This window comes from Pseudonocardia sediminis, assembly GCF_004217185.1.
GTDB classification, from domain to species: Bacteria; Actinomycetota; Actinomycetes; order Mycobacteriales; family Pseudonocardiaceae; genus Pseudonocardia; species Pseudonocardia sediminis.
This window is the reverse complement of the sequence record NZ_SHKL01000001.1, coordinates 1,968,608-2,025,575: the sequence shown is the minus strand read 5'-3', so window position 1 is coordinate 2,025,575 and position 56,968 is coordinate 1,968,608. Positions and strand designations below refer to the sequence as shown.

The window sequence follows — 56,968 nt, the reverse complement described above, 5'->3', positions numbered from 1 at the left end:
CGGGATCGCGGCGAGGCGGTGCGCCAGGCGCCAGGTCGTGGTGCCGGCCGAGAGGCCGACGGCCGCGCCCGGCTCCACCAGCCCGGCCGCGGCCGCGGCGATCGCGTCCTTCTCCTCGAGCTCGCGAGTGATCTTCGCGGTGAAGCCCGGCTCCTCGGTGGAGTGCTCGCCGACGGCCGTCGCGCCGCCGTGCACCTTGTCCACCAGACGGCGCCGCGCCAGCACGTCGAGGTCGCGCCGCACCGTCATGTCGGACACGCCCAGGTGCTCGGCCAGCTCCGAGACCCGCACCGCACCCCGCGCCCGCACCTGCTCGACGATCACGTCCCGGCGCTGCTCGGCCAGCAGGCTCATCCGGGCCGCCGCACCGCGGACCGCGACACCCACTCGACACCGAGACAGCTCACCCGCACAGAATGCAACAAATCCGCACCGACAGCAATAACCGCTGGCCCCGGACCCGAACATGGCCCCAGCTTGATGATCAGCGGTGATGCCGGGTCACCGTCCGGTATCGAATCTGCTCGTTGATGTTCACTTCTGTCCGAGCGGGAGCTATGTTGTTCGATGGTTCGGTCCGCTGTGGGCCAGGCCACACCCGCAACGGTGTCACTCAACGTCGAGGAGTCGCAATGTCTCTCAGCGACACGGCCCGGGGGCGGGCTCCGAGGAAGGGTCCGGTGTCATGACCCTGGCCCAGGACGCCCTCCGCCTGAACCCGAACCTGGTCGACTACCTGCTGGTCGCCTTCTACTTCGTGCTCGTGCTCGGGATCGGCTTCGCCGCACGACGCTCGATCTCCTCGAGCCTGGACTTCCTGCTCTCCGGCCGGTCCATGCCGGCGTGGATCACCGGGCTGGCCTTCATCTCGGCCAACCTCGGCGCCATCGAGCTCATCGGCATGGTCGCCAACGGGGCTCAGTACGGCATCCCGACCGTGCACTACTACTGGCTCGGCGCCATCCCCGCGATGGTGTTCCTCGGCCTGGTCATGATGCCGTTCTACTACGGCTCCAAGGCCCGCAGCGTGCCCGAGTTCCTGTTCATGCGGTTCAACCGGACCACCCAGCGTGTGCAGTCGGTGATCTTCGCGGTCGCCTCGATCCTGATCGCGGGCGTCAACCTGTTCTCGCTGGGCATCGTGCTGGAGGCGCTGCTCGGCTGGCCGCTGACGGTCGCGATCCCGGTCGCCGCCGTCATCGTCCTCGGCTACATCACCCTGGGCGGGCTGTCCGCGGCGATCTACACCGAGGTCCTGCAGTTCTTCGTGATCCTGGCGCTGCTGATCCCGCTGACGCTGGCCGGCCTGAACCGGGTCGGCGGCTACGACGGCCTGCGCGAGGCGGTGCTCAACGGTCCGGGCGGCCAGAACGACCTCTCGGCCTGGCCGGGCACCTCGCTCACCGAGATCGCGAACCCGGTGCTCTCGGTGCTGGGCATCGTGTTCGGTCTGGGCTTCGTGCTCTCGTTCGGCTACTGGACGACGAACTTCGCCGAGGTGCAGCGCGCGCTGTCGGCCAAGTCGATGTCCGCGGCGCGGCGCACCCCGATCATCGGTGCGTTCCCGAAGGCGCTGGTCGTGCTCGTCATCGTCATCCCGGGCATGATCTCGGCGATCATCATCCCGCAGATCACCGAGATCAAGGCCTCGGGCGTGGACAGCGTCGACGGCGTCACCTACAACAACGCGCTGACGCTGCTGATGAAGGAGCTGCTCCCGAACGGCATCCTGGGCGTGGCGATCGCCGGCCTGCTGGCCGCGTTCATGGCCGGCATGGCGGCGAACATCAGCTCGTTCAACACGGTGTTCACCTACGACATCTGGCAGGACTGGGTGAAGCCGGGCCTGACCGACCGCTACTACCTGCAGGTCGGCCGGATCGTGACGATCGTCGGCTGCGTGCTGGCGATCGGGACGGCGTTCATCGCCTCCGGCTCGTCGAACCTGATGGACTACATCCAGTCGCTGTTCAGCTTCTTCAACGCACCGCTGTTCGCGATCTTCATCCTGGGGCTGTTCTGGAAGCGGATGACCGGTCCCTCGGCCTGGATCGGGCTGCTGTCCGGCACGACCGCGGCCGTGATCATCGACGTCCTGGTGCGCACCGAGGTGCTCTCGCTGTCCAACCAGGCCGGCAGCTTCCTCGGCGCGATCGCGGCGTTCGTGGTCGGTACCGCGGTGGCCGGTGTCGTGTCGCTGGTGTCCACGCCCCGGCCGGACGCCGAGCTGGTCGGGCTCGTGTGGAGCCTGACGCCGAAGGAGACCCGCACGCACTCCAGCGAGGGTGAGGACGGCGGCTGGTACCGCTCGCCCGCGGTGCTCGGTGGCCTCGTGCTGGCGATGACCGTCGTGCTCTACGTGGTGTTCGGCTGATGAGCGGGAAGGAGAACGGGATGACCGAAGGTCCACTGGACGCCCCCAAGGCGGGAGCGGACGCCCCGCCGTCGACCTCGGCGTCGGCGCTGTTCGACCTGCGCAACGTGATCGCGCTGCTGTTCGGCGTCTACGGGATCGTGCTGACGATCAACGGGATCGTCTCCGGCAACGACCCGGCGAACCTGGCCAAGACCGGCGGTTCGAACCTGAACCTGGAGACGGGCATCGGGATGCTGGTCATCGGCGCGCTGTTCGTGGTGTGGGTGGTCACGCGGCCGCTGAAGGTGCCGACCGCGGAGGAGACGGCCGCGCAGGACGACCGTCCGGCCGGGCACTGACGGTCCCGGACACCGACGGCCCGGGCGCTGACGGCCCGGACACTGACGACTCTGTCAGGCGGCTGGTCCCGGTGCGGGGTGTTCCCTGCACCGGGATCAGCGGCGGTCGGCCGGGCTCGGGTAGTGCGGGTTGAACGCCGTCAGTGTGAACGCGTCGATCCGGCGGGCGATGCGGGCGAGGCCGCTCCACAGGACACGGGTGGTCTCGGGCACGTGGTGCTCCTTCTGTCTTCCGAGGTCGTATCTCGACCTCTGTAGTACGTAACGGGCCGGTGCCCGGCATCGTTACCGGGCTCCGGCCCATCGCGATCGGCGTCACGTCGCGGCGACCGGTCCCGCCCCGGCCGTGACAGGCTGCGGAGCGTGTACGTGATCGCCCGGGACGGCGAGCACGAGATCGAGATCTCGCGCTCGCGCTTCCGGTGCGTCCTGGCCCGGGTGCCCGACCTCGACGCCGCGGCCGCGGTGGTGGCCCGCGTCCGGGCCGAGGGACACACCGCCACGCACCACTGCACGGCGATGCGGGTCGGCGCCGACGGGCAGGCCCGGCGTTCCAGCGACGACGGCGAGCCCTCCGGCACGGCCGGCGTCCCGATGCTGGAGGTGCTGCTGCACCGCGACCTCACCGACGTCGTGGCCGTGGTCTCGCGCTGGTTCGGTGGGACGAAGCTCGGCGCGGGCGGTCTCGTCCGGGCCTACGGGCGGTCCGTCTCCGAGGCCCTGGACACGGTCGGGACCCTGCGCCGGGTCCGTCACCGGGAGCTCCTCCTCGCCGCCCCGCACGACCGCGCGGGGCGGCTGGAGAACGCGCTGCGCACGGCCGGGTACCGGGTCCGCGACGTCCGTCACGGACCGGACGTGACGATCACCGTCCTCGTCCCGGACGGCGCCGACGCCGCGTTCGGCGCCTGGCTCGCCGAGCAGACCGGCGGTGCCGTCGAGGCACTCGACGTCGGACACCGGGACCTCTACCTGCGGTAGACAGGCCCCGTGGACATCGCGACCGTGGAGATCAGAGAGGCGACGGCGGAGGACTGGCCGCACATCTGGGCGTTCCTGCGGGAGGTCTTCGCGCAGGGCCGCACCTATGCGGTGGACCGGGAGATCGGTGAGGACGCCGCACGCGCGTTGTGGATGCCGCCGCTCCCGTGGCGGACCGTCGTCGCCGTGGACGGCGGCCGCGTCGTGGGCAGCGCGAAGTACGGCCCGAACCGGGACGGGCCCGGCGCGCACGTGGCCAACGCGAGCTTCGCCGTCGACGCCGCCGCGGCGGGGCGCGGCACCGGACGGGCGCTGGGCACCCACGTGCTCGACCGCGCCCGGGAGCAGGGTTTCGACGCGATGGTGTTCAACGCCGTGGTCCAGGCGAACACCCGGGCGGTCGGGCTGTGGCGCTCGCTCGGCTTCGACGTGGTCGGGACGGTGCCGGAGGCGTTCCGGCTGCCGGACGGCACGGTCACCGGCATCCACGTGATGCATCGCCGGCTCTGAGTCCCCCGGGCCGAGACCACCACCGCCGCCGCCGGTCTACCGCACACCGGTAGTCGTGCCTACAATCCCGGTTCATGTCGGCTCTCTCGGCGTCGAACGAGAACTATCTGAAGGCCATCTTCGATCTGACCCACCGCGGGGCACCGGTGACCACCGGCTCGCTGGCGACCGAGCTCGGGGTGTCCTCCCCCTCGGCCACCGCCATGCTCAAGCGTCTGGAGCAGACCGACCTCGTCGAACGCCCGGACGCGCGGCGGGTGCGTCTGACCGCACACGGTGAGCGGGCCGCCCTGCAGGTCGTCCGCCGCCACCGGCTGCTGGAGACGTTCCTGGCCCGGGTCGTGGACGTGCCCTGGGACGAGGTGCACGCCGAGGCGGAGGTGCTCGAGCACGCGCTGAGCGACCGACTCGAGCAGCGGATCGACGCGCTGCTCGGCCACCCCGACCGGGACCCGCACGGCGACCCGATCCCACCGCGGGACGGGACGCACCAGGAGGCGTGGGGCGACCCGCTGTCCGCGGCGAAACCGGGCCAGCGGTTCCGGGTGGAGCGGGTCTCCGACCGCGACAGCGACGCGCTGCGCTACCTGGGCGGGCTGGGTGTGCTGCCCGGGGCGGACCTCGCGATCGACGAGGTGTCGCCGTTCGGCGGCCCGATCTGGGTCGTGCTGCCCGGCGGGGACCGGCACGCGCTCGGCGCCCCGCTGACGCGGATGGTGCACGGCCGGATCTCCGGGCCGGCCGTCACGGACGACGCGGGCCCGGCGTGACGACGGCCGGAAAGCGCACCGAGCGGTCGGTCGAGGAGCTGCGCCGCAGCGGCTGGCGCGGACGGCTGGTCGTGCTCGGCCCGGCGTTCGTCGCCGCCGTCGCCTACGTCGACCCGGGCAACTTCGCCACCAACTTCGCCGCCGGCGCCCAGTACGGCTACCTGCTGCTCTGGGTGATCATCGTGGCCAACCTGATGGCCATGCTGATCCAGTCGCTCTCGGCGAAGCTGGGCCTGGCCACGGGCAAGAACCTGCCCGAGACGTGCCGGGAGCGGATGCCGCGCACCGGCAACTTCCTGATGTGGGTCCAGGCCGAGCTGGTCGCGATCGCCACCGACCTGGCCGAGGTGGTCGGCGGCGCGATCGCGCTGAACCTGCTGTTCGGGATCCCGCTGTTCACCGGCGGCCTGATCACCGGCGTGATCGCGTTCGCGCTGCTGGCACTGCAGGGACGCGGGCACCGGCCGTTCGAGCGGGCGATCGTCGCGTTGCTCGCGGTGATCCTGGTCGGCCTGGTCAGCACCCTGTTCCGGGTGGACGTGGACCCGGCCGCCGCCCTGGCCGGGCTGGTGCCGCAGTTCGAGGGCACCGACAGCCTGCTGCTGGCCACCGGCATCCTCGGCGCGACCGTCATGCCGCACGTGATCTACCTGCACTCGGCCCTGACGCAGCACCGGATGACCGCGCAGAGCCCGGCCGACCGCCGGTTCCTGCTGCGCACCGGGCGTCTGGACATCGTGCTCGGGATGGGCGTCGCCGGGCTGGTGAACCTGTCCATGCTGGTGATCGCGGCCGCCCTGTTCGCCGGTACCGCCGTCCCGGACACCGACACGCTCTCGGGCATCTACGCGGGCCTGACCGTGCAGCTCGACCAGGTCGCCGCGATCGCGTTCGCGGTCGCGCTGCTGGCCTCGGGGTTCGCCTCGTCCGGGGTCGGCACCTACGCCGGCCAGGTGATCATGGCCGGGTTCCTGCGGCGGCGGATCCCGCTGCTGGCCCGCCGGCTGCTGACGCTGATCCCGGCGCTGGTGGTGCTGGGCCTGGGCGTGGACCCGACGCAGGCCCTGGTGCTCTCGCAGGTGGTGCTCTCGTTCGGCATCCCGTTCGCGCTGGCGCCGCTGGTCTGGTTCACCGCCCAGCGGGCGATCATGGGCACGCTGGTCAACCATCGGGTGACCACGGTCGTCGCGGCCGTGGTGACCGCTCTGGTGGTCGCGCTCAACGCGGTGCTGATCGTCCAGACGCTGGCCGGGTGAGGCGCGCCGGGGTACGGGTAGCCTGACCTGCGCCGTCGATCATGGGAGGAGCCCGGAGATGGAACGCGGTCGGATGGCCCCCGGGTTCTTCCTGATCGTGCACGACACGGCGTCGGGCAAGGTCCGCGTCGCCCCGGAGCTGCTGCGCCTCGGCCTGGTCGGGACCCAGGTCGCCGACCTGGTCATCGGCGGCCGCCTGACCCTGGCCGACGACCGCATCGTGGTCACCCGCAACGACGCCGTCGGCCTGGACGAGCCGGCCCGCTACGTCCTGGACTGCGTCGCCCACGAGCCCGAGGGCTACACCGTGCGGGCGTGGGCCGGAGTGCTCGGCGAGATCCTGCACGACATGGTGGCGCGACGGCTCACCACCGACGGCATCCTGCGCCGGGACTCCGCCCGCGGCCGCCTCGGCCGCCGCCGGGACCGGCACCCGGCCGTCGACCCCGAGCGTGCCCGGCAGCCGGGCACCGAGCTCGCCGCGATGGTGCTCGACCCGCACACGTTCACGCTGCCCGGCGCGTTCACCGCGGCGGTGCTGGACACCCTCGGTGCCGACGACGTGCTCGAGCCCGACGTCGACCGCGCACGGCTGGCCTCGATCGCGACCCAGGCCACCGGATACCTGCCCGGCTCGCTGGCCTCGCTGCGCTCCGGGCTGGGCGAGACCGTCGCGGCGGCGCCGTAGCCCAGGACCTGACGACCGTCACATCTGGTCCGTCCGGGCGGATCTGTCGCCGGACGACTCCTTCGCACTACAATTTCGTGACGCTGCGTTCGTACGCACCGGTACGTGTAGCCCGTTGGAGTGATCGGAGTCCGATGACGGTCGTGTCCCGCCCCACCGTGGACGCCGACGGCGGGGTGTTCGCCGGATCGCTGTTCATGCTCGAGAGCGCGGTGCTCGACCGGCACCACGGGGACCGGGAGGGCCTCGGGGCGCGCCACACGCTCGCCGTGGCCTACCTGCGGGCCGGGCGGGTCGCCGAGTCGGTGCCGCTGTTCGAGGCCGTCCTGTCCGACACCCGCCGCCTGCTCGGCCCGCGGGACCCGGACACCCTGGTCACCGAGGGCAACCTGGCCGCCGCGTACCTGACGATCGGACGCGACGTCGCCGGTCTGGAGACGATGATCCGCAACGCGGGCCTGCGGATCGAGGTCCTCGGCCCGGACCACCCGGCCTCGCTCACCGCCGCCGACGCGCTGGCCGTCGCGCTACGGCTGGCCGACCGCCCGCGGGAGGCGATCGCCCGGCACGCCGACGTGGCCGCGCGCCGCGCCCGCGTCCTGGGCCCGGGACACCCGGACACACTGACCTCCCGTGCCGGCCTCGCCCTGGCCCGCGCCGACGACGGCGACGTGCGCGGTGCCGCGGACGAGCTCAACGACGTCGTGGCCGACACCGACTCCTGGCTCGGCCGCCCGCACCCGGTCGGCGTCGCGGTGCGCGGCATCCGGGCCGAGTGCCTCGCCTTCCTCGGCCGGTTCTCCGCCGCGCACGAGGAGTTCGGCCGCGCGACCACCGACGCCGCTCTGCTCTGGGGCGCCGACGGCGGCGAGACCGTCCGCATGCAGGCCGAGGCCGACGCGCTCGCCGACCGCTGAGGCGCCGGCGTCCGGCGGGACTACCGGACCGGTGCCACCGTCGGCACCGGGCCGGTCGCGGCGGAGGCGAACGCCCGGTCGGCGCCGGGTGCGCCGCGGTCGACGTACTCCGGCGCCAGCGGGGTGTTGCCCAGGATCAGGTCCGACGCGCGCTCGGCGATCATCATCGTGGGCGCGTGGGTCGCACCGTTCGGGCAGTAGGGCATCACCGACGCGTCCACCACCCGCAGCCCGGACACCCCGTGCACGGCCATCGACGACGGGTCCACCACCGACATCTCGTCGACGCCCATGCGGCACGTCGACGTCGGGTGCAGGCCGGTCTGCCCGCCCCGGGCCACCCAGTCCAGGATCTGCTGGTCGGAGTCGACCTCGGCACGGCCCGGGTAGGTCTCGCCGGCGTCGAACTCGGCGAAGGCGGGCTGGTCGAGCAGCTCGCGGCCGATCCGGACGGCGTCGATCCAGAACTGCCGGTCGGCCTCGGTGGAGAGGAAGTTGTAGAGCAGCGACGGGTGCCGCGTCGGGTCCGTCGAGGAGATCTTGACGTGCCCGCGGGCCTCGAGCCGCATCGCGCCGATGTGCAGCTGGTAGCCGTGGATCTGCACCGGCATGTCCGGGTCGAACCGCATCGCGACCGGCGCGAAGCCGAACATCAGGTCCGGGATCGGCATCTCCGGGCGGGACCGGATGAACCCGCCCGCCTCGAAGATGTTGGTCGCGCCGGGGCCGTTGTGCCCGAGCAGCCACTTCGCCGCGATCGAGGGCCAGTTCTTCTTCTCCCGCAGGATACCCATCGTGATCGGCTGGGTGCACCCGTGCTGGACGTGCGCGGCGAGGTGGTCCTGCAGGTCCTCGCCGACGCCGGGCAGGTGGTGCACCAGCGGGACGTCGAGCGACGCCAGATGTGCGGCGTCACCGACACCGGAGAGCTGCAGCAGCTGCGGGGTGTTGATCGCTCCCCCGGCCAGCACGACCTCGCCCGCGGAGACGAAGCACTCGCCGCCGCGGCGGGCGCCGACCGGGCCCTGCGGCAGGTAGCGCACGCCGACCGCCCGCGAGCCCTGGAACACGACGCCGGTCGCGAGGGCGTTGCACCGGACCTCGAGGTTCTTCCGGCCACGCACCGGGTGCACGTAGGCGCGCGCCGCGGACATCCGGCGCCCGTTGTGGATCGTCCGCTCGTAGGGGGCGAAACCCTCGTTGACCGGGCCGTTCATGTCCCCGGTCATCGGGTGCCCGGCCTGGCGGGCGGCGTCGAAGAACGCGGTGAACAGCGGGTTGGTCACCGGGCCGCGCTCGATGCGCTGCGGGCCCGAGTAGCCGCGCCACGGCTCGCGCGGCTCCAGGTCGGAGGTCTCGATCCGCTTGAAGTAGGGCAACGAGTGGGCGTAGTCCCAGTCGCCCACGCCCTCGTCGGCGGCCCAGCGGTCGAAGTCGAGCGGGTTGCCCCGCTGGTAGACCATCGCATTGATGCTGCTGCAGCCGCCGAGGACCTTGCCCCGCGCGTGCGCCATCCGGCGGCCGTTCATGAACGGCTCGGGCTCGGACTCGTAGCACCAGTCGAACGACTTGTTGCCGACCGGGAAGCCCAGTGCCGCCGGCATGTGCACCCGCGGCTCCCAGAAGTGGTCGGGCCGGCCGGCCTCGAGCAGCAGCACCCGGTTCGCCGGGTCCGCGCTGAGCCGGTTCGCGAGCACACACCCGGCCGAGCCGGAGCCCACGATCACGTAGTCGAAACTGTCGCGCGACATGTCGATCCCCTCCACGTTCGCAACGCCGGCGTGCGTGTCGCGCGGGAGCGATCACCGAGCGACGCGTGCCGACCTGCGGGCGAGGGTAACGACGGGTGATGTGGACCGGCCATCCGGCCCGTGTGGACGATCCCCGTCACCCGTCCGTTCAGCCGCTGTTCACATCGGTGACCGAAATGCCGGATCGGTGATCGCCTAGCGCCCCTTCCAGACCGGCGCCCGCTTCTCGGCGAACGCGCTCGCGCCCTCCCGGGCGTCGGCCGAACCGAGCACCGGCGCGACGATCGCCTCCTGGTTGCTCCAGCGGTTCTCCGCCGTCCAGTCGGCCCCGGCGGCGGCCAGCTGCTTGGTCGCGATCAGCCCGAGCGGGCCGTTCGCCGCGATCGTGGCCGCGAGCTCCAGCGCGGCGTCCTGTGCCCCGCCCTCGGGGGTGACGCGGTTGATCAGCCCGGCGCGCTCGGCGGCCTCGGCGTCGATCGGGTCCCCGGTCAGCAGCATCTGCATCGCGATCGCGCGCGGCACCCGCTGCGGCAGCAGCAGCGCCCCGCCGGCGGCCGCGACCAGCGACCGCTTCACCTCGGGCACTCCGAACCGCGCGGTCGCCCCGGCCACCACCAGGTCGCAGGCGAGCACGAGCTCGAACCCGCCGGCCAGGGCCCAGCCCTCGACGGCGGCGATCATCGGCTTGGCCGGCGGGGTCTGGGTGATCCCGCACAGGCCGCGGCCGGCGATGCCGGGGCGCTCGCCGCGCAGGAACGCCTTGAGGTCCATCCCGGCCGAGAACACCCCGCCCGCGCCGGTCAGCACGCCGGCGCGCAGCTCGTCGGAGGCGTCGAGCTCGTCGACGGCGTGCGCGATGCCGCGGGCCACGTTCTCGTTGAGCGCGTTGCGCGCCGACGGCCGGTTGATCGTGATCAGCTGCACCGCGCCGCGTCGCTCGACGAGCACCTCGGGAGAGTCCTGTGTGTCCACGCGGGCGAGCCTAGGACCCCGGGGCCCGCGCCGGGACCTGTGGCACCGAGTACTCCCAGTCGGCGAGCATCGTCCGCAGGCCGGTGACCAGCGCCAGCGGCTGGTCCATCATCACGTGGTGCGCGGCGCCGGGGATCTCCACCAGGGGCGCGGCCCGGCCCATCAGGTCGACCACCATCTCCCCCATGTCGGCCGGCACCAGGCCGTACTCGGCGCGGAACAGCGCGACCCGGCAGGCGACGCTGTCCAGCTCCCCCGGCGTCAGCCCGAGCCCGGAGAAGATCCCGCGGTCGAACTTCCAGCTCCAGCCGCCGGGCACCTCGCGCACGCTGTGCCCGGCGACGTGGTCGAGGACGTAGGGCAGGTCGCCCTCCTGCTCGGGGACCAAGCGGAAGTGCGACAGCGCCGTCTCCCGGCCGGGGTAGACGCGCATCGGCCCGAACGCGCGCTGCTGGCGGGCGGCGAGCTCCTCCGGCGAGCGTTCCCGCACCGGGGAGTCGACGGCCATGACGCCGGTCAGGTCGTGCCCGTGCCGCAGCGCCGCGGTGAGCGCGACGAACCCGCCCATGCTGTGCCCGATCACCGTCGGACGCTCCCCGGCGCCGGCGTGCCGGGCGACGGCGACGACCTCGTCGGCCCACCGGTCGAGCCGGTAGTCCTGCGCGCGCCCGGAGTCGCCGTGCCCGGACAGGTCGAGCGCGACGACCCGTCGCCTCCCCTGCACCAGCAACGGTCCGACGTGGTCCCACCAGCGCGAGTGCGCACCGCCGCCGTGCACGAGGACCAGGCCCTGACCGGCGGCGCCGTGGCTCCTGCGCGCGCCCCACGCCCGGTAGCCGATCGCGACCCCGGCGACCTCGACCTCGCCCGTGTCGGCGGGTGTCGCGAGGGCCTCGGTGAACCATGCGGGAGCGGACCGGGCGGGGGTGGACCGGGCGGGGGCGTCGGGCACCCCGGGAACCTACCCGAGCCGCCTCACGCGGGCCGGATGTTGGCGTTGCGACGGAGCACGTTCGCCGGGTCGTAGGCCGCCTTCACCGCGGCCAGGCGGGCGTACTTCCGCTCGCCGTAGACCCGGCGGACGTCGGACTCGGTCACCTCGACCATGCCGTTGACGTAGGACGTGGCGTCCTGGACGTCGACGAGCGCGTCGTGCAGGCCGCGCACCCACGGCCGTTCCGACGACGGGTCGTCCGGCTCGGTCAGACCCAGGACGAACACGGTGTACCCGGCGTCGCGGCGGCCGCCGAACGCGGTCGCGTCGTCGGCGACGTCGGCGTAGGCGCCGCCCATCATGTCCACGATCACCTGCGAGTACGGCGACGTCCGGCGTGCGACGTGCTCGGTGAACACGGCGATCGTCGCCTCGTCGAGGTCGCCCAGGTAGGCCGACTTCTCGTAGACCGCGTACCGGCCCCAGGTCACCGAGTCGTCGAACATCGACTGCAGCGCCGTGTAGGGCATCGGCGTCACCATCTCGAACCGCACGGGCACCGCGGCCCGGACCCGGTCCATCAACGCGGCGTGCTCCTCCGGCGTCCCGAACCCGGCGATCCCGACGACGTAGACCGGCTGGAGCTGGTACTCCTGCGGGACGAACGGCGCCGGCGGCGCACTGATCGCGAAGATCCCCACCCCGACGTCGCGGCCGAGCGTCGGCTCCAGGTCACGGACCATCCGCAGCACGTCGGCGGCCTGGCCGGGGTCGTAGAACGTGAGACCGACCGGGACGACCGGGCCCACCTCGTGCAGCCGGAACTCGAACTCGGTGACGACACCGAAGTTGCCCCCGCCGCCGCGGATCGCCCACCACAGGTCGGGGTGCTCGCGCTCGTCCTCGGTCAGGCGCAGGACCCGGCCGTCGACGGTCACCAGCTCGGCCCCGATGAGGTTGTCGATCGCGAACCCGGCCTTGCGGCCCAGCCAGCCCATGCAGGGGCGCGGTCCTGCGCGACCCGCAGGGCGGCGGCGACGTCGGCGGGCGAGGTGGCGCGGACCACCGCCAGCGGCCGGCGGTCCTGCTCGGCGTTCCACAGCGAACGGGCCTCGTCGTACCCGTCGTCGCGGGCCCCGATCACGTCTCCGTCGACGGCCCCGCGCAGGGCGTCGAGGGTGGTCGCGGCGTCGTCCAGGGTGGTGGTCATCGACAGCACTCCTCGTCGTCCGGGGCGCCGGCGCGCCACATCTCGGTGACGCGCCCGGTGACGCGCCGGTTCGCCGCACCGACCTCGCCGCCCGTCCCGCGGGTGCGGATCCCGGCCAGCAGGTGCAGCAGCTCGCCGTCGGTGCCGAGGTCCAGGTCGAGCACGCCGTGCATCCGGGTCAGGGCCACCACCAGCTGCTGCGGGGTGGAGTCCACGGCGTCCGCGGCACGGGTGAGGGCGGCGTACGTCCCGCGTTCACAGCCGGGGAGCATCGCCCGGCCCAGGGCTCGGGCCGCGACGCCGAGCGTGTCGACGTCGGCCGGCGAGACCGCGACCAGGCACAGGTCCGGGCACGGACCCCCGGGTGTCGGGGGCCGCCGCTGGGCCGCCCGCAGCGCGGTGGCCAGGCGTCCCCACGCCCGCAGCGCCGGCCGGACGGTCCGCAACGGCGCGGCGACCTCGGGCTCGTGGAGGAGGTCGAGCAGCAACCCGGAGACCACTCCGCCCGCCCGCACCCAGTCCGCACCCAGGCGGGGTACGGCCCTGATCTCCGTCCGGGTCCTGGTGTCGGTCATCGTCGCCTCCTCGTGGACGAGGAAAACCTAAACGCGCCCGGGTGACGGGACCATGGGGTGAATCCCCTATTCCCCGAACCCCTCATCAAATATGACGAACGTGAATATCGGATACACGATGCAACGGCGTCCGTCCCGGCCCGACGAGACCGACAGCAATTCCTTTGACGTGCGATGACGCGGTCGGTATCGGCCATCTGCCGATGATGTACCCACTTCTGAGGAATGATCGGCGGCGGCCGGGGAATTTCCGTCCGGACGGGCCCTCTCATTAATATTGTCGAATGCACGGGAGAGTCGACGAGAGATCGACGATCGACACACTCCTGTCCGAGGCCGGGCGCGGGCGGGCCGGGGTGCTGGAGATCGTCGGCGACCCCGGGATCGGGAAGACCGCGCTGTGCGACCACGCCGCGGCGACCCCGGGGTTCCGGGTGCTGCGCGCCCTGGGCGTGCAGGGCGAGGCGGACCTCCCGCTGGCCGGTCTGGACGAGCTGCTCCGGCCCCTGGCCGCCGACGCCGGGGACCTGCCGCCCGCACAGCGTGCCGCCGTGCGGACCCTGCTCGACGGCGGTGGCGGCGCCGCGGACCGCTACGTCCTCGGCGTCGCGACGCTGGGCCTGCTCGCCCGGGCCGCGGAGGACCGTCCGTTGCTGGTGGTGCTCGACGACGTCCACTGGCTCGACGACGTCTCCGGCGCCGTGCTGTCGTTCGCCCTGCGCCGCCTCGGCGCGGACGCGGTCGCGGTGCTGCTCGCCGGCCGGACGTCCCCGCGCCGTCCGCTCGACGGGCCGTGGCCCCGGCTGCACGTGGGCGGGCTCGACACCGGGGACGCCCACGGACTGCTCGGGAGCGCGACCGCCCCGGCGGTGCGCGACGTGCTGCACACCGTCACCGGTGGGAACCCGCTGGCCCTGCTCGAGCTGGCCCAGGCCCTGACCGCCGAGCAGCTCGCGGGATGGGCCGAGCTGCCCGACCCGCTGCCGCTCTCCGACCGCGGGACGGCGGCGTTCGGATGGCGGCTCGCCGAGCTGCCCGACCGCACCCGGCGGGCACTGGTGGTGGTCGCCGCCGCGGGACCGGGCAGCGCCGGTCTGGTCGACCCGGCGCTGCGGGCCCGGGGACTGACCGTCGCCGACCTGGAACCCGCCGAGCGGGCGGGGCTGCTGGAGATCCGGTCCGGACGGCCGCGGTTCCCGCATCCCCTCGTGCGGGCCGCCACGTTCGCGGACGCCTCCGGGCCCCAGCGCCGCGCGGCGCACCGCGCCCTGGCCGACGCCGGGGTCGACGGGGACGTCCAGCGCCACGCCCTGCACCTCGCGGCGGGCACCGTCGGCGCCTCCGAGGACGTCGCCGCGGCCCTGGAGCGGGCGGCCGAGGCGGCCGAGCACCGCGGAGGGCGTGCAGCCGGTGCGGCGGCTCGGACCTGGGCCGCGAGGCTGAGCCCGGACGGACCCGCGCTCGACGGCCGGCGTCTGGCCGCCGCCGAGGCCTGCCTGCTCGCCGGTCGGCGCGCGGACGCCGGCGCCCTGGTCGAGGAGCTGTTGGCCGCGGGACGCGAACGCGAGACCCGCTGGCAGGCCCTCGCCCTGCAGGCCTCGATCGCGCTGTGGAGCGGCGAGCACCGCGATCCGGCACCGGCGATGCGCGGCGCGCTCGAAGCCCTGGCCGGCCCGGCCCCCGACCTGGCCGCGCTCGTCTCGGTGCAGCTCGGCACCGTCCTCACCGGGCTGGGCCTGCTGAGCCGTTCGTCGGAGGTGACGGCCCGGGCCCGCCGGCTCGACATCGCGGATCCGGTCATCCGGTACCTGGTCGAGCACCGCCACGCCGCGACCGCCGTCTGGGCCGGCGACCTGCACACGTTCGCGGACGCGGACCGGGCGTTCCCGCACGCGAGCCTCGCCGGTGCCGCGCGCGAGCGGTTCCCGATGCACGACATCCTCCTGCCCCAGACCCTGACGTTCGTCGAGAGGTTCGCCGAGGCCGACGCCCTGATCGAGGCGGACGTGGCGGGAGCGCGAGCCGGCGCTGCGCCCCACCGTCTCCCGCTCCCCCTCATCCACCGGGCCGGCCTCGGCTACTTCACCGGCGACCTGCTGCGGGTCAGGGCCGACCTGGACGAGGTCGACGACATCAACCGCCAGGTCGGCCCGGGTGGGCTGAGCGGCTACACGTGGGCGCTGCAGGCCCGGACGGCGGCGGTCGCCGGTGACCGCACCGCCACGGTCCGGCACGCGACGGAGGCCCTCGCCGTCGGCGAGCAGATCGGCCAGCAACCGGTCCTGCTCTACGCCCGGCACGCACTGGGCCTGCTCGAGCTGACCCACGGCCGTCCCGCCGACGCCGTCGGGCACCTGGAACGCTGCCGGGACATCGCGCTGGCCACCGGGATCGGCAACCCACTCGCCGTGCCGTGGCAGGCCGACCACGTGGAGGCCCTGCACCTGGCCGGGCGAGAGTCCGACGCACTCGCCGCGCTCGACGAGCTCGACGCCACCGCCGCCCGCACGGGGTCCCGGTGGGCGCGCGGTGCCGCGGCCCGGTGCCGCGCCCTGACCGGCGGGGTCGCCCGGGACCGCGACGCCCTCCACGGGGCGGCCGCCCGCGACCAGCACGACCTCCCCCTGGAACGCGGGCGCACCCTGCTCGCGCACGGCACCGCGCTGCGCCGGGAGCGGCGGGTGCGCGAGGCGCGGGAGATCCTCACCGACGCCGCCGCGCAGCTCGACCGCGCCGGCGCCCCGGCGTGGGCGGCCCGCGCCCGGTCGGAGCTGCGGGCGGCCGGCGTCCGGTCGGTCACCGCCCCGTCCACGCACCCCGCCCTGACCGGGCAGGAGCTGCGGGTGTGCCTGGCCGTCGCCGACGGGGCGACGAACCGCGAGGTCGCGGCGTCGTTGTTCGTCTCCCCGAAGACCGTCGAACACCACCTGGGACGGGCGTTCGGCAAGCTCGGGGTGACCAACCGGGCCCAGCTCGCGCGCCTGGTCGCCGAGGGCGGTCTGGGCGCCCCGGCGGACGCGGAGGACAGCGCCTGAACCCGTCCGGGTGCCCGGCCTGGCGCACTGTTGACAGATTTTCTACGATGACGGCGTGTCTCACAAAGAGGTGATCTCGGCCGACGGGCTCGCGCTGGCGGTGTACTCCCACGGCGACCCGGACGCCCCGACGGTCGTCGCGGTGCACGGCTACCCCGACGACCACACGGTCTTCGACGGCGTCGTCGACGCCCTGGGCGGGAGCCACCACGTCGTCACCTACGACGTGCGCGGAGCCGGTGCGTCGGGCACACCGTCCGATCAGGCCGGCTACGACCTGGAGCGTCTGGCCGAGGACCTGCGGGCGGTCGTCGACGCGATGAGCCCGGAGCGCCCGGTGCACCTGCTGGCCCACGACTGGGGCGCGATCCAGACCTGGCACGCCGTGACCGGTGACCTGCTGACCGGCCGCGTCGCGTCGTTCACGTCGATGTCCGGGCCGTGCCTGGACCACGTCGGGCTGTTCTTCGCCCGCCGCAACGGCGCGACCCGGCGCGAGATCGTCCGGCAGGGCCTGGACTCCTGGTACACGGTGCTGTTCCGCGTCCCGGTGCTGCCCGAGCTGCTCTGGCGCGCCGGTCTGGCCGGTGCCCTGGTCTCCGCCACCGACGGCGTCCCGCGCCCGAGGCTCCGCGACGCCGTCAACGGCCTGGAGCTCTACCGCCGCAACCTCCCCGCCCGCCTGGGCCGCCCGCAGCCGCGCCGCACCGACGTGCCGGTGCAGGTGCTCGCGCCGCGCGGGGACCGCTACGTCACCCCCGCGCTGCAGACCCGGATCGCCGCCTACGCCCCGGACCTGCGGGTGCGCCGCCTGCCGGGCGGGCACTGGATGGTGCGCACGCGCCCGGACGTCGTCGCCCGGTGCGTCGCCGAGCACGTCGCGCACGTCGAGGGCGGTCCGGAGGCCCCGTCCCTGGCGCGGGCCCGCAGCGCCGCCCGGCCCGGTGCCGGTCGCTGGGACGGCGCACTCGTCGTCGTCACCGGGGCGGGGAGCGGGATCGGACGGGCCACCGCCGCCGCGTTCGCGCGCCGCGGGGCGCGGGTCGTCGCCGCCGACCTCGACGGCGACGCCGCGAAGCGCACCGCCGAGCTCATCGGCACCTCCCGGGCGTTCCCGGTGACCGTCGACGTCGCCGACGAGAAGGCCGTCTCGGAGCTGGCCGCCGGCGTCGCGGCCGAGCACGGGGTGCCCGACGTCGTGGTGAACAACGCGGGGATCGGGATGGCCGGCTCGTTCGCCGACACCACGCTCGAGGACTGGCAGCGGATCGTCGACGTGAACCTGTGGGGCGTCATCCACGGCTGCCGGGCGTTCTCGGCGCGGATGGCCGCGCACGGCGAGGGCGGGCACATCGTCAACGTCGCCTCCGCCGCGGCGTACCTGCCCTCGCGCACCCTGGCCGCCTACGCGACGACGAAGTCGGCGGTGCTCACGCTGTCGGAGTGCCTGCGCGCCGAGCTGGCCGACGACGGCGTCGGCGTCACGGCGCTGTGCCCCGGTTTCGTGCACACCGACATCACCCGCACGACCCGGTTCGTCGGGCTGGACCCCGACGCGGAGACGCGACGGCAGAACGCGACGACCGCGCTCTACGCCCGGCGCAACTACACCCCCGAGCGGGTCGCCGAGCACGTCGTCGCCGCGGTGGAGCGCAACGCCCCGCTCGCGCCCGTCACCGCGGAGGCGCACGCCGGGCTGCTGGCCTCGCGCCTGTCCCCCGCACTCCTCCGGGCGATCGCCCGGCGCGACATCGGCCCGAAGTAGCAGGAGGCATGCCATGAGACAGCAGTCCGACGACGACCGGATCGCGCTGCACGCCCGCGACGTGCACTTCGACTGGTCCTCGCTGCCGCCGCACTGGATCCCCGGCGAGCCGTTCGCCTCGCACCTGCTCGACGTGCTGCACCTGCTGCTGCCCGAGGGCGAGCGCTGGTTCGTGCGCGTGTTCTCCTCCGCGCTGCCGCTGGTCCGCGACGAGGCCCTCGCCGAGGACGTCCGCGGGTTCATCGGGCAGGAGGCGATGCACGCCTCGTCGCACCAGGGGGCGCAGGACCACCTCGCGCAGACCGGGCTCGACCCGTCGCGGTACGTCGAGCAGGTCGAGTGGATGTTCGGCCAGGTGCTCGGCGAGCGCGGCCTCGACGGGGACGCCGCGCAGGAGTGGCTGATCGAGCGGGTCGCGCTGATCGCCGCGATCGAGCACCTGACGGCCGTGCTGGGCCAGTGGATCCTCGACGCCGACGGCCTGGACGCCGCCGGGGCCGACCCGACCATGACCGACCTGCTGCGCTGGCACGGCGCCGAGGAGGTCGAGCACCGCAGCGTCGCGCACGACCTGTTCACCCACCTCGACGGCCGCTACCTGCGCCGGATCCGGTCGCTGATGATCAGCGGCCCGGTCCTGCTGCGCCTGTGGGCCGCCGGGGTCGCGCACCTGTGCCGCCACGACCCGCAGCTGCGCGGCACGCGCGCCGCGAAGGTCCGGCTGCGCGACTACCTGCGGGCGTCGCGGCGCGGCCTCGCCCCCGGACCGGTCCTGCTGGCCCGGGCCACGCTGTCCTACCTGCACCCGCGCTACCACCCGGTGCACCACGGCGACACCGACGCCGCCGTCGCCTACCTGGCGACGTCACCCGCGGCCCGGGCGGCGGAGAACCGGTGAGCGGGACGGTGCCGGGCGGGGCGGCGACGGGCACGCAGCAGGTGCGCCCCAGCCGGGCGATGCGCCAGGTCGACTTCGTGGCCGGTCTCGCGGCGGTGCTGGCCGTGCGCGGCGGGCGCCGGCGGCGTCCGGTGCGGGCGGTGGACCGCTCGCTCGCCGTCCTCGTCGACCGGGTGCACCGGCCCTGCGACGACGTCGCCGAGCTGGAGCTCGTGTCCGCCTCCGGCGGGCTGCTGCCCGGGTGGCGCCCGGGCGCGCACGTCGACGTCGTACTGCCGTCGGGACGGACGCGGCAGTACTCGCTGTGCGGCGATCCGGCAGATCGAGGGGTCTACCGGATCGCCGTGCGGGCGATCCCCGGCGGCGCCGGGTCGGGCGAGGTGCACACCCTGACGCCGGGTACGGCCCTGACGCTGCGCGGGCCGCGCAACGCGTTCCCGTTCGCCGCCGCGCCGTCGTTCCTGTTCCTGGCCGGGGGCATCGGGATCACGCCGATCGCGCCGATGGTGCGGGCCGCGGCCGCGCACGGTGCGGACTGGCGTCTGGTCCACACCGGCCGCGACCTGGACTCGATGCCGCTGAGCGCCGAGCTGGCCGCCCTGGCCCCGGAGCGGGTGACCCGGCACCCCGACGGGGGCGGGCCGCTGTCCGGGGACGCGCTGCTCGACGGGCTCCCGGACGGCGCGGCGGTGTACTGCTGCGGTCCGCCACCGATGATCGAGGCGGTGCGCCGCGCGATGCCGGCCGGGCGCCGTCTGCACTCCGAGCGCTTCTCCCCGCCCCCGATCCGCGACGGCCGCCCGTTCACCGTCGGGATCGCCGGTGGACCCGAGATACCGGTGCCCGCCGACACCACGGCCCTGGACGCCCTGCGCTCCGTCCGCCCGGATCTGGCGTTCTCCTGCCGGCAGGGGTTCTGCGGCACCTGTCACGTCCCGCTGCTGGCCGGGGAGACCGTCGACGACCCCGCCGGACCGGGCCTGACCGCACTCTGCGTGGGCCGGGCCGCCGGGGACCGCGTCGTGGTGGACCTGCCGCGCCGATGACGCGACTAGCATCGGTGGTGATGAGCGAGCAGCGGGACACGTCGAGGGCCCCGCGGCGCATGACCCCGAAGCGGCGGCGCGAGCAGCTCGTCACCGCGGCGCTGGAGCTCTACGGGCGCCTGCCGCCCGAGGAGGTGGCCGTCGAGGACGTCACGCGGGCCGCCGACTGCTCGCGGGCGCTGTTCTACCGCTACTTCCCCAACGTCGAGTCGCTGCACATCGCCGCGCTCGGCACGGTCGTCGAGGAGCTGATCGACCGCGTCGCGATGCCCGCCGCCGGTGACCACGACGCCCGGCTCAGCCTGGAGACGCAGCTGCGCGGCGCCGTCGACGCGTTCCTCGACGTCGCCCAGCGCCACGCCCGCGCCTACGTCGCGCTGCTGCGCAGCGGGTCGGTGATCTCCACCGGGGAGACCGACGCTCTGGTCGACGGCGTGCGCGACCACATCGTCGACCTCCTCGTGCTCCGCGGCGGGGTGGCCGACCCGAGCCCGCTGCAGCTGATGACGCTGCGGGGCTGGGTGGCGCTCGTCGAGGGCGCGACCCTGACCTGGCTGGAGCAGGGCGAGGTGGGACGCCAGGTGATGCGGGACTGGCTGGTCGCGCAGCTGTTCGCGCTGCTCGAGGTCACGGCGCGGTACGACCCCCGCTAGCTGTAACTCCCAGCAGCGTTGTTGACGCGGGTGATGGGTGGGTTGCCGCCGATGGCGGTGTGGCAGCGGTGGTGGTTGTAGGTGTGTAGCCAGGTCGGTAGTGCCGCGGCGCGGTCGTCGTTGCTGGTGAAGGGTCGTTGGTAGGCCCATTCCTCGGCCAGGGTCCGGTTGAACCGCTCGGCTTTGCCGTTGGTCTGGGGTCGGTAGCGGCGGGTGAACCGGGCCTGTGCACCGATCTCGGCGAGTGCTTCGCGCCAGGCCCTCGAGCGGCGGTAGGCCAGGGCGTTGTCGGTCATGACCCGTTCGATGTGGGTGATGCCGTGGTCGTGGAAGAAGGTGGTGGCGCGGCGCAGGAACGCGGCGCAGGTGGTGGCTTGTTCGTCGGGATGGATCTCGGCGTAGGCCAGGCGGGTGTGGTCGTCGATCGCGGCGTGGATGTAGTCGTAGCCGACCCGGGTTCCGTAGCGGGCTCGGCGGTGTTCGATGCTGTCGCGCCCGTGGGCTCGCCAGCCGCCTCCGTCGCGGAGCCGGCCGAGTTTCTTGACGTCGACGTGGACGAGTTCGCCGGGGCGGTCGCGTTCGTAGCGGCGGATGAGTTGCCCGGTGGGGCGGTCCATCCAGGCCAGGCGCGATAGCCCGTGCCGGACCAGGACGGCGTGCACGGTCGAGGCCGGTAGCCCGGTCAGGGGCGCGATCCGGTGCGGGCCCAGTTTGCGTTCGCGACGCAGGGCCAGGACTCGGGCTTCGGCCTCGGGGGTGGTCCGCGACGGGATGTGGTGGGCGTGGCTGGGCCGGTCGATCAGTCCGGTCGGGCCTTCGGCGCGGTAGCGGGCCCACCACTTGTAGCCGGTGGCGCGGGAGATCCCGAGCTCGGCGGCGACGTGGGCGACCGGGCGCCCGGACAGGACACGCTCGATCAGAACGGTGCGTCCGTGCACGGTCAGACGGGCATTACGGTGGGCCACGGAGACCTCCGGGTGGCTGGGTATGAGCGTCGACAACTCACACCTCGCCCGGAGGTCTCCCTGGTTTCAAGCCGCCACGCCGTCAACAACGGTCATGGGCACTACAGCTAGCGCCCCGCTCCTCAGCCCCCGAACACCCCGAGGCCGTTGGGCACGAGACGCGTGGCGTCGTCGGAGGGGTTGTTGACGATCGCGACCTTCCCCGCGCCGGCCGCGCGGTAGGCCAGCGTCGAGGATCCGCCGCCGTCGAGGTTGATCCCGTCGGTCGCGCCGAGCTGGGCGAGCAGGTCCGACATCTGGGCCAGGGTCAGTCCGACGCTCGTCGACTCCCGCCCGTCCACGGTGACGAGCTGGACCCGGCGCCCGCCGGGGAGGATCCCGACGCCGCTGCGCGGGGCCCGCGCGCTGTCGTCGAGACGCTCGGTGCGCGTGCCACCGGCGAGGATCGGGCTGCCGCCGACGGCCGTGCGCGGCGCGACGCCGCTGGCCGCGACGAGCTCCCACCGGACGTCGACGTCGTCGCCGACCTTCAGCGCCCGCAGCGCGGCGGCGCCCTGCTCCCGTCCGAGGAGCAGCGTCTCCCCCGGTCCGATGCCGTCCTTGCCGGGCGGTCGGACCGCGGTGACCTTCCCGTCCGCGGTCGCGACCTCGACCGTGTCCGGGGCGCAGGGGGCGTCGCGGTCGGTGTCGGAACCGCAGAGGGTCGTGGCGCGGTCGGCGCCGCCGAACTCCGGGGTGACGATGCCGATCCCGCCGACCGGGACGGCGTGCTGGTTCAGGGCCTGGATCGGCAGCGTCTCGCCGGGTGTCTCGACCTCCGCGACCAGGGGCAGCGTGTCGATCCGGGCGACGCCGTCGGTGCCGACGGCGAACACCCGATCGGTCTCGGCCCCGGGCACGGCGGGCGCGGCGCGGCGGCCCTGCTTCACGGCGGACTTGACCGGGCGGCCGTCCTGCACCTCCGGGCCGGCGGGGGCGTTGCTGCGGCCCAGGTCGAAGTAGTCGCCGTTGATCGCGGCCTGCGCGCCGGCGCGGTCGGCCATCACCGGGACCGACGCCCGCGCGGTGACGGCACCGGCGGTGAGCAGCCCGAGCCGGACGCCGGGGGCGATGAGGTCGACCTCGACGACGTCGCCGCGCACCTGGCCCGCGGCGCGGGTGGTGGTGAACTCGCGGTGGGTGACGCCGGGGGCGACCGGGGCCGCGGGAGTGATCCCCGAGAGCACCGAGCCGGCGCTCTCGGTACCGGGCGGGGGCGTGGGCTCCGGCGGTGGCTGGGCGCCGTCCGCGCTCGCGAGCGACACCAGGACCGGCTGCTCCGGGACGGCACCGGGGACGCTCAGCGCCATCCCGACCGTCACCAGCAGCACGGCCGAGCGGGCCACCGCACGCCCCCGACGTCCCCCGAAGTTCGCGACCACCCGTCGAGGTGATCACGGCCGTCCGGCGGGGCAGCACTGCGAACTGCGGGTGTCACCCGCCGGTGGCCCGGTGCGACCCGACCGGATGTCACGCGTCCGGGCCGGGAGGGGTCGCACGCCACACCCGTGCGTGCGGGCGGCTCAGCGCCGGTACGCGGCCCCGGGGTGGTCCGCGGCCAGGCGGCGGCCGTCACCGGTGCCGAGCCGTTCGCGCAGCGTGGACCCCGCCGGGTCGTCGAGCCGCCCGCGCCTGCGCAGCTCCGGGACGACGTGCTCGGCGATGTCGGCGAACGTCCCCGGCGTGACGGCGTAGGCGAGGTTGAAGCCGTCGACCCCGGCCTCGTCGACCCAGCGCTCCAGCTCGTCGGCGATCGTCGCGCCGGACCCGACGACGACCGGCCCGCGCCCGCCGACGGTGATGAACTCGGCCAGCTCCCCGACCGTCCAGTCCCGGTCCGGGCCGGTGAACGAGGCCAGCGCGGAGCGGGTGGAGTCGGTGGCGACGTAGGTCAGCTTCTGCCCCACCGGCGCTCCGGCCAGGTCCACACCCGACCACCCGCCGAACAGCGCCAGCGCCGCCTCCGGGCTGACCAGCTCCAGGTATTCGTCCCGCTTCGCCGTGGCCGCGGCGTCGCTCTCGGCGGTGATCGCGGTGAGCATCGTGAACACCTTCACCGACGACGGGTCCCGCCCGGCCTCGGCCGCACGCTCGCGCACCGCGTCGACGGACCGTTTCACGACGGCCGGGCTCGGCCCGGAGACGAACACCGCCTCCGCGTGCGTGCCCGCGAACGCCGCCCCGCGCGGCGACGCGCCGGCCTGGAAGATCACCGGCGTGCGCTGCGGCGACGGCTCGCACAGGAACGGGCCGGGCACGTCGAACCACGCGCCGTGGTGGGCGATGTCGTGCACCTTCGACGGGTCGGTGAACACGCCGGAGGACCGGTCGCGGACGACGGCGTCGTCGGACCAGGAGCCCTCCCACAGCTTGTAGCAGACCTGCAGGTACTCCTCGGCCATGTCGTAGCGCTCGTCGTGCGGGACCTGGCTCGCGCGGCCGAGGTTGCGCGCGGCACTGTCCAGGTAGGACGTCACGACGTTCCAGGCGACGCGGCCCTTCGTGAGGTGGTCCAGCGTCGTCATCCGCCGCGCCAGCGCGTAGGGGTGCTCGTAGGAGACCGATACCGTCACCCCGAACCCGAGCCGGTCGGTGACCGCGGCCATCGCCGGGACGGCGAGCACCGGATCGTTGACCGGCACCTGCGCCGCGGACCGGACGGCCGCGTCGCGGGAGGAGCCGTAGACGTCGTAGACGCCGAGCACGTCGGCGAGGAACAGCGCGTCGAACCCGGCGTCCTCGAGCAGGCGGGCCAGGTCCGTCCAGTAGTCCAGGTCCTTGTACCGCTCCCCCTCGTCGGTCGGGTGGCGCCAGAGCCCGGCGGACTGGTGGCCGACGCAGGCCATATCGAAGGCGTTCAGCAGGATGCGGCTCACGCATCCACCTTCGCACCGGCGTCGCCGGTGATCGTCGCGCGGTGGGTCTCCGGCGCCAGCACGGTGGCGGTGATCGTCACCGCGGACAGCACCAGGAAGAACACCCAGATCAGCCACGGACGGCCGTCACCGGCCAGCAGCAGCGCCGTCGCGATCAGCGGCGCGAACCCGGCGACCACGGACCCGAACTGGTAGCCCAGCGACGCGCCGCTGTAGCGCACCTTCGTCGAGAACAGCTCGCTGTACCAGGCGGCCTGCGGGCCGTACATGGCGTCGTGGAAGACGTTCACCAGCACGACCATCGCCAGCACGATCAGCACGGTGGACCCGGTGTCGAGTAGCAGGAAGAACACCCCGAAGAACGCCGCGGACCCGATCGCGCCGCCCAGGTACACCGGCTTGCGCCCGACCCGGTCGGACAGGATCGCCCACAGCGGCGTGCTGAACAGGCCGATCGCCGACGCGACGATGACGGCGGTCAGTCCCGCGTTCGGCGACGCCCCGGTGCCGGTCTGCGTCAGGTAGGTGAGCGCGAACGTCGTCGCCAGGACGTAGAGCGAGTTCTGCGCGATCCGCATGCCGATCGTCAGGAACACGTTGCGGCGCTCGGTGCGCAGCACGTCGAGAACCGGGCGCTTCGACAGCTCGCCGCGGTCGCGGGCGTCGGTGAACACCTTCGGGTCCGGCAGCGTCAGCCGGATCGCCAGTCCGACCCCGACGAGCACGATGCTGAGCAGGAACGGGATCCGCCAGCCCCAGGCCAGGAACGTCTCCTGGTCCATCGAACCCCGCACCACGGCGAACACCCCGGAGGCGAGCAGCATCCCGGCCGAGGAGCCGATCTGCGGGAAGCTGCCGAACAACCCCCGCCGCTTGCCACCCGCCGTGTTGATGCTCGTTCCGCGTTCGCTGCTCTCGGCGTGCTCGACCGACATCAGCACCGCGCCGCCCCACTCCGCGCCGACGGCGAGCCCCTGCAGCAGCCGCATGACCACCAGCAGGATCGGCGCCAGGATGCCGACGCTCGCGTAGGTCGGCAGCAGGCCGATCGCGGTGGTCGCCAGGCCCATCAGCAGCAGCGACGCGACCAGCACGGTGCGCCGCCCGATCCGGTCGCCCAGGTGCCCGGAGACGACGGCGCCGATCGGCCGCGCCCCGAACCCCGCCGCGTAGGTGGCGAAGCTGGCCAGCACGCCCGCCGCCGGGTCGACGTCGGAGAAGAACAGCGGCCCGAACACCAGCGCCGCAGCGGTGGCGTAGAGGTAGAAGTCGTACCACTCGATGGTGGAGCCGACGAGACCGGCGACCGCGGCACGGCGCGGGACCCGCTCACGGGTGGATGCTTCTGCGGACGACATGGCTGACCCCTGGAGTTCGACGATTCCCGGACGGTGGGTCAGCGACGACAGGCGTGCGAGGACAACCGGCCGTGGTCCACGTGCCGGCGTCGGGTCAGATGGACCGTGCGCACGGCGATGACACGACCATGCTTCTCACCTCCCGCGCAACGGGGGGTGACGAATCCCTACGGTGGCGGTGTGGACCTCGACCTCGCACGGATCGACCAAGCACACCGGATCATCGACCCGGTCTTCTCCGACACCCCGCAGTACGAGGACCCGCAGCTCAGGGATGCCGTCGGCCGCCGGGTACTGGTGAAGGTCGAGACCCTGAACCCGATCCGGAGCTTCAAGGGACGCGGCGTCGACTTCGCGCTGCACTCCGCCGAGCCCGGGTCGACGGTCGTCTGCTCCTCGTCCGGGAACTTCGGTCAGGCGGTCGCCTACGTCGGCCGGTCGCGGGGCCTGCACGTCCGGGTGTACTCGCCGCCGACGGTCAACGAGGCCAAGCGCGCCCGGATGGAGGCCTTCGGCGCCACCGTCGTCACGACGGGGCCGGAGGCGTCGGCTCCGCGCGACGCCTCCCGGGAGTTCGCCGCGAGCACACCGGGCGCGGTGCTCCTCGAGGACGGGCGCGAACCCGCCATCGCGGAGGGCGCCGGGACGATCGGGGTCGAGCTCCTCCGCAGCGGGCCCGTCGACGCCGTCGTGCTGCCGATCGGCGACGGCAGCCTGATCACCGGGGTCGCGCTCTGGGTCCGGCACCACGCGCCGGGCACGCGGATCGTCGGGGTGAACCCGTCCACGGCCCCGTCGATGCACGACAGCGTCCGCGCCGGGCACCCCGTCACCGCCGTCCCCACCAGCACGTTCCCGGAGGGGATCGACATCCCGACGCCGCACGCGGAGTCCGTGGACCGCGTCCGCGAGCTCGTCGACGAGATCGTCCTGGTCGACGAGGGCGCGATGCGCTCGGCGATGGGCCTCATCGCCCGTCATCTGGGCGTGCTGCCCGAGCCCGCCGGTGCCGCCGGGCTGGCGGCGATCGCGGGCGGTGGGATCGACGGGTCGCGCGTCGCCACGGTCGTCACCGGCGCGAACCCGTCGCCCACGACGCTGGCCGCCCTCGCCGCCGGGCTGGCCGACGACGCCCGCTGATCAGGGGCGACGGCTCGCCAGGACGCAGAACTCGTTGCCCTCCGGGTCGAGGAGGACGACCCAGCTCGCGTCGCCCTGACCGACGTCCGCGCGCCGGGCGCCCAGGTCGAGCAGCCGGCGGACCTCATCGGCCTGCTCGCGGTCGGTCGGGTTGACGTCGATGTGGAGCCGGTTCTTGACCGTCTTGTCCTCGGCACGCGCGCGAACGTCAGCGCCGGGGGCACCGGGCCGGGCCGGTCCTTCCCCTCGGGCATCTCCGGAGGGCCGATCGAGACGAGCGCGTCGTCCCCGTCCTCCTCCTGGACCACGTAGCCGAGGACCGAGCACCAGAAGCGCGCGAGACGTCGGGGATCGGCGCAGTCGATCGCGAGCTCGGTGAACTTGCCGGCCATGTCGGATCCTCCCGGTCCTGATCCCTCGGACCGACACCGTCGCACCGGGAACGGTGGCCTCGCACGCGGAATATCGCGTGCGAGGCCACCGGATCCGGTGCGACGACGCCGTGGCGGTGCGCGCCGGGTCAGTCGCGCCAGGCTCCGCGCGTGTAGTTGACCGGATAGGGGGCCTCCCCGGTCGACAGGCCCAGCTCGTGCGCCGCACGCAACGGCCAGGACGGTTCACGCAGGGCGGCGCGGGCGAGGAGCACGACGTCCGCGTCGCCTGCGGTGAGCACGCCCTCGGCCTGCTTCGGATCGGTGATCAGGCCGACCGCGCCGGTGGCCACGCCGGCCCCGGCACGGACGTCGCGGGCGAACGGCACCTGGTACCCCGGCCCGACGGTGATCTCCTGGCGCGGGTCGAGACCACCGGAGCTGACGTCGACGAGGTCGACGCCCCGACCGGCCAGGCGCGACGACAGCGCGACGGTGTCGGCGAGGGACCAGCCGCCGTCGACCCAGTCGGTGGCCGAGAGACGCACCAGCAACGGCGTGCGGTCGGGCAGCGCGGCGCGCACGGCGTCGACGGTCTCGAGCAGGAACCGGGCGCGGTCGTCGAAGGAGCCGCCGTAGTCGTCGTCACGGTCGTTGGACAGCGGGGAGAGGAACTGGTGGAACAGGTAGCCGTGCGCGCCGTGCAGCTCGACGAGATCGAAACCCGCGGCGACGGCGCGGCGGGCGGCGTCGGCGAACGCGGCGACCAGGCCGGCGATGCCGTCCCGGGTCAGTGCGCGCGGTGCGGCGAAGTCCCCGAACGCGAGCGCGGACGGTGCGTCGGTCTCCCATCCGCCGTCGGCGACCGGGATCGTGCCGTGGCCCCGCCACGGGGCGTGCGCCGAGGACTTCCGCCCCGCGTGGGCGAGCTGGACACCGGCCGTCGCGCCCTGGGCGTGCAGGAACTCCACGATCCGGGCCCACGCGCCGGCCTGCTCGTCGTTCCACAGACCGGCGTCCTGCGGGCTGATCCGGCCGTCGGCGACGACGGCGGCCGCCTCGGTGATCACCGTGCCGAACCCGCCGGTGGCGCGGGCGCCGAGGTGGACGAGGTGCCAGTCGGTCGGGACGCCGTCACCGGCGTCGACGGCGTACTGGCACATCGGGGAGAGCCAGATCCGGTTGCGGGACGTGACCCCGCGCAGGGTGATCGGCTCGAACAGCGCGCTCATGCCGGCTACAACCCCGGGCGGGGTCGATCTTCTTCCGCGACTGTGCCGCCGCGAGGGGACCTCAGTCCATGCCCTCCGGGCGTGACGGCCACGCCGGGACGATGCCGGACGGGTAGTCGGCCGAGACCCGGTTCGGGAACGCGGGCGCGCGCTTGTCCAGGAAGGCCGTCACGCCCTCGGCGACGTCGGCGCCCTGGCCCAGGTGGTGGATGGCCCGGGAGTCGAGCCGGTGCGCCTCCCACGGCGACTCCGCGCCGAGCATCGCCCACAGCATCTGACGCGACGCCGCCACCGAGATCGACGACGTGTTGTCCGCGATCTCCCGGGCCACCCCGCGCGCGGTGTCGAGGAGCTCGTCGTCGGGCACCACGCGGGACACCAGACGTCCGGCCAGCGCCTCGGCGGCGTCGAACACCCGTCCGGTCGCGGCCCACTCCATCGCCTGCGAGATCCCGACGATCCTCGGCAGGAACCAGCTCGACGCGGCCTCCGGCACCAGGCCGCGGCGGGCGAAGACGAACCCGAAGCGGGCCGAGGCGGCGGCGAAGCGCATGTCCATCGGCAGCGTCATCGTCGCCCCGACGCCGACCGCGGGGCCGTTGACCGCCCCGATCACCGGCTTGAGCGAGGCCGCGATCCGCAGCGAGACGGTGCCGCCGCCGTCGCGCGTCACGCCCCCGATGGAGCCGACCCCGGCGCGGTCGGCGACCCGGCGCTCGTCGGTGGCGTCGAACGTGGCGCCGCCGTTGCCCAGGTCGGCCCCGGCGCAGAACCCTCGGCCGCGGCCGGTGACGATCACGACGCGGACGTCGTCGTCGGCGTCGCTGCGGTCGAACGCGGCGATCAGCTCGCGGGCCATCGTCGGGGTGAAGGCGTTGAGCCGGTCCGGCCGGTCTAGGGTGATCGTCGCGATGCCGTCGGCGGCCGCGTACTCGATCTCGGTGAAGGTCGCGTCGGTCATGGGCGACAGTCTCACCCGTCGGCGGGTGCGCGGCTACGGTGTCCGCGTGGTGGCGATCACGGTCTTCGGCGCAACCCGGGCCACGGTCGGCGGTGTTCCGGTCGACCTCGGCGGGCCGCGCCAGCGCGCCGTGCTCGGGCTGCTGGTCGCCGCACGCGGGCGGGTGGTCTCGACCGACCGCTTCCGCCACGACCTCTGGGCCGGGGAACCGCCGCCGAAGGCGCTCGGCGCGCTGCAGGCCTACGTCTCGCACCTGCGCCGCCTGCTCGAACCCGAGCGTCCACCCCGGACGCCGGCCACGGTCCTCGTCAGCACCGCACCGGGGTACCAGCTCGTGCTGCCGGAGGACGCCGTCGACGCCTGGCGGTTCGCCGCGTCGGTGCATGCGGCCGGGGCGGGCGGTGATCCGTCGCGGGTCCGGCAGCAGGCCGCCGAGGCGCTGGCGCTGTGGACCGGGGAGCCCTTCGCCGGGCACGCCGACGCGGAGTGGGCCACGACCGAGGCCGCACGGCTGCGCGGGCTGCGCTCCGACGCCGTCGAGCTGCGGGCCGGGGCGGAGCTGGACCTGGGCACGAGCGACGGCGAGACCCTCTCCACGCTGGGCGACCTGGTCCGCGAGGAGCCCCTGCGCGAGCACGCGGTCGCCCTGTACGCGACGACGCTCTACCGCGCGGGACGCCAGGGCGAGGCGCTGGCGGTCCTGCGCGCGGCCCGCGCCCGGCTCTCCGACGAGCTCGGCGTCGACCCCGGGCCGGAGCTGCGGGAGCTGGAACACGACGTCCTGAACCAGGCCGCGCACCTCGACCGGCCGCGCAGCCGTCCGCTCACGAGGACCGGGTCACGGGACGACGGCGGCCCGGACGGCGGGGCGGCGGACGGCGGGGCGGCGGGTTCTACCGGGGTTCACCGCCCACCCGATCTCCTCGGCCGCGACGCCGAGCTGCGCCGCCTGCACGCCGCGCTCGACGCCGTGTCCGGCGTCCCGTCGCTGGTCTGGGTCGAGGGCGAGGCCGGCGCCGGGAAGTCCACGTTGCTCGACCGGTTCGCCGCCGACGTCGGGGCGGCGGGAACGGCGACCCTCGCCCGCGGTCGCTGCTCCGAGGTCGACGGCGCACCGCCGGGATGGGCGTGGCACGACGTCGTCACCGCGCTGACCGGCCGTGAACCCGGCACCGGCACCGCCTACGCCCTGACCCGCGCTCTGGGCGACGCGCTCGCGGCGACGACCGGCCCGGTCGTCGTCCTCATCGAGGACGCGCACCGCGCCGACCAGGAGACCCTGCAGGTGCTGCGGCACCTGGTCACCGGCACCGGCACCGGCACCGGCACAGCGCCGCTGGTCGTCGCCTCGTTCCGCCCGGACGAGACCGGCCCGGACCTCGCCACCGCCGTCGCCGCGACCGCGCAGCACACCGCAGACCGGATCCGGCTGCGCGGCCTCGACGACGACGCGGCCCGGGAGATCCTGCGCCGCCACGTCGGTCGCGAGCTGCCGGAGGAGCAGTGGCGGCGCCTGACCGGCCGGGCCGCCGGCAACCCGCTGTTCCTGCGCCAGCTCGGCGCGCTGGTCGCCTCCGAGGGCGCGGACGCGGGCGCGACCGGGCTGCCGGTGGCGCTGCGCGACCTGCTCGGGCGGCGTCTGGACCGGCTGCCGCCGCGGACGGCGCACACGCTGTCGCGGGCGTCGGTGCTCGGGCGCGACGTCGACGTGGACCTGCTGCTCGCCGTCGAGGCCCTGCGCGGAGCACTCGACGAGGACGACCTGGTCGACGACCTCGACACCGGCGTCGTCGCCGGGCTCCTGGAGGTCGGCGGGCCGGGGGCGCTGCGGTTCACCCACGTCCTGGTCCGCGACGCCTGCTACGACCGCCTGCCGCCGATGCGGCGCGAACGCCTGCACCGCGCCGTCCTCGACGTGCTGGAGGTGCGGCACCCGGACCGGGTCTCGGCCCTGGCCCACCACGCCGACGGCGCACTCGGCCCGTCCACCGCGGAGCGCGCCGCCGCCCACCTCGCCGTGGGGGCCCGCGCGGCGCAGGCGGCGGGTGCGCTGTCGGACGCGGCACGCTGGTGGCGGGCGGTGCTGCGGGCCCACGACCTGGGCGCGGGCGGTACCCGGGGCCGGCTCGAGGCCCACCGCGAGCTGGTCCGCACGATCGCGGCCGGCGGCGACCACCGCGCGGCCGGTATCGAGCAGGCGGCGTCGGTCGAGGCCGCCGAGCGGATCGGCACGGTGCGCGACGTCGCCCTCGCCTCGCTGTGGGACACCCCGGCGTTGTGGAGCAGCCGGCCGTTCGGGGCCACCGGCACCGCGGAGCGGATCACCGGCCTGCTGGGGCGGATCGACCCGGGCGACGACGCGTTGCGTGCCGGGCTGCTCGTCAGCCTCGCGCACGAGGTGGAGCCCTGGGGCGTGACGGCCGGGCGCGACGCCGCCGACACCGCGCTCGCCCTGGCCGCGACGGTGGGCGAGCCGGGCCTGCTCTGCCGGGCGCTCAACGTCGCGTTCCTGCAGACCTTCCAGACCATCGACGTCGGGTACTGCGCCCGCATCGGGACCGAGACGCTGCGGGTCGCGAGCGACGCCGGGCTGCTCGAGCACCAGGCGCTGGCCCACCTGATGCTGCTCTCGGACTCCGTCGGCCGCGCCGACACCGCCGCCGCACGCGCCCACCTCGACGCCGCCGTCCGGGCCGGGACGACCGGTCAGCTGCCGTCGTTGCTGCTCGCCGCGTCGATCTACGAGGCGACCGCCGCGCTGCTCGGCGGGGACCTGGACCGTGCCGGCGCCGAGTTCGACGCCGCGTTCGCCCGGATCGCCGCGGCCGGGGACCCCAACGCGGACCTGATCCGGCCGTGGCTGCGCTTCACCGTCCGGCACGCCGCGGGCGACCGGGCGGACATGGTCACCGAGCTCGACGAGCTGCGCCGCGGCCTACCGCCCGGTCCGGTCGACGACATGCTCGTCAGCGCCCTGCTCGACGCCGGCGAGGAGTCCCGCGCCCGGGCGCTGTGGCCGCCACCGGAGTGGCCGCGCAACTCGACGTGGCTGGTCGCCACCGCCCTGCGTGCGGACAACGCCGTCCGGCTCGGAGACACCGACGAGGCCCGGCGCGCGCACGACGCGCTGGTGCCGTGGAGCGGGTGGCTGGCCCGGACGTTGAACGGGTTCCTGGTGCTGGGACCGGTGGACCGGTACCTGGCGCGGACGGCCACGCTGCTGGGCGACCCGGCCGCCGAGGCCTACCGGGCCTCCGCCGACGCGACGGTCACCGCGCTCCGGACCTGAGGCCGCACCGCGGGAGGACGGGGCCGCACCGCGGGAGCACGGGGCCGCACCGCGGGGAGCCGGGCCCACAAGTCGCCCGCAAGTCGGTCGCAACGGTCCGGGCGCACCGTCGGTGTCACCACCCGGCGCGACGTGCGCCGGAGACACGGACCGGAAGGACCCCTCCCATGACACGGCAGCGGCTGCTCGTCCTCGGCGGATACGCCCTGATCGCCTCGTTCCTGCTCAGCCTGGCCGGCGGCATGCTCCACCCCGTCGTCGACGGGAGGTCGCACTCGGTCGCCGCGCTGACCGCCCCCGGTACGCCCTGGGGGCAGCTGCTGATCTACGCCGGCGCACTGGCGCTGATGTTCGGGCTGCCGGCGGCCTACTCCTGGCTCGGCCCGAGGGTCGGTGTGCTGGGCTTCGCCGGGTTCTCGCTGTACTTCCTGGGCAACGCGCTCAGCGCCCAGGCCCACCTCGTGGTGGAGGCGATGGTCGCCCCGGAGATCGCGCGCCGGGCGCCGGAGCTGATCCCGGACGACGGTTCGATCGTCGCCTCGCCGCTGTTCGGGATCGTCCAGCTCGCCGGCGGTCTGGTCCTGATGGCCGGTCTGCTGGTCATGGGCATCGCGCTGGTCCGCCAGAGCGTGGTGCCGCGGTGGATCGGTGCGACGGCGATCGTCGGGGCGCTGCTGCTCGCCACCCCACTTCCCGAGGTCGCGGTGCTGACCGGGGTGCAGGTCGAGCTGCTGCGCGGGATCACCGTCGCCGCCCTGGGGGTGTACATGATCCGCGCGGTACGGGCCGGGCGGGTCGACGCGGCCCCGGCTCCGGTGCCCGCCGCGGTCTGAGCGACGACGACGGGGCCCGGCGTGTGCCGGGCCCCGTCGTCGTCGGTACGGCCGTCAGCCGCCGACGGTGACGACGACCTTCCCGCGCGCGTGCCCGTCCTCGACCGCCTGGATCGCCTCGGCGGCCTCGGACAGCGGGAACGTCTCGTTGACGTGCGGGTCCAGCTTGCCCGCCGCCACCTCGTGCATGACGGCGTCGAGCACACGGCTCGTCCCGTCACGCTCGACGCCCGCGCCACCCACCTCGGCCGCGGTGTCCGGGTCGGCCGCGGTCACGATCCGGGACGGGTCGGTGACCAGGCCCGCGACCGCGCGCAGCGCGTCCCCGCCGACCAGGTCGAGGATCGCGTGCACCCCGTCCGGGAGCACCTGGTGGACCCGCTCGGCCACGTTCTGCCCGGACGCGACATGCACCGCGCCGAGCGACTCGACCAGCTCACGCTTGTCCGCGCTCGCCACCCCGACGACGGTGATCTCCTGGTCGCGGGCCAGCTGGGCGGCGACGACGCCGACTCCCCCGCCGGCACCGTTGATCAGCAGGATCTCGCCCGGCTTGCACGCCAGCTGGGCCAGCCCGTCGTAGGCGGTGGCGGCCGAGACCGGCAGCACCGCGGCCGTCTCCCAGGCCACGCCCGGGGGCTTGCGCGCCGTGGACCCGGCGGAGAGCAGCGCCGCCTCGGCGATGCCGCCGGAGGTCGGCGAGACGTTGCCGAACACCTCGTCGCCGACCGAGAGGCCCTCGACGTCCTGGCCGACCTTGCGCACGATCCCGGCCGCCTCGCGGCCGACTCCCGCCGGCATGTCCAGCGGCATGACCTCGCGCAGGAAGCCCTGGCGGATCTTCCAGTCGACCGGGTTGACCCCGGCCGCCCGTACCTCGATCAGGACTTCGCTCGGGCCCGGGTCGGGCAGCTCCCGCTCGATCAGGTCCTGGTTCTCCGGACCCCCGTACTCGGTGAACACATAGGTCCGCACTGCTTCACTCATTCTCGGGGCTACCCGCGGCGCCGGTACGTCACACGTAGCGGCGTCACACGTCGTCGAGCCTGCGGGTGCGGACGGTGACGCCACCGTCGGGACGGCCGTCGGCGAGCTTCGCGGCGCGGATGCACGCGTGTGTCCACATGTTGAGCTGCACCTCCTTCGCGACCCGGACCCGGTTGTAGAGGATGTGTGACATCCGGTCCCCGGGCCGCGCCCAGGACTCGATGTCGAACCGCAGCCCGCTCTCGTCGCGGCCGGTGCGGAACTCGATCCGCCCGGCCTCCAGGTGCCCGCGCAGGGTGGCGAAGGTGAAGCCCGTCGGGTCGGAGGCGATCACCCGGACGGGTCCGTCCCAGGGGCCGGGCATCCGGATCAGGAACTCGTCGCCGACGTCCATCGCGCCGTCCGTGCCGGCGGTGCGGCGGAACACCGCGAACTCCGGCGACCAGCCGTCCGGGTTCGCGGCCAGGCGCGCCATGAGCTGCTCGGGCGACATCGGCGAGCCGGTGATCCGCACGCCGTAGGTGCGGTGCAGCAGCGGGCCGTAGCCGTCCTGCACCTGCTGGATGCGGTCGTCGGTGACGCCGGCCGGGAGGCCGGGCGGCAGGTCGTCGCGGTCGCCGCCGGTCTCGGAGCGGTGGATCGGGGTGGTGCGCCAGAAGTAGCGCCAGGACACCAGGACGATGCCGACCGGCCAGCGCAGCAACGCGCCGACCCGGCGGGACCCGGCGGTGCCGGTGACGGGAGAACGACGTCGGACCATCGTGGAATCCCAGCACGGGTGTACGAACACCGCGCGCGGGGAACCCGGACGGTATGACGGTCGGTAGCGTTCTGCGCAGGGGCGGGCTCAACGGGCCCGCGTTGCAGTGGATCTCCCTGGGTTCGGTCGGGTTGTCCATCGGTCTGTGGTTGCGCGCCAAGACCGTCGACCAGGACGAGCGGGGCAACGCCGAGCGCCGGGCGATCTTCGTCGGCCTCTGGCCGTCGATGATCTGGTTGATCGGCGACGCGCTGCAGCACGAGACCGAGCAGCAGGGCCCGCTCCGCAGGATCCGGAAGGGCCGGTCCTGACACCCGTGCTGCCCGAGTTCGGCATGGTCGACATCGACCACTCCGAGCTCGACGCCCTCAAGCACCGCTCGATCAACTTCGACCACGCCGACTCCCCCACCGACGACGACCACGGCGACTGGCACGTCGACCTCGGTGTCGCCGCCGTCGGTACCGAGGCACCGGGCCCACCGGAGCCCGACGGCGTCTGGGAGACCGCGTGCCGGATCGTGCGCGACTACCAGTTCACCGACCACGGACGTCTGCGCGGGATCTTCCGCCCGTCGGACGAGCTGATGGGCCGGGACATGCTCCTGCAGGGCCGGTTCGCGATGATGCGGTTCTACCTGGGCGTCCGCGTCACCGACATCGTCGACACCGAGCAGGACGGGCACCGGGTCTGGGGTTGGACCTACGAGACCCTCGAGGGGCACCTGGAACAGGGCCGCCTGACCTACGAGGTGGACAAGGACCTCGCCACCGGCGACGTCGTGTTCCGGATCCGGGCGTTCTCCCGCCGGTCCCCGGTGCCGAACCCGTTCTACCGGTTCGGTTTCACGATCTTCGGCCGGGCGGTGCAGCTGGAGTTCTACCACCATGCGGGGCAGCGGATCCGCGATCTCGTGGCCGCCCACCGGCGCGGTGAGCCGGTCCCCCGCCCCACCGAGGAGGCCGACGGCGAGGGCGACGGCGTCGTCGTCGCGCCGCACGACAGCCCGACGCCGTGGTCGGACCGGGTCGCGATCCACGTCCGGCACCCGGGCGCCTGACCCCCTACTCGATGTCGGCGTCGTCCAGCGCGGCGAGCATCCGGGTGAGGACCTTCATGCAGGCGTCGACGTCGGCGGCGCCGATGTCCCCGCCGACCTCCCGCAGCTGCGCGTGCTCCCGTCCCACGACGGCGTCGATGCGGTGCTGCCCCTCCCCGGTCAGCGCGACCAGCCGGGAACGGCGGTGCGCCGGGTTGTCGACGAGCTCGACCAGACCCGAGCCGAGGGCGTCGTTGACGGTGCGCTGCACGAACTGACGGCTCAGCGACTGGGCCCGGCCCATCTGCGGGACCGTCATCGGCCCGTTGCGGCGCAGCAGGTCCAGCACCGCGCGCAGTCCCGCCGGCACCCCGTCCTCCGCGCCGTCGCGCTCGACGAGGCGCAGCACCCGCCGGTAGAGCGGCCCCACCACGAGGTAGATCCCGGCCAGACGTTCGGCGAGCTCGTCGGGGTCGAGCGCGGGTTCGGGCATACCCGAGATTGTGACACCTCAGTTGTCACCATGCTTCGATGATGACACCCTGGGTGTCATGACTGCGGCTGACCCGCTCATCCGTGAGCGCTACCTGCACAGCATCGCCACCGACGGCGCCGAGATCGGCCGGCGGTGCCGGGAGCACCCCGACCGCACCGTCCCGACCTGTCCGGACTGGACGGGCGCCGACCTGCTCGCGCACCTCTGCGGGTTCGCGATGTGGGTCGACGACCTGCACGCCGGCCGGGTCGCGATGACCGGCCCGACCCCGGTCGTCGACCCCGCGACCGCCGTGCGGGACTACGACACCCGTCTCGACTCCCTGGGTGCGCTGCTGCGGGACAACCGTGCGGTGGTGCCGAACTGGTCGGTCGCGCCGGACGACGCCGAGTTCTGGCCGCGCCGCGCGGCCCAGGACATCGCGGTCCACCGCGTCGACGCGGCACGCCTGGTGACCGACGACCCGGACCCGGTACCGGCCGACGTCGCGCTCGACGGCGTCCACGAGTACCTCGACGTGTTCGTCGCGACCGCGTTCGCGGGCGGCGCGGCCCCGGAGTCCGACGCCACCCTGGAGCTGGCCGTCACCGACCTCGGTCACACCCTCCGCCGCGACCTGCCGCGGCCCGGACCGGTCACGACACTGCGCGGTACCGCCTCCGACCTGCTGCTCGGCCTCTGGCACCGGCGCGACCCGCTGGAGCTGTTCGTCTCCGGCGACCGGGCCCTCGTCGAGACCTGGCCACACATCTGACCCGGTACCGGGGACACTGGACGCATGCGCCGTCCCGACCCGTTCCACTGGATCGCCTACGCGTTCGGAGCCGGGCTGCCGGCGCGGAACCGCGAGTGGGTCCTGCACGACGTCACGGCGCCGTCCTGGTGGCTGCGCCACCTCGCCCGCGCCACCGTGCAGCTGATACCGCTGCTGGTGCTCCTCTACCTGGTCGTCCCCGGCCCGCCCTGGGTCCGGCTGATGGGAGCCCTGGCCGGTGCGCTGATCGGCTACTTCTACTCCGTGGCCTACATGAACGAGTCCGCCGAGACCCGTGTCGGCAAGGCCGGCTACCCCGTCGGCAGCGCCGCCGCGACCCGCGAGGCCCGCCGCGCCCCCGACGACGAGGAGGCCCGCCGCCGCTACAACGCGCAGTGGCGGGACTAGGTCCTCGCCGCCAGCACCTCCCCCAGTGCGTCGAGCGCTGCGAGCAGCTCGTCGGAGGTGATCACGAGCGGGGGCGAGAGCCGGACCGTCACACCGTGGGTGTCCTTGACCAGGAACCCGCGGCGCAGCATCTGCTCGCACACCTCCCGCCCGGCGTCCGGGCGTGCGCCGGGAACGACGTCGATCCCCGCCCACAGCCCCGTCCCGCGGACGGCGACGGCGCCGCGGTCGACCATCGTGGCCAGCCCCCGGTGCAGGACCTCCCCCAGCGTCCGGGCACGGTCGGTGTACCCGCCGTCGGCGAGGAGCGCGACGACCGCGCGCCCGACGGCGCAGGCCAGCGGGTTCCCGCCGAACGTGCTGCCGTGCCGTCCGGGTCCCAGCACACCGAGCACGGCGGCGTCGGCGACGACGGCCGAGAGCGGCACGATCCCGCCGCCGAGTGCCTTGCCCAGCAGGTACACGTCGGCCTCGGTCCCGGCGGCGCGGGTCGCGAGCAGCGCCCCGGTGCGGCCGAGCCCGGACTGGACCTCGTCGGCGACGAACAGGATCCCGGCCTCGTCACAGGCCGCGCGCACGGCGGGCAGGTACCCGGCCGGCGGCACGACGACCCCGGCCTCGCCCTGGACCGGTTCGAGCAGCACCGCGACGGTGTCCGGCCCGATCGCCTCCCGCAGCGCGGCGGCGTCGCCGTAGGGCACGACGTCGAAGCCGGGGGTGAAGGGGCCGAAGCCGTCGCGGGCGTCCGGGTCGGTGGAGAACCCGACGATCGTGGTGGTGCGGCCGTGGAAGCTCCCCGCGGCGACGACGATCCGGGCCCGGCCCGGCGGCACACCGCGGACCTCGTAGCCCCACCGGCGGGCCAGCTTGATCCCGGTCTCGACGGCCTCGGCGCCGGTGTTCATCGGCAGCACCGTCGTCAGCGGGCGCTCCGTGCCCGTCGGGCGCCCGGTCGTCGACGACACGGCGTCGCGGCCGAGCAACGCCGTGAGCTCCGCGCAGAACGGGCCGAGCTGGTCGTTGCCGAAGGCCCGGCTGGTGAGCGTCACCCGGTCCAGCTGGGCGTGTGCGGCGGCGACCAGGGCGGGGTGGCGGTGCCCGAAGTTCAGCGCCGAGTAGCCGGCGAGCAGGTCCAGGTACCGGCGGCCATCGATGTCGCGCACCCATGCGCCCTCGGCGTCGGCGACCGTCACCGGCAGCGGGTGGTAGTTGGGCGCGACCGGGTCGCCCGTGGAGCCCGTGGCCGGACCGGCGCCCGGACGGGCCGTCAGCGTCATGACCGGATCTCCAGGGTGGCGCACTTGGGTCCACCACCGCCCTTGAGCAGCTCGGACACGTCGACCCCGACCGGGACGAACCCCCGGTCGGCGATCCGTGCGACGAGATCGACGGCCTGCACCGGCAGGACGACGTGGCGCCCGTCGCTCACGGCGTTGAGACCGAGCACCGCGGCGTCGGCCGGGGTCGCGACGATCGCGTCCGGGAACCGCTCGCGCAGCACCCGCTGCGACGCGGCCGAGAACGCCTCCGGCAGCCAGGCGATCGTCGTCGCGTCGAGGACCGCGACCGCGGTGTCGAGGTGGTAGAAGCTCGGGTCGACGAGCTCCAGCGGCAGCACCGTCCGGCCCAGGACGGAGGCGGCCTCGTCGTGGGCGCGCGGGTCGGTGCGGAAACCGGTCCCGGCCAGGAGGAGGTCTCCGACGACGAGGAGGTCGCCCTCCCCCTCGTTGACGAACCGCGGCTCGACGACGCGGGTGAACCCGGCCGCGGTGAACCAGTCGCGGTGCGGCGCGGCCTCCCCCGCCCGCTCGGCGTGCCGGAAGCGGGCGCCGAGGACGGTGCCGTCGACGACGGTGGCGCCGTTCGCGGTGTAGACCATGTCCGGCAGGCCCGCGACGGGCTCGAGCAGCTCGACGCGGTGGCCGAGCTCCAGGTACGTCGCACGCAGCGTCTCCCACTGGCGGACCGCGAGGTCGCGGTCGACCGGGACCTCCGGGTGCATCCACGGGTTGATCACGTACTCGACGGCGAAGTGGTCGGGGCGGCACATCAGGTATCGCCGGCGGGTGGCCGTGCGGGGCACGTCGGGCCGGGTGGTGGCGGAGGTCAGGACGCTGGTCACGGGGTCGCTCCTCGGGTGCGGCGGGACGGGTCGGCGCCGTTGCCGGGGTCACCACGAACGCTAGGAGCGGCCGTGACGTCGGACAATCGCGTCCCGTTGCCTGCTCCCGGCGATCCGTTGCGTGCAGAGCCGGGAGATCGGCGATCCGTTGCGTCAGGAGTGCAGGGGCTGCGCGGGCCGCCGGATCAGCGGGGACAGCACGAGCACCGACCGCGTGCGGGCCACGAACGGCTCCGCCCCGATCTGCTCCAGGACCCGCTCGAAGTGCTGCATGTCCGACGCCACCAGGCGCAGCACGGCGTCGGCCTCGCCGGAGACCGTGCTGGCCTCGAGGACCTCCGGGAACCGTGCGACGGCGGCACGGATCGTCTCCGGCGACGTGCTCGTCGCGCAGAACAGCTCGACGTAGCCCTCCACCGCCCAGCCGAGCGCGGCCGGGTCCAGGCGCACCGTGAACCCCGCGACCGCGCCACCGGCCCGCAGCCGGTCGACCCGGCGCTTCACCGCCGGGGCGGAGAGCCCCACCTCGTCCCCCAGGTCGGCGTAGGTGCGCCGGGAGTCGGCCACCAGCGCCGCGATGATCCGCTCGTCGAGCCGGTCGAGGTCCACCCGCCCAGTATCGCGGCCCTCAGCCGGCCGACGTCGGGAGGACGATCGCGAGCCACAGCAGCAACGGGGCCAGCGCCACCACTCCCCCGCCGTAGAGCAGCTGGGTGCGGTAGACGCGGTCGCGCTGGTCCGGCGTCGCGTTGGCGATCACCGCCGCACCGTTGCCGGAGAACGGGCTGACGTCGACGATCGTCGCCGAGATCGCGATCACCGCGACGACGGCCAGTACCGACAGCGTGCTGTTCTGCAGCAGCGGCACGGCCAGCGGCGTCAGGGCCGCGATCGTGCCGGCCGAGCTGGCGAACGCCGAGACGACGCCGGCGAGGTAGCCGAGGAGCAGCACCGTCGCGACCGGCGCGCCGATGGCGAGCGCGCCGTCGCCGAGCAGGTCGATGGCGCCGATCTCCTGCAGCACCCCGACGTAGGTGATCGTGCCGGTGACCAGCAGGACCACCGACCACGGGATGTCCCGGACGGCGTCGGGGTGGTGCTGGTGGCGGTAGAGGCCGAGCAGCACCGCGAACGTGATCGCGAGCAGCCCGACGTCGAGGTCGAGCACGGCGCCGACGAGCAGGCCCGCGATCGCCGTCGCGGTCAGCGCGATGTCGAGCGTCAGGCGCGGCATCGACGGCGTCGGGTCGGCGTCCCCGGCGTCCTCCGAAGGGCCCGCCCCGGCGGCCGCGACGGGCACCGCCGTGCGGCGCAGGCGGAACCCGCCGTAGACCGCGAACACCCCGATCGCCGGGACCAGGCTGGCGACGAATGCGAGCGCGAACAGGCCCCACGGGTCGTTCGGGAGACCGGCCTGGTTCAGGACCCCGGCCACGGTGACCCCGTAGACGCTGATCGGCGACAGCGACCCGGCCGCCGCACCGTGCACGACCATGATCCCCATCATCGGCTGCGGGATCCGGTGCTTCGCCGCGAACGCCAGCGCGATCGGCGCGACGATCGGCGGCGAGAACACGGCACCGATCGCGGACAGCAGCGCCGTCATCGCGAACATGATCCACGGCAGGAACGGGGTGCGGCCGCGGACCGCGCGGACCGCGCCGGCGATCAGCCAGTCCACGGTGCCGTTGGCCCGGGCCACGTTGAACAGGTACGTGACCCCGACCAGGATCAGCATCAGCTCGACCGGGAACCCGGCGACCGCGTCCTCGGTGGACAGCCCGGCCGCGAGGATCCCGATCACGAACGTCGCCCCGAGCGCGATCGCGCCCAGGTTCACCGGCCGCACCGTGCCCAGCACGAACGCCGCGACGAGGACGACGAGCGCGACGATCTGCAGGGTCACGGCCGGGGCACCCCCAGCTGGTCGCGCAGGGTCGGCCCGGCGTACTCGGTGCGGAACAGCCCGCGCTCCTGCAGGACCGGCACCACCATCCGCACGACCTCCTCGAACGCGCCGGGCAGGTGCGTCGCGGCGAGCACGAACCCGTCGCAGCCGCCGGACTCGAACCACTCCTGCATCTGGTCCGCGACCTGCTCACCGGTGCCGACGAACCGCGGTCCCTGCAGCAGCGTCGCGCGGTGCGCGGCGAGGTCGCGGACGGTCACCTCGCGGTCGAGGTGCTTCGCCACGCCCTGGGCCAGCCCGCGGATGCCGGAGCTGGACTCCATCATCTCCGTCGTCACCGGGTCGTGGAGGTCGTGCTGGGCGAAGTCGTAGTTGAGCACCTCGGACAGCAGCGCCAGGGAGGCCAGCGGGTGGACGTAGGCGTCGAGGAAGAGGCGTTCCTTCTCCTTGGCGATCGCCTCGGTCTCACCGACCACGACGTAGGCCATCGGCAGCATCTTGACCTGCTCCGGGTCGCGCCCGGACGCCGCGATCTGCTCCTTCTGCTCCCGGTAGTGGCTGCGCGCCGTCTCCAGCCCGGGGTCCGCGGTGAAGATCATGTCCGCCCACTGCGCGGCGAAGTCGCGCCCGCGCCCGGACGAGCCGGCCTGCAGGATCGCCGGGCGTCCCTGCGGGCTGCGCGGGACCGTCAGCGGCCCGCGGACCGTGAACCACTTCCCGTCGTGGTCGACGCGGTGCACCTTGGACGGGTCGGCGAACTCGCCGGACTCCTTGTCCATGATCAGCGCGCCGTCCTCCCAGGAGTCCCACAGCGCCGCCACGGCCTGCAGGAACTCGTGCGCGCGGTCGTAGCGCTCGTCGTGGCCGAGGTGGGACTCGACGCCGAAGTTCTGCGCCTCCGAGTCGTTCACCGAGGTCACGACGTTCCACGCCGCCCGCCCGCCGGAGAGGTGGTCGAGCGTGGCGAACGTGCGCGCGACGTGGAACGGGTCGTAGTAGGTGGTGGAGTAGGTCGCGCCGACCCCGATCCGGCTGGTCGCGCCGATGATGCCGCCGAGCACCGCGGTCAGGTCGAGCTTCACTGGACGGGCGCCGTAGCGGACGGTGTCGTCGATCGAGTCGCCGTAGACGCCCGGCATCGCGAGCCGGTCGTCGAAGAACACGCAGTCGAACTTGCCCTGCTCCAGCGTCTTCGCGATGTGGGTGTAGTAGTCCATCGTCAGGAACCCGAGGTCCGCCGACGGGTAGCGCCACGATCCCGAGTAGACGGTCACGTTCCCGGCCTGCATGAAGCCGACCAGGGTCATCTGCCGCTCGCTCATGCGGCGCCTCCGTCCAGTCCCAGCAGCGCCGCCTTGCGCGCCACGGTCTCCGAGTGCCGCAGGTGTGCGGCGTCGACCAACATGCCGTCCAGCCCGGTCGCGCCGCGCCCGGACGCCTCGGCCTCCCGGTAGGCCGCGACCACCCGCTGCGCGTGCGCGATCTCGTCCGGGGTGGGGGCGAACGCGGTGTTCGCGATCTCGACCTGGCTGGGGTGGATCGCCCACTTCCCGGCGTAGCCCATCGCCCCGGCCCGGTCACAGGCGACCCGGTAGGCCTCGGGGTCCTTGTAGTGGGGGAACGGCGCGTCGATCGCCTCGATCCCGGCCGCGCGGGCGGCGACCATGATCCGGGAGCGGGCGTAGTGCCACAGGTCGCCGGGGTAGTCGACGACCGGGTCGAAGTTCGTGTCGACGCGTGCGCCCTGCGAGGCCGAGAAGTCCCCGGCGCCGAAGATGATCGCCTCCAGACGGGGGCTGGAGTGCGCGATCTCGTCGACGTACTGCAGTCCCTCGACCTCCTCGATCAGCACCTCGAGGGCGATCTGCTTCTCCAGGCCGAGCGTCTCCTCGAGCTGGGTGAGCAGCACGTCGACCCACCAGACGTCGCGTGCCCGGCGCACCTTCGGCACGACGATCACGTCGAGGTTCTCCCGCGCGGCGGTGACGACCTCGATCACGTCGCCGTACGCCCAGCGGGTGTCGACGCCGTTCATCCGGATCGCGCGGGTCGTCGTGCCCCAGTCCAGCTCGTTCAGGGCCTTCGCGGCCTTCCCGCGCGCGGCCTCGCGCTCGGCGGGGGCGCAGGCGTCCTCCAGGTCGAGGAACACCATGTCGGCGCCGGCGGCGGCGGACCTGTCGAACATCCAGTCGTTGCTGGCCGGGGTGGCCAGCTCGGAGCGGCGGGCTCGGACGGCCATGTCAGATCACTCCCTGCTCGTGCAGCGCGGCGCGGCGCTCGGCGTCGAGCCCGAGCAGGCCGCCGTAGACCTCCTCGTTGTGCTCCCCCAGCTCCGGCCCGAGGTGGTCGATCCCGCCGGGGGTGTGCGAGAACCGCGGCACCGGCGCCTGCACCCGCATCTGCCCGAGCTGCGGGTCGGCGACCGTCGGGTAGATGCCGCGGGCGATCAGCTGCGGGTCGGCGAGGAGCTGCTCGGCGTCGTAGACCGGCGCCGCGGCGACGTTCGCCTCCTCGAAGACGTCCATCGCCTCGTCGAGGGTGTGGGCTTCGATCCACTCGGCCATGACGGCGTCGATCGCGGTCGCGTTCTTCAGGCGCTGCTGGGCCTCGGCGAAGCGCGGGTCCTCGGTGAGCTCCGGGTGCCCGACGGCGCGCAGCGCCCGCATCGCGATCGACGGCGCGCTGCCGGACATGGCCAGCCAGTTGCCGTCGGACGTCCGGTAGGTGTTGCGCGGGGCGCTGATGTCCCAGCGGTTCCCGGTGCGGGTCGGGACGGTGCCGAGCTGGTCGTAGGTCAGCACCGGCTGCTCGATCAGCCGGGCCAGGGGCTCGATCAGGTTGATGTCGATCAGCTGGCCGGGACCGCCGCGGACGTCGCGGTGGTAGAGCGCCATCATCACCGCGTAGGTGGCGGTCAGCGCCGCGACGCCGTCGGCGAGCATGAACGACGGCAGCGTCGGCGACCCGTCCGGGTGGCCGGTGAGGTGGGCGAACCCGCTCATCGCCTCGCCGAGCGTGCCGAACCCGGGCCGGTCGGACTTCGGCCCGCCCTCGCCGTAGCCGGTCACGTGCACCATGACCAGGCCGGGGTTGCGCTCGGACAGCGTCGCGTGGTCGATCCCCCACTTCGTCAGCGTCGACGGGCGGAGGTTCATCACGACGACGTCGGCGGTGTCGGTGAGGTCGCGCAGCAGGTCGCGCCCGGCCTGCTCGCGCAGGTTCAGCGTGACCGACTTCTTGTTCCGGCCCAGGCTCTTCCACATCAGGCCGACGCCGTCGCGCTGGGCGCCCCACTGCCGCAGCGGGTCGCCGCCGTCGGGCTGCTCGATCTTGATCACCTCGGCGCCGTGCTCGCCGAGCCAGGTCGCGATCAGCGGGCCGGCCGCGAGCGAGGCGGCGTCGATCACCCGCAGGCCGGTGAGCGGACCGTCGGTCATACGGCTCCCTACGACGATGTAAAGGCTTACAGGCCGCGAGTAGAGCACGCCCGCGACGGACGGGTCAATCGTCAGCCGTGACGGGGCGGGCCCGTGGAACCGGCGACCCTCAGCTCCGGGACGACCAGGTGCGGCCCGGGCGCGGGGCGCGCGTCCGGGTCCTCGCCCAGCAGGTCGGTGAGCATCTCCGCTGCCCGGCGGGCGTGCTCGGAGTAGGACACGCGGATCGTGGTCAGCGGCGGGTCGCTGAGGGCGAACCAGACGGGGTCGCCGTAGACGACGAGCGACAGGTCGTCCGGCAGCCGCAGGCCCCGCTCGCGGACCCGCTGGGCGGTACCGATCGAGAGCGCACCGCCCACCACCAGCAGCGCGGTCGGGGCCGGTCGGGCGTCGAGAAGCGCGTCGACGCCGCGGCGCCCGTTCCCCGGCGTGGGTTCGGCCAGGTGCACCGCCATGGCGTCCGGGTCCAGCCCAGCCGCGCCCATCGCATGCCGCACCCCCTGCAGCCGGGCCGCACCGTTCGAGAGCGCCTCCGGCGTGCCGAGGTAGGCGATGGCGCGGTGCCCCAGCCCGGCCAGGTGCCCGACCGCCTCGTCGAGCACCCGCTCGTCGTCGCTGAACACGCCCGGTGCGGTGATGCCGCTGGCCCGGTGCAGCTCGACCACCGGGATCGACGCGAGCAGCTCCCGGCTCTCCGGGAGCATGTGCGTGCTCGGCGAGATCACCAGCCCGGCGACCCGGCTCGCGGTCAGCTCGCGCAGCTGGCGCAGCTCCCGCTCCGGGTCGTTCTCGGTGATCGTGAGGATCATCTGCGTGCCGCCGGCGGAGAGCAGCCGCGCGCACTCCGCGGCCACCGCCGAGTAGGCCGGGGTGTCCACGTAGGGCACCACGAACCCGACGAACGCCCGGCTCACGCTGGCCGAGAGCGCCCGGGCCAGCCGGTTCGGCACGTACCCCCGCTCGTGGGCGTGCGCGCGGATCCGCTCGGCCAGCTCGGGGCGCACCGCACGGCTGTCGTTGAGTGCCCGGGACACCGTCGCGGTGGACACGCCGAGCTCCCGGGCCAGGTCGACGACCCCGACCTGTCCCGACCGTGCGCGCCGGACCATGCACTGATCGTAGGTGCACCGATCTCGACACCGTGCCCGTGGATCCGGACGTCCCGAGGGGAACCCTCACGCCCCCGGGGGGTCCCGAGGGATCCCCTCGCGCACCGGGAGTCCCGAAGGAGCCCCTCGCGCACCGGGAGTCCCGTCGCGCACCCGGAGGTCCCAAAGGGTCCCCTCGCGTACCCCGGGGTCCCGAAGGGGCCCCTCACGTCGGAGCCTGCCGCCGTGGAGAGCTACATCCGCTCGGCCGCCGCCGCCTCGTGCCGTTCCGAGGTCTCCCGCGGGTCGGTGATCACCGTGACGCCGTCCGGGTCGAGATCGCGGTGGTGCGCGACGGTGTAGAAGCGCACCTCGTGCCCGTCCGGGTCGTGCAGCATCGGCAGGATCCAGCCGATCGAGGCCCAGTGCACACCGGCGTGGGACTCCCCCATCCCCGTCAGCCGGGCCGCCAGTGCCTCGATCTCGGCCTGCCCGGGGACGCCGATCGAGAAGTAGTCGAAGCCGGCCGCCGCGCGGGCCCGATCCGGGTCGAGGCGCAGAGCCAGGTCCGGCCCGCCGTCCGGATGCGACAGAGCCAGTCCCATCAGCACACCCTGCTCGACGAACTCCGCCGCGACGCGGTAGCCCAGGCGCGACTCGTACCAGGCCCGGGAGCGGTCCAGGTCGGACACCGGCAGCTTCAGATGGTGCACCCCGGCCAGCACCGGCACGTCGACGTCACTCATCTCGTCCTCCAGATGTGCAGTCGTACTGCAATTACGATTGTGCAGTTAGACTGCATCTCGTGTCCGACGAGGTCAAGACGCCGAACGGCCGAGCCGCCCGCACCGAGGCGCGCGTCGTCTCCGCCGCGACCGCGCTCTTCCTGGAGCGCGGCTACCAGGGCACGACGCTGGCCGACGTCGCCGCGGCGGCCGGGGTCGGCGCGCGGACGGTCTACGTCCGGTTCGGGACGAAGGCGGCCCTGTTGCGCCGGGCGATCGACGTCGCGCTCGTCGGGGACACGCTGCCGATCGACGTGGCGCACCGGGACTGGTCGGTCACCGCGATGACGGCCCCGACGCTGCACGAGCGCGTCGCGGCGCAGGCCTCCGGCGGGCGGGCCCTGATGGAGCGGGTCGGGCCGCTGCTGGCGGTGGCGGGGCAGGCCGAGCCGGTCGAGGCCGAGATCGCCGCGGCCGCGCAGGCCGGGCGGGAGGAGACGGTCCGGCAGGTGCGGGCGTTCTGGGCGGCGCTGGGCCGTGACGGGCTGCTGCACCCCGGCGCCGATCCGGACTGGGCCGGCGCGACGACCGCGCTGCTCGCGACCGCGGACACCTACCTGCTGATCACGAGGACCCTGCGCTGGACGCCGGCGGAGTACGAGACGTGGATCCACCGCACGTGGATGCACCTGGCGACGACGCCCGGCCCCGCCTGACACGACGGACGGCCCGGACCCCTACCGGGTCCGGGCCGTCCGTACGAGGACTGCGATCAGGGGATGACGACCTTGCCCTTGTTGTCGTTGGCGTGCGCGGCGGCGAACTCGTGGCCGGTCTGGCGCGGGGTGATGCCCTCGTCGGTCCAGCGGGCGAGCAGCTGCGAGACCTTGGTGTGCATCACGGTGCGCAGGCGGTCGAACGAGGTGTCCGGGTCGTCGTCGACCTCGCCGAGCAGGAGCCACCAGGCCCACACGACGGCGCCGGCGTTGGCGACGAAGTCCGGAAGCACCGGGATGTTGCGGGCGGCCAGCATGGCCTCCGCCTCCGGCGTGGTGGCGGCGTTCGCGGCCTCGACGACGACGCGCGCGGCGACGTCGTAGGTGTTGTCCGGGGTGATCGCGTAGGAGATCGCGGCCGGGACGAGGATGTCGACGTTGGCGGCCATGACGGCGTTGCGCGGGAGCTGCTGCACGCCCTCGGGCAGGCGGGCGCGGTCGACCTCGCCGTAGGCGTCACGCAGGTCGAGCAGCGCCGGGATGTCGAGACCGTCGGGCTGGTAGAGGGTGCCAGCCGCGTCCGCGACGGCGACGACCTTCATCCCGGCCTCGTGCAGGTACCAGGCGGCGCCGCCGCCCATGGTGCCGATGCCCTGGATGGCGACGGTGGTGTCGACCGGCGCCTGTCCCCACGAGACGGCCGCGGCGATACAGGCGTGCGCCACGCCGTAGCCACCGATCACGTCACCGAGCAGCATGTCGCCGGGGACGACGGCGTTGAGGCCGGCGTGCACCCGCTCCATGGTGGCGGCCGGGTCGGCCGCACGGCTGATCGCGGCGTGGTAGCTCTGGCCCAGTCCGAGGCGGGCGAACACCTCGTCGATCAGGTGCTGCGGGACGCCGAGGTCCTCCGCGGTCACCCAGTGCGCGTCGATCCACGGGCGCATGGCCTCGCAGAAGCGCTCCAGCACCTCGACGGCGCGGGGGTCCTTCGGGTCGAAGTCGACGCCGCCCTTGGCGCCGCCGATCGGCAGGTCGAACGTCGCGGTCTTGTTGGCCATGCCGCGGGCGAGGTCCTCGACCTCGGTCATCGTGCAGCCGGCACGCATCCGGGTGCCGCCGGTGGCGAGGCCCGCGCGCAGCGTGTGGACGACGAGGTAGCCGACGGCACCGGTCACCGGGTCCGTCCACTGGACCCGCATGTAGGGCTCGGCGCGGGTTGCCGCGGTGTCGAATCCGGTGTGCTGGGGCACCAGGCTGCTGATCGCGGCACCGGTGTGCTCCATCGGGTTCTGCATCGTGGTCATGTCAACCCACCTCCACTTCGTGCTCGTCGTGCGCATTCGGGCCGGTCTCGAGACCTCCGTCACGCCAGGCGGGTACGCACCACCGGGGATGGCGGTCCGTACCTGGGTGGACGGCCGGACTGCTCTGTCCGCGAGCGGCGGTCTCTCGCCGGTGTCCCCAGATTGGGGCCGGGCCGTGACGGCGTCCATTTACGGATCATTAAGTGTCACGTTCACCGTTCCTGCACAGCGCCTACGCTGCAGCTCATGGAGCTGTCGTTGCCGAGGCTGAGGATGCTGCGTGAGCTACATCGCCGTGGCACGGTGACCGCGGCGGCCACGGCACTGCACTACACCGCCTCCGCGGTGTCCCAGCAGCTCGCCCAGCTCGAGCGCGACGTCGGCGCGAAGCTGTTCGAAAGGCTGGGACGCCGAGTCCAGCTGACCGATCTGGGTGTCCTGCTCGCCGACCACGCCGAGGAGATCCTCGGCTCGGTGGAGCGCGCGACGCTGGCCCTCGAGGAGGCCAGCGAGTCGATCTCGGTGCGGCTGACGGCCGGGGTCTGGGCCTCGGTCGCCTCGGGCCTGCTGCCGACGGCGCTGACCGCGCTGGCGGCCACCCACCCCGGGATCGAGGTCCGCACCCGCGAGCTCGCCCCCGAGGACACCGCCGGGGCGGTCCGCGACGGAGCCCTGGACCTCTCCTTCGTCATCGACTACGCGAACTACCCGATGCCCTGGGACCCCGGCCTGGAACGGGCGGTGATCGCCGTCGAGCGCCTCTACGCCGCGGTCCCGGCCGGCGCCGTCCCCGCGGCGAGCGTCACGCTGCCCGAGCTGGCCGACCACCCGTGGATCCTGCCCGGGTCGCGCTCGCACTTCGGGCATGCCGCCCGGCTGGCCTGTCAGAGCAGCGGGTTCGAGCCGCGGATCAACCACGAGGTCGAGGAGCAGTCCACGGCGCTGGCGATGGTGGCGGCGGGGCTGGGCGTCACCCTCGTCTCCGACCTCGGGCTGGCGCTGCGCCCGCCCGGGATCGACGTCGTCGCCCTCGGCGACGCACTGACCCGCACCGTCTCGGTCGCCTACCGGACCCGGTCGGCGCGCCGCTCCGCCCTGCACCTGGTGATCGACGCCGTCCGGACGGCCGCCGCGGAGAAGGGCCTGGGCGCGCACGAGCCGATGGTGCTGCCCTGACCGGAGGCGACACACGTCACCCGTCCGCCGGAAACCCGTGCGGCGAAAGGCGAACCCGCACGGTCGCGGCGTCCGAACACCGGATATGACGACGACGGCGCCACCGCCTCCGACCGAGACCCGCCCCGTGTCGTTGTCGCGCCCGTGGGCCGCGCTGCTGGGGGTTCTCGGCGTCGGTTCCGCCCTGGCCGTCGGCGACCTCGTGGCCGGGTTGATCAACCCGCCGACGTCGCCGTTCCTGGCCGTCGGTAACCAGTTCATCCGGATCACCCCGGAGGCGCTCAAGCAGTTCGCGATCGCGACGTTCGGTGTCTACGACAAGGTCGCGTTGCTCGGCGGTATGGCCGTGGTGATCGCCGCGCTGGCGGTCGTGGCGGGTCTGGCCAGCCGTCGCCGTTCCGGACCGGGGCTGACCGTGATCGTGGTGATGGGCCTGGTCGCGACCCTGTGCGCGGTCCTCGCGCCGACGTTCGGCGCACTGGACCTCGTCCCCCCGTTCGCCTCGCTGGTGATCGGGTTCGCCGTGTTCCTCGTCCTGCACCGCGTGTCGACGAGCTCCGCTGCGACGACGCGGGCCGCCGACGACGACCCGTCCCGGGCTCCGGAGGCCGGCGTCGCCCGGCGTCGCGCGTTCGCCCTGACCGGCGGGGTGCTGGCCGGCACGGTGCTGGCCGGTGTGGTCGGGCGCGTGCTCGGCGGCGGCAGTGCCGCGGAGGCGTCCCGTGCGGCGGTGGGCGCGCTGCCCGCCGCGCCGACCCCGGCCCCGCTCATCCCGGCCGGCGCCGACTTCGCCGCGAACGGGACCCCCTCGTTCGTCACCGCGTCCGAGGACTTCTACCGGATCGACACCGCCCTGCAGCTCCCGCAGGTGCGGACGGCGTCGTGGTCGCTGCGCATCCACGGGATGGTCGACCGGGAGCTGACGTTCACGTTCGACCAGCTCCGCGCCCGCCGTCTCGTCGAGGTCCCGATCACGATGACCTGCGTGTCCAACCCCGTCGGCGGGTTCCTGATGTCGACGGCGGTGTTCACCGGTGTGCCGCTGGCCGAGCTGCTCGCCGAGGCCGGCGTCCGCCCCGGCGCCCAGCAGGTGTTCTCCACCAGCGTCGACGGCTTCACCACCGGCACCCCGGTCGCGGCGCTGACCGACGGCCGCGACGCCATGCTCGCGATCGGGATGAACGGCGCGGCCCTGCCGGTCGAGCACGGGTTCCCGGTCCGGATGGTCGTGCCCGGCCTCTACGGCTACGTCTCCGGCTGCAAGTGGATCACCGACATGGAGGTCACCACCTGGGCCGCCCGCACCCCGTACTGGGAGGCGCGCGACTGGGCCCAGGAGGCGCCGGTCAAGACCCAGTCCCGGATCGACGTCCCGAAGCCCGACGCCCGCGTCCGGGCGGGGCAGGTCGTCGTCGCCGGGACCGCGTGGGCACAGCGCACCGGCATCGCGCGCGTCGAGGTCCGGGCCGACGGCGGCCGCTGGCAGGCCGCCGAGCTCGCCACCGAGGTCGGCGTGGACACCTGGCGGATGTGGCGGGCCACGCTGACCCTGCCCGCGGGGCGTCACCAGCTGCAGGTCCGGGCGCTCGACAGGTCCGGCTACCTGCAGACCTCGGTCGAGCAGGTCTCGATCCCGGACGGCGCGACCGGCTGGCACACCGTGTCGGTCACGGCCGCGTGAGCGACCGGCCCACCCGCCGTCACCGGTGATCACCGGATGTCGTTGACTCCGACGAGATGAGTACCGAGACCCGTTCGACCCGTCCGGCGCCGCTGACCGTGGCGATGCTGGTGGCCGGGGTGCTCGGCCTGCTGGCGGCGGTGCTGATGCCGTTCGCTCCGGTGATGGACCACGACACGACCGTCACCTGGCCGGAGGCGGGGCGGGCACCGGCGTCGACGACGGCGTTCTTCGTGCCCTACGCCCCGGAGTCGGTGCAGGTCACCGTGCCGTGCCCGGTGGTACGCGCCGGGCTCTCCCGCGACACGGCCACGACACTGGTCGGCTCGGACATGCCCGGCGCGGACACCACCGGTTTCACGGTCTCCACCGCCGACGGCGCGCTGGTCGTGCTGGTCGGCGGCCGCCAGGTCTACCGGGAGCCGGTGCCGATCGGGGCCTCCTGCGGCATCGAGCTCACCGCCGACGGCGCGGGGACCGTGCTGCGCCCCGGCGGCGCCGACCCGGTGACGCTGCCCGGTGACCGGGTCCGCACGGTCCGGGCCTTCGCCACCGACCTCCCGGCCGGCGACGCGACCGGCGTGCGGGTCGTGGCCCGGGCGGCGGACTGGTTCGACGTCACCTCGACCGGGGCCAAGACCGCGCTGCTCGTCGTCCAGCTCCTGCTCGCGGCCGCGTCGCTGGCGCTGCTCGCCCTCGCCGACCGGCGCCGCCACGGCACCCGCCCCCGTTCCCGGGACTCGACCGCGCGGGTGTGGCGCGCCCGCGCCGGTGCCGCGGTGTCGCCGCGGGCCTGGGCCCGGCGCGGCGCCGACCTCGCCGTCCTGGCGGTCCTCGCCGTGTGGACCGTGATCGGCCCGCTGACCACCGACGACGGGTTCAGCGAGGGCATCGTCCGCAACGCGGCCGGCACCGACGCGTTCACCAACTACTACCGCTGGGAGAACGCCTCCGAGACACCGTTCACGTTCGTCCTGCGGCTGCTGCAGCCCCTCGTCGACGCCGGGGCGAACCCGCTCGTGCTGCGGGTCCCCAGCCTGGTGTGCGGGCTGCTGGTCTGGCTGCTGCTGAGCCGGGTCGCGCTCCCGGCGCTGCTCCCCCGCCACCGGCGGTCGGTGGCGGTGCGGCTGCTGCTCGCCGGGTCCCTGTTGATCTGGTGGATGCCGTTCGACCTGGGGGTGCGGCCCGAGCCGTTCACCGCGGTGTCGGTGACGGCGGTGCTCGCGTTCGTCCTCCGCGCCGCGTACCGGCCGGGCCGGCACGGGCTGGCCTGGCTCGGCCTGACCGCGTTCGCCCTGGGTATCGCGCTGGCCACCGCCCCGTCCGCGGTGGCCGCGGCGGGCCCGGTGCTGGTGGCGCTGCCGCGGCTGTGGCGCCTGGCCCGCGGCGGTGCCGCCGGCGCCGCCGGGCTGGTGCGCGCGGGTGCGGTGACGGCCGCGACGGCGGCCCTGGCCGGTGTCGGCCTGGTCGTGATGTTCGCCGGTCAGAGCTGGTACACGGTGTCCCGGGCGACCGAGATGCACGCGTTCTACGGCCCCAACGTGGCCTGGTACAACGAGATCAAGCGCTACGAGTACCTGCTCGCGTTCGACAGCGAGCAGGGCGGGCTGGGCCGCCGGGTCCCGGTGCTGCTGACGCTCGCGCTGCTGGTCGCGGTCGTGCCGCTGCTGGCCCGCGGGGCGCAGCGGCTACCCGGGATGGGCCGGGTCCCGGTCCCGGCGCTCGGCCTGCTCGCCGGGATGGCGCTGCTGTGGCTGACGCCGTCGAAGTGGACGCACTACTTCGGCTCGCTGGCCGGGATCGGCGCCGCGGCGCTGACGGCCGGTGTCGTGCTGCTGGTCGTCGCGGCGCGGGAACGGGCGGGGCAGCCCGCCGTGCGCCTGGCCGCCGGGGCCGGAGCGGTGGCGGTGGTCGTGGCGGCGGCGCTGGCCTACGCGGGGCGCAACACCTGGTTCATCTACTCGCGCTACGGCGTGGTGAACGACGAGGGTCCCTGGCGCCCGCTGAACACCCCGCTGCCCTGGCTCGTGCTCGCCGCGGTGGTGCTGCTCGCCGGGGCGGTGCGCTTCCGGGGCCACGGCGGCGGCCGCGCGGGGATCGCCCGGATGCTCGTACGGCTGCCGGGCCTGCTGGCCGTGGTCGTGACGGTCACGACCGTCGTCGTCCTGCTCTACTCCCTCGCCGTCGCCCCCGGGCGCCAGGCCGGCAGCTACTCGGTCGGCGGGCAGATGGCGCAGCACCTCGCCGGCGCCGACACCTGCGGGCTGATCGACGACGTCGTCACCACGATCGACGTCCCCGGCGGGACCCTGGCACCCGGGCCGGGCACCCCCGAGCTGGCCGGGTTCACCTCCGGCGGCGGTTACCGCGGCACCCCGTCCTCGCTGCCGGGCTCCGGGGCGTCGCGGTTCCTGTGGGGCAGCTCGCTGAACGGTGCGATCTCCACCGGGACGCTGACCAGCCAGTGGTTCGTCCTGCCGAAGGTCCCCGCCGACCAGGAGCTCGCCGTGAACGTGAGCGGCCGGACCGGGCAGGGCAACCGGCTCGCGCTGGAGTTCGCCCGTGACGGCGGCGGCCTGCAGACCCCCGTCGGCCAACGGGTCCTCGACGACACCGCCACCGCGCCGGAGTCGCAGCCGGAGTACCCGAGCGACCGCGTCGTCGAGGACGCCCCGCTCTTCCGCGACGAGTGGCGGCCGCTGCACCTGGCTCCGTCGGCGATCCCGCCCGGCGCCGACCTGGTCCGGGTGCGGGCCACCGACGGGGCCACCGACCCCGGCGGGTTCATCGCCGTGACCGGGCCGCGGCTGCGCGACGTTCTGCCGGTGCGGCCGCAGCTCGCCACCGGTGGTCCGGTGTTCGTGGACTGGACGCTGCTGTGGTCGGCGCCGTGCGTGCGCGACAGCCCGCGCGTCACCGGCGGCCTCGCGCAGGCACCGGGGACGCTGCTGAAGGCCCCGTCCGACATCGGCTTCTCCGGTGAGGCATCGTTCGTGACCGGCATCGGCGGCAGTTTCGGCCCGATGTCGGTGATCGGCACCGAGAGCGTCGTCCCGACCCGTCTGGAGGGCTCTCAGACCCGGCCCGCCTACTCCGACTGGGGCTCGCTGGTGCGGGTCACCTACCCGATCGCGCGCGACGCCTACGACACCGCCGGGACGAGGGTGTGGCGCTGGGGCTGGGAGGGCGACCGGACCCCGCTGGGCTACCCGGAGCGGCCCGCACCCTGACCGGTCGGACGGGCCCCCGGGTCCGTTCGTGCAGGACCCGCCGCCACTCCGGTCGATCATCACCCTCGCGCCGGTGTGGACTGATAGACATGTGGCCATACCCAAGGCAAAGGAGCCTGTCGTGGCCTTCCCCGGCTTGCAGCACATCGCGATCACCGTGACCGACCTCGAACGCAGCACCCAGTGGTACAGCCGCCTGTTCGGGGCCGACCCGGTCCTGGACGAGGACGAGGAGGGCGGCCAGTTCCACCACACCGTCTACGCCCTCGACGGCGGGATGCTCTTCGGCCTGCACACCCACCACGGCAAGGAGTCCGGCGACGCCGCCGACGAGCACCGCACCGGTCTCGACCACGTCGGTTTCGCCGTGGGCTCGCACGCCGAGCTGGAGCAGTGGGCGAAGAAGCTCGACGAGCTCGGCATCGCCAACGGCGGAGTGAAGAAGGCCCACTACGGCAGCGGCGTCTCCTTCCGCGACCCCGACAACATCGGGCTGGAGTTCTTCACCGGCCCCGAGTGAGCACGCGACACGACGACGACGCCGAGGTGTGCCCGGCCGGCTTCGAGCCGCTGCACTCCTCGGCGTTCGTCGAGTTCCTGGGCCCGGTCTACGTCTCCGTCGCGACGCCCGGCGAGGACGCACCGCGGTTCCGGGTCCTCGTACGACCGGTCCACGCGAACACCCACGGGCACGCGCACGGCGGGTTCCTGGCCGCCGTCCTCGACGCCGCGGCCGGGCACGGCACCCGCCGGATCCTCGGCGAGCCCAGCGGCCTGCGCACGGTCACGACGACGCTGGACCACGTCGCCCCGGTCGCGGTCGGGCAGTGGGCCGAGATCACCGTGACGCTCGACCGCGCCGGTCGCCGGACGGCGTTCGCCTGCTGCCGCGTCCACGCCGACGACGTCCTCGTCGCCCGCGCCTCGGTCGTGCTCAGCCGCCCGCCGAGAGCCTGAGCTCCACGGCTCAGGGCTGCGGCCGTCGTCGGTGGTCACCTCCGCCCCCGTCTCGACCAGGACGGTCTGCCGGGTGAACGCGGCCAGCAGGTGGCGGCCGTCGAGGGGTTCCAGTGCGTGGCGGAGCATCACGCGGGCGGGCGGGACGATCCGGAACGCCGGCGCCCCGCGGCGTCGCAGGCCGGTCGCCACGTGTTCCGCCTCAGCGGTGGAGCAGAACGTGAGCAGGGTCTGCACGGCCACCACCCCGGTGTGGCACGGGCCGGAGGGCTGCGCGGCGATCCGGTCCGCGGCCGCGTCGAGGTCGGGCACGGCGACGATCTCCAGGAAGTGACGCCGGTCGTGGATGTGCGGCGCCAGGGCGGCGGGCAGCGCGTCGACGACGGACGTCGCGTCGCTCACCATCACCGTCCAGTCCGGGCCCTCGTCGGCCGGG

At 74.0% G+C, this 56,968-nt stretch carries 53 protein-coding genes and 1 pseudogene (1 of these 54 only partly in view); 26 read left to right on the top strand and 28 right to left on the bottom strand.

Features of this window, described 5'->3' with window-relative positions; all coding sequences use genetic code 11:
• On the bottom strand, positions 1-354 hold the beginning of the coding sequence (locus EV383_RS09550; protein WP_130294145.1) for a DeoR/GlpR family DNA-binding transcription regulator. Its footprint begins 468 nt before the window's first position; 354 of the gene's 822 nt are visible here — the first part of the coding sequence; its start codon is at positions 352-354; its stop codon lies off the left edge, out of view.
• Positions 355-685: 331 nt separating this feature from the next.
• Between EV383_RS09550 and EV383_RS09545 the strand changes: the two genes are divergently transcribed.
• The 8 genes from EV383_RS09545 (at position 686) to EV383_RS09510 (ending at position 7,837) form a co-directional block, all read left to right on the top strand.
• A complete protein-coding gene (locus EV383_RS09545) occupies positions 686-2,374 on the top strand; it encodes a sodium:solute symporter family protein (protein WP_130289586.1) in 1,689 nt (562 codons plus the stop codon).
• A gap of 20 nt (positions 2,375-2,394) precedes the next feature.
• Positions 2,395-2,715, top strand: a complete 321-nt coding sequence (locus EV383_RS09540) for a hypothetical protein (RefSeq protein WP_242622988.1) — start codon at positions 2,395-2,397, stop codon at positions 2,713-2,715.
• A gap of 363 nt (positions 2,716-3,078) precedes the next feature.
• Positions 3,079-3,696, top strand: coding sequence for an IMPACT family protein (locus EV383_RS09535; RefSeq protein ID WP_130289585.1), 618 nt, complete (start codon positions 3,079-3,081; stop codon positions 3,694-3,696).
• A gap of 9 nt (positions 3,697-3,705) precedes the next feature.
• Positions 3,706-4,206 carry a GNAT family N-acetyltransferase gene (locus EV383_RS09530; protein ID WP_165438291.1) on the top strand — a complete coding sequence of 167 codons (501 nt, stop codon included), beginning with the start codon at positions 3,706-3,708 and terminating at the stop codon, positions 4,204-4,206.
• Positions 4,207-4,280: 74 nt separating this feature from the next.
• Positions 4,281-4,976: a metal-dependent transcriptional regulator gene (locus EV383_RS09525; protein WP_130289584.1), complete on the top strand. Its 696-nt coding sequence runs from the start codon at positions 4,281-4,283 to the stop codon at positions 4,974-4,976.
• On the top strand, positions 4,973-6,232 hold the full coding sequence (locus tag EV383_RS09520) for an Nramp family divalent metal transporter (RefSeq protein ID WP_130289583.1): 1,260 nt from the start codon (positions 4,973-4,975) through the stop codon (positions 6,230-6,232). The genes EV383_RS09525 and EV383_RS09520 overlap by 4 nt, the downstream gene beginning before the upstream one ends.
• A gap of 58 nt (positions 6,233-6,290) precedes the next feature.
• Positions 6,291-6,920 (top strand): GOLPH3/VPS74 family protein, encoded by a 630-nt coding sequence (locus tag EV383_RS09515; protein ID WP_130289582.1) that lies wholly within the window; start codon positions 6,291-6,293, stop codon positions 6,918-6,920.
• Between the two features lie 143 nt (positions 6,921-7,063).
• Positions 7,064-7,837 (top strand): tetratricopeptide repeat protein, encoded by a 774-nt coding sequence (locus EV383_RS09510; protein WP_165438290.1) that lies wholly within the window; start codon positions 7,064-7,066, stop codon positions 7,835-7,837.
• Positions 7,838-7,857: 20 nt separating this feature from the next.
• On the opposite strand, the gene EV383_RS09505 is transcribed toward EV383_RS09510, so the two are convergent.
• From EV383_RS09505 to EV383_RS09485, 6 genes are all read right to left on the bottom strand, one after another.
• Positions 7,858-9,588: a choline dehydrogenase gene (locus EV383_RS09505; protein ID WP_130289580.1), complete on the bottom strand. Its 1,731-nt coding sequence runs from the start codon at positions 9,586-9,588 to the stop codon at positions 7,858-7,860.
• A 195-nt stretch (positions 9,589-9,783) separates the two neighbouring features.
• Positions 9,784-10,560: a crotonase/enoyl-CoA hydratase family protein gene (locus EV383_RS09500; protein WP_130289579.1), complete on the bottom strand. Its 777-nt coding sequence runs from the start codon at positions 10,558-10,560 to the stop codon at positions 9,784-9,786.
• A gap of 10 nt (positions 10,561-10,570) precedes the next feature.
• Entirely contained in the window at positions 10,571-11,512 is a 942-nt protein-coding gene (locus EV383_RS09495; RefSeq protein ID WP_130289578.1) for an alpha/beta fold hydrolase, read from the bottom strand.
• Between the two features lie 23 nt (positions 11,513-11,535).
• The gene (locus EV383_RS09490) at positions 11,536-12,492 is read right to left on the bottom strand and encodes an FAD-binding oxidoreductase (RefSeq protein ID WP_207223473.1); all 957 of its coding nucleotides are present in this window, start codon (positions 12,490-12,492) and stop codon (positions 11,536-11,538) included.
• A complete protein-coding gene (locus EV383_RS31655; RefSeq protein WP_207223472.1) occupies positions 12,429-12,704 on the bottom strand; it encodes a hypothetical protein in 276 nt (91 codons plus the stop codon). The genes EV383_RS09490 and EV383_RS31655 overlap by 64 nt, the downstream gene beginning before the upstream one ends.
• Entirely contained in the window at positions 12,701-13,279 is a 579-nt protein-coding gene (locus tag EV383_RS09485; protein ID WP_130289577.1) for a hypothetical protein, read from the bottom strand. Before EV383_RS09485 ends, EV383_RS31655 begins: the two co-directional genes overlap by 4 nt.
• Before the next feature lie 284 nt (positions 13,280-13,563).
• On the opposite strand from EV383_RS09485, the gene EV383_RS09480 reads away from it, so the two are divergent.
• From EV383_RS09480 to EV383_RS09460, 5 genes are read left to right on the top strand one after another with little or no spacing between them, the layout of a single operon-like run.
• On the top strand, positions 13,564-16,314 hold the full coding sequence (locus tag EV383_RS09480) for a helix-turn-helix transcriptional regulator (RefSeq protein WP_130289576.1): 2,751 nt from the start codon (positions 13,564-13,566) through the stop codon (positions 16,312-16,314).
• Between the two features lie 55 nt (positions 16,315-16,369).
• The gene (locus EV383_RS09475; protein WP_242622987.1) at positions 16,370-18,079 is read left to right on the top strand and encodes an SDR family oxidoreductase; all 1,710 of its coding nucleotides are present in this window, start codon (positions 16,370-16,372) and stop codon (positions 18,077-18,079) included.
• A 13-nt stretch (positions 18,080-18,092) separates the two neighbouring features.
• A complete protein-coding gene (locus tag EV383_RS09470; protein WP_130289575.1) occupies positions 18,093-18,977 on the top strand; it encodes a metal-dependent hydrolase in 885 nt (294 codons plus the stop codon).
• Positions 18,974-20,023: a PDR/VanB family oxidoreductase gene (locus EV383_RS09465; protein WP_242622986.1), complete on the top strand. Its 1,050-nt coding sequence runs from the start codon at positions 18,974-18,976 to the stop codon at positions 20,021-20,023. Before EV383_RS09470 ends, EV383_RS09465 begins: the two co-directional genes overlap by 4 nt.
• 20 nt (positions 20,024-20,043) lie before the next feature.
• Entirely contained in the window at positions 20,044-20,676 is a 633-nt protein-coding gene (locus EV383_RS09460) for a TetR/AcrR family transcriptional regulator (protein WP_242622985.1), read from the top strand.
• Here EV383_RS09460 and EV383_RS09455 read toward each other — a convergent pair.
• The 4 genes from EV383_RS09455 to EV383_RS09440 form a co-directional block, all read right to left on the bottom strand.
• Complete coding sequence (locus tag EV383_RS09455; RefSeq protein WP_130289518.1) at positions 20,673-21,641, bottom strand: IS481 family transposase; 969 nt, start codon at positions 21,639-21,641, stop codon at positions 20,673-20,675. The genes EV383_RS09460 and EV383_RS09455 overlap by 4 nt on opposite strands.
• Before the next feature lie 122 nt (positions 21,642-21,763).
• Positions 21,764-23,062, bottom strand: a complete 1,299-nt coding sequence (locus EV383_RS09450; protein ID WP_130289574.1) for a phosphodiester glycosidase family protein — start codon at positions 23,060-23,062, stop codon at positions 21,764-21,766.
• 141 nt (positions 23,063-23,203) lie between these two features.
• On the bottom strand, positions 23,204-24,556 hold the full coding sequence (locus tag EV383_RS09445; protein ID WP_130289573.1) for an LLM class flavin-dependent oxidoreductase: 1,353 nt from the start codon (positions 24,554-24,556) through the stop codon (positions 23,204-23,206).
• A complete protein-coding gene (locus tag EV383_RS09440; RefSeq protein WP_130289572.1) occupies positions 24,553-25,914 on the bottom strand; it encodes an MFS transporter in 1,362 nt (453 codons plus the stop codon). Before EV383_RS09440 ends, EV383_RS09445 begins: the two co-directional genes overlap by 4 nt.
• 180 nt (positions 25,915-26,094) lie before the next feature.
• Here EV383_RS09440 and EV383_RS09435 point away from each other — a divergent pair, with 180 nt between their 5' ends.
• Entirely contained in the window at positions 26,095-27,054 is a 960-nt protein-coding gene (locus EV383_RS09435; RefSeq protein ID WP_242622984.1) for a threonine ammonia-lyase, read from the top strand.
• Here EV383_RS09435 and EV383_RS09430 read toward each other — a convergent pair whose 3' ends face one another.
• The 4 genes and pseudogenes from EV383_RS09430 to EV383_RS09420 all read right to left on the bottom strand — a co-directional run bounded on the left by EV383_RS09430 (position 27,055) and on the right by EV383_RS09420 (position 29,618).
• Positions 27,055-27,381, bottom strand: coding sequence for a VOC family protein (locus EV383_RS09430; RefSeq protein ID WP_423213638.1), 327 nt, complete (start codon positions 27,379-27,381; stop codon positions 27,055-27,057).
• A pseudogene (locus EV383_RS33060) lies at positions 27,381-27,446 on the bottom strand (VOC family protein); the annotation flags it as partial. The pseudogene EV383_RS33060 and the gene EV383_RS09430, both read right to left, overlap by 1 nt.
• 128 nt (positions 27,447-27,574) lie before the next feature.
• Complete coding sequence (locus EV383_RS09425; RefSeq protein ID WP_130289570.1) at positions 27,575-28,657, bottom strand: NADH:flavin oxidoreductase/NADH oxidase; 1,083 nt, start codon at positions 28,655-28,657, stop codon at positions 27,575-27,577.
• A gap of 61 nt (positions 28,658-28,718) precedes the next feature.
• Complete coding sequence (locus EV383_RS09420; RefSeq protein ID WP_130289569.1) at positions 28,719-29,618, bottom strand: crotonase/enoyl-CoA hydratase family protein; 900 nt, start codon at positions 29,616-29,618, stop codon at positions 28,719-28,721.
• On the opposite strand from EV383_RS09420, the gene EV383_RS09415 reads away from it, so the two are divergent.
• The gene (locus EV383_RS09415) at positions 29,617-32,907 is read left to right on the top strand and encodes an ATP-binding protein (RefSeq protein ID WP_165438289.1); all 3,291 of its coding nucleotides are present in this window, start codon (positions 29,617-29,619) and stop codon (positions 32,905-32,907) included. The genes EV383_RS09420 and EV383_RS09415 overlap by 2 nt on opposite strands.
• 167 nt (positions 32,908-33,074) lie before the next feature.
• Entirely contained in the window at positions 33,075-33,740 is a 666-nt protein-coding gene (locus EV383_RS09410) for a hypothetical protein (protein WP_130289567.1), read from the top strand.
• Positions 33,741-33,794: 54 nt separating this feature from the next.
• On the opposite strand, the gene EV383_RS09405 is transcribed toward EV383_RS09410, so the two are convergent.
• Both EV383_RS09405 and EV383_RS09400 read right to left on the bottom strand, forming a co-directional pair.
• On the bottom strand, positions 33,795-34,727 hold the full coding sequence (locus EV383_RS09405; protein WP_130289566.1) for an NADP-dependent oxidoreductase: 933 nt from the start codon (positions 34,725-34,727) through the stop codon (positions 33,795-33,797).
• A 43-nt stretch (positions 34,728-34,770) separates the two neighbouring features.
• A complete protein-coding gene (locus tag EV383_RS09400; protein ID WP_130289565.1) occupies positions 34,771-35,487 on the bottom strand; it encodes a DUF1990 family protein in 717 nt (238 codons plus the stop codon).
• Between the two features lie 53 nt (positions 35,488-35,540).
• Here EV383_RS09400 and EV383_RS09395 point away from each other — a divergent pair, with 53 nt between their 5' ends.
• A complete protein-coding gene (locus EV383_RS09395; RefSeq protein ID WP_130289564.1) occupies positions 35,541-35,798 on the top strand; it encodes a hypothetical protein in 258 nt (85 codons plus the stop codon).
• A gap of 5 nt (positions 35,799-35,803) precedes the next feature.
• Positions 35,804-36,547, top strand: coding sequence for a DUF1990 family protein (locus tag EV383_RS09390; RefSeq protein WP_242622983.1), 744 nt, complete (start codon positions 35,804-35,806; stop codon positions 36,545-36,547).
• 4 nt (positions 36,548-36,551) lie between these two features.
• Here EV383_RS09390 and EV383_RS09385 read toward each other — a convergent pair whose 3' ends face one another.
• Positions 36,552-37,019: a MarR family winged helix-turn-helix transcriptional regulator gene (locus EV383_RS09385; protein WP_130289563.1), complete on the bottom strand. Its 468-nt coding sequence runs from the start codon at positions 37,017-37,019 to the stop codon at positions 36,552-36,554.
• Between the two features lie 58 nt (positions 37,020-37,077).
• Here EV383_RS09385 and EV383_RS09380 point away from each other — a divergent pair, with 58 nt between their 5' ends.
• Together EV383_RS09380 and EV383_RS09375 are read left to right on the top strand one after the other, a co-directional pair.
• Positions 37,078-37,776: a maleylpyruvate isomerase N-terminal domain-containing protein gene (locus EV383_RS09380; protein ID WP_130289562.1), complete on the top strand. Its 699-nt coding sequence runs from the start codon at positions 37,078-37,080 to the stop codon at positions 37,774-37,776.
• 24 nt (positions 37,777-37,800) lie between these two features.
• Positions 37,801-38,184 carry a DUF5313 family protein gene (locus EV383_RS09375; protein WP_130289561.1) on the top strand — a complete coding sequence of 128 codons (384 nt, stop codon included), beginning with the start codon at positions 37,801-37,803 and terminating at the stop codon, positions 38,182-38,184.
• Here the strand turns inward: EV383_RS09375 and rocD are convergent.
• The 9 genes from rocD to EV383_RS09330 all read right to left on the bottom strand — a co-directional run bounded on the left by rocD (position 38,181) and on the right by EV383_RS09330 (position 47,486).
• On the bottom strand, positions 38,181-39,461 hold the full coding sequence (gene rocD, locus EV383_RS09370; protein WP_130289560.1) for an ornithine--oxo-acid transaminase: 1,281 nt from the start codon (positions 39,459-39,461) through the stop codon (positions 38,181-38,183). The two genes, EV383_RS09375 and rocD, sit on opposite strands and share 4 nt — an antisense overlap.
• Positions 39,458-40,306 (bottom strand): dimethylargininase, encoded by an 849-nt coding sequence (gene ddaH, locus EV383_RS09365; RefSeq protein WP_341273715.1) that lies wholly within the window; start codon positions 40,304-40,306, stop codon positions 39,458-39,460. Before ddaH ends, rocD begins: the two co-directional genes overlap by 4 nt.
• 153 nt (positions 40,307-40,459) lie before the next feature.
• Positions 40,460-40,915 carry an Lrp/AsnC family transcriptional regulator gene (locus tag EV383_RS09360; RefSeq protein WP_130289559.1) on the bottom strand — a complete coding sequence of 152 codons (456 nt, stop codon included), beginning with the start codon at positions 40,913-40,915 and terminating at the stop codon, positions 40,460-40,462.
• A gap of 19 nt (positions 40,916-40,934) precedes the next feature.
• Entirely contained in the window at positions 40,935-42,212 is a 1,278-nt protein-coding gene (locus EV383_RS09355) for an SLC13 family permease (RefSeq protein WP_130289558.1), read from the bottom strand.
• Positions 42,209-43,537: an LLM class flavin-dependent oxidoreductase gene (locus EV383_RS09350; protein WP_130289557.1), complete on the bottom strand. Its 1,329-nt coding sequence runs from the start codon at positions 43,535-43,537 to the stop codon at positions 42,209-42,211. Before EV383_RS09350 ends, EV383_RS09355 begins: the two co-directional genes overlap by 4 nt.
• Positions 43,534-44,454 carry an HpcH/HpaI aldolase/citrate lyase family protein gene (locus EV383_RS09345; protein ID WP_130289556.1) on the bottom strand — a complete coding sequence of 307 codons (921 nt, stop codon included), beginning with the start codon at positions 44,452-44,454 and terminating at the stop codon, positions 43,534-43,536. Before EV383_RS09345 ends, EV383_RS09350 begins: the two co-directional genes overlap by 4 nt.
• A gap of 1 nt (position 44,455) precedes the next feature.
• Complete coding sequence (locus EV383_RS09340) at positions 44,456-45,652, bottom strand: CaiB/BaiF CoA transferase family protein (RefSeq protein ID WP_130289555.1); 1,197 nt, start codon at positions 45,650-45,652, stop codon at positions 44,456-44,458.
• A gap of 71 nt (positions 45,653-45,723) precedes the next feature.
• Positions 45,724-46,761, bottom strand: a complete 1,038-nt coding sequence (locus tag EV383_RS09335; RefSeq protein WP_130289554.1) for a LacI family DNA-binding transcriptional regulator — start codon at positions 46,759-46,761, stop codon at positions 45,724-45,726.
• A gap of 233 nt (positions 46,762-46,994) precedes the next feature.
• Positions 46,995-47,486, bottom strand: a complete 492-nt coding sequence (locus EV383_RS09330; RefSeq protein WP_130289553.1) for a VOC family protein — start codon at positions 47,484-47,486, stop codon at positions 46,995-46,997.
• Between the two features lie 59 nt (positions 47,487-47,545).
• On the opposite strand from EV383_RS09330, the gene EV383_RS09325 reads away from it, so the two are divergent.
• Positions 47,546-48,181: a TetR/AcrR family transcriptional regulator gene (locus tag EV383_RS09325; protein ID WP_165438288.1), complete on the top strand. Its 636-nt coding sequence runs from the start codon at positions 47,546-47,548 to the stop codon at positions 48,179-48,181.
• A gap of 56 nt (positions 48,182-48,237) precedes the next feature.
• Here EV383_RS09325 and EV383_RS09320 read toward each other — a convergent pair whose 3' ends face one another.
• Positions 48,238-49,383, bottom strand: a complete 1,146-nt coding sequence (locus EV383_RS09320; protein WP_242623435.1) for a Glu/Leu/Phe/Val dehydrogenase dimerization domain-containing protein — start codon at positions 49,381-49,383, stop codon at positions 48,238-48,240.
• 351 nt (positions 49,384-49,734) lie between these two features.
• On the opposite strand from EV383_RS09320, the gene EV383_RS09315 reads away from it, so the two are divergent.
• The 5 genes from EV383_RS09315 (at position 49,735) to EV383_RS33055 (ending at position 56,532) form a co-directional block, all read left to right on the top strand.
• Positions 49,735-50,664, top strand: coding sequence for a LysR family transcriptional regulator (locus EV383_RS09315; protein ID WP_130289551.1), 930 nt, complete (start codon positions 49,735-49,737; stop codon positions 50,662-50,664).
• 85 nt (positions 50,665-50,749) lie between these two features.
• Positions 50,750-52,345, top strand: coding sequence for a molybdopterin-dependent oxidoreductase (locus EV383_RS09310; RefSeq protein ID WP_130289550.1), 1,596 nt, complete (start codon positions 50,750-50,752; stop codon positions 52,343-52,345).
• A 56-nt stretch (positions 52,346-52,401) separates the two neighbouring features.
• Entirely contained in the window at positions 52,402-55,575 is a 3,174-nt protein-coding gene (locus EV383_RS09305) for an arabinosyltransferase domain-containing protein (protein WP_242622982.1), read from the top strand.
• A 121-nt stretch (positions 55,576-55,696) separates the two neighbouring features.
• Complete coding sequence (locus EV383_RS09300) at positions 55,697-56,095, top strand: VOC family protein (protein ID WP_130289549.1); 399 nt, start codon at positions 55,697-55,699, stop codon at positions 56,093-56,095.
• Complete coding sequence (locus EV383_RS33055; RefSeq protein ID WP_165438572.1) at positions 56,092-56,532, top strand: PaaI family thioesterase; 441 nt, start codon at positions 56,092-56,094, stop codon at positions 56,530-56,532. Before EV383_RS09300 ends, EV383_RS33055 begins: the two co-directional genes overlap by 4 nt.
• Positions 56,533-56,968: the final 436 nt, after the last annotated feature.

Coding starts and splice junctions, on each gene's coding strand:
- EV383_RS09460 (WP_242622985.1), top strand. CDS start 20,044: ATGAGCGAGCAGCGGGACACGTCGAGGGCCCCGCGGCGCATGACCCCG.
- EV383_RS09345 (WP_130289556.1), bottom strand. CDS start 44,454: ATGGCCGTCCGAGCCCGCCGCTCCGAGCTGGCCACCCCGGCCAGCAAC.
- EV383_RS09485 (WP_130289577.1), bottom strand. CDS start 13,279: ATGACCGACACCAGGACCCGGACGGAGATCAGGGCCGTACCCCGCCTG.
- EV383_RS09305 (WP_242622982.1), top strand. CDS start 52,402: ATGAGTACCGAGACCCGTTCGACCCGTCCGGCGCCGCTGACCGTGGCG.
- EV383_RS09400 (WP_130289565.1), bottom strand. CDS start 35,487: ATGGTCCGACGTCGTTCTCCCGTCACCGGCACCGCCGGGTCCCGCCGG.
- EV383_RS09320 (WP_242623435.1), bottom strand. CDS start 49,383: ATGCGGGTCCAGTGGACGGACCCGGTGACCGGTGCCGTCGGCTACCTC.
- EV383_RS09315 (WP_130289551.1), top strand. CDS start 49,735: ATGGAGCTGTCGTTGCCGAGGCTGAGGATGCTGCGTGAGCTACATCGC.
- EV383_RS09440 (WP_130289572.1), bottom strand. CDS start 25,914: ATGTCGTCCGCAGAAGCATCCACCCGTGAGCGGGTCCCGCGCCGTGCC.
- EV383_RS09425 (WP_130289570.1), bottom strand. CDS start 28,657: ATGAGCGCGCTGTTCGAGCCGATCACCCTGCGCGGGGTCACGTCCCGC.
- EV383_RS09380 (WP_130289562.1), top strand. CDS start 37,078: ATGACTGCGGCTGACCCGCTCATCCGTGAGCGCTACCTGCACAGCATC.
- EV383_RS09515 (WP_130289582.1), top strand. CDS start 6,291: ATGGAACGCGGTCGGATGGCCCCCGGGTTCTTCCTGATCGTGCACGAC.
- EV383_RS09405 (WP_130289566.1), bottom strand. CDS start 34,727: ATGAGTGAAGCAGTGCGGACCTATGTGTTCACCGAGTACGGGGGTCCG.
- EV383_RS09375 (WP_130289561.1), top strand. CDS start 37,801: ATGCGCCGTCCCGACCCGTTCCACTGGATCGCCTACGCGTTCGGAGCC.
- EV383_RS09470 (WP_130289575.1), top strand. CDS start 18,093: ATGAGACAGCAGTCCGACGACGACCGGATCGCGCTGCACGCCCGCGAC.
- EV383_RS09490 (WP_207223473.1), bottom strand. CDS start 12,492: ATGGGCTGGCTGGGCCGCAAGGCCGGGTTCGCGATCGACAACCTCATC.
- EV383_RS09415 (WP_165438289.1), top strand. CDS start 29,617: ATGGGCGACAGTCTCACCCGTCGGCGGGTGCGCGGCTACGGTGTCCGC.
- EV383_RS09330 (WP_130289553.1), bottom strand. CDS start 47,486: ATGAGTGACGTCGACGTGCCGGTGCTGGCCGGGGTGCACCATCTGAAG.
- rocD (WP_130289560.1), bottom strand. CDS start 39,461: ATGACGCTGACGGCCCGTCCGGGCGCCGGTCCGGCCACGGGCTCCACG.
- EV383_RS09410 (WP_130289567.1), top strand. CDS start 33,075: ATGACACGGCAGCGGCTGCTCGTCCTCGGCGGATACGCCCTGATCGCC.
- EV383_RS09350 (WP_130289557.1), bottom strand. CDS start 43,537: ATGAGCGAGCGGCAGATGACCCTGGTCGGCTTCATGCAGGCCGGGAAC.
- EV383_RS09480 (WP_130289576.1), top strand. CDS start 13,564: ATGCACGGGAGAGTCGACGAGAGATCGACGATCGACACACTCCTGTCC.
- EV383_RS09545 (WP_130289586.1), top strand. CDS start 686: ATGACCCTGGCCCAGGACGCCCTCCGCCTGAACCCGAACCTGGTCGAC.
- EV383_RS09540 (WP_242622988.1), top strand. CDS start 2,395: ATGACCGAAGGTCCACTGGACGCCCCCAAGGCGGGAGCGGACGCCCCG.
- EV383_RS09505 (WP_130289580.1), bottom strand. CDS start 9,588: ATGTCGCGCGACAGTTTCGACTACGTGATCGTGGGCTCCGGCTCGGCC.
- EV383_RS09335 (WP_130289554.1), bottom strand. CDS start 46,761: ATGGTCCGGCGCGCACGGTCGGGACAGGTCGGGGTCGTCGACCTGGCC.
- EV383_RS31655 (WP_207223472.1), bottom strand. CDS start 12,704: ATGACCACCACCCTGGACGACGCCGCGACCACCCTCGACGCCCTGCGC.
- EV383_RS09385 (WP_130289563.1), bottom strand. CDS start 37,019: ATGCCCGAACCCGCGCTCGACCCCGACGAGCTCGCCGAACGTCTGGCC.
- EV383_RS09395 (WP_130289564.1), top strand. CDS start 35,541: ATGACGGTCGGTAGCGTTCTGCGCAGGGGCGGGCTCAACGGGCCCGCG.
- EV383_RS09310 (WP_130289550.1), top strand. CDS start 50,750: ATGACGACGACGGCGCCACCGCCTCCGACCGAGACCCGCCCCGTGTCG.
- EV383_RS09340 (WP_130289555.1), bottom strand. CDS start 45,652: ATGACCGACGGTCCGCTCACCGGCCTGCGGGTGATCGACGCCGCCTCG.
- EV383_RS09525 (WP_130289584.1), top strand. CDS start 4,281: ATGTCGGCTCTCTCGGCGTCGAACGAGAACTATCTGAAGGCCATCTTC.
- EV383_RS09420 (WP_130289569.1), bottom strand. CDS start 29,618: ATGACCGACGCGACCTTCACCGAGATCGAGTACGCGGCCGCCGACGGC.